Origin of the sequence: Veillonella caviae (assembly GCF_003992125.1) — a bacterium.
GTDB classification, from domain to species: Bacteria; Bacillota; Negativicutes; order Veillonellales; family Veillonellaceae; genus Veillonella; species Veillonella caviae.
Genome location: NZ_RQUY01000003.1, coordinates 57672 through 115342 on the forward strand (window position 1 = coordinate 57672; position 57671 = coordinate 115342).

Here is a 57671-nt window from a genome sequence, read left to right on the forward strand (position 1 = left end):
AGTTACTAACTATGGGCCTATAGCTCAGGGGTAGAGCAACCGGCTCATAACCGGTCGGTCCCTGGTTCGATCCCAGGTGGGCCCACCAAACTTGTATCAATATGGATTAAACCTGCTCCTTGGGGGCAGGTTTTTTGTTATAATAAGGACAATATATCTTATGAGCCTGTTCTATAAGGAAATTATCTGCGTTAATACGCCTTTATATGTATATGATATAACTATTAGATAGTATACGAGGTAATTATGAAACCGAAAATTATGATGAATCGTTTAGAAGCGGTCTTTTCTATAGTGCCTACTGCAGATTCTATTGCAGATATAGGCACAGATCACGGCTACTTAGCTGTAGAACTCATCTCTCGAGGTAAAGCCAAACGCGTTGTTGCAGGGGATGTGCATAAAGGTCCATTGGAATCAGCTAAGTCTTATGTGGACAGCTGTGGACTTAGTCATGTTATTGACTGTCGCTTAGGGGATGGTCTTAAGATGACCGAAAAAGGTGAATTAAACGGCGCCATTTGTTGTGGTATGGGTGGATTTTTAATGCGTAATATTGTGAAATCCGGTCCGGAGCTTCTAGAATTTTATGTATTACAACCACAAAATGGACAAGCCGAATTGCGTCAATATATGGTTGCCAATGGATATGAAATCGTTAAGGAAATCATCGTCCGTGATATGGGTAAATTATATACTGCATTTTTAGCGGTGCGCCAAAATGTGCTCAGTCAATATGGATATATTAAAGAAGAGATATATAGTGGTGCCGAGCATGCTACAAACTCTAGCATGCTAGTGGTTGCTGATATATATCATAATTTAGATTGTAATTCTATTCTGTGGTCTGTAGGTGCTTTGTTGGCTGCAGAGAAACCGGATTTATGGACAGACTATATTGACTATCTAATATATCAACGACAATGTGCTTTAGATGGTATGACAGAGTCGTTAGCACATACAGAGAAATATCGAGTTATTAAGAAGGAAATCCTAGAATTAGAGACGTTACGTTGAAGGAGGTCTTATGATTACTGTTAATGATATTATAAAAACTATAGAAACATTGGCGCCGAAACATTACGCTGAATCTTGGGATAATGTAGGGCTTATGGTGGGGACTGTAGGTGGCATTGTAAATAAAGTCATTACTACCTTAGATATAACTCCAGAAGTTATCGATTTTGCTATTCATGAGAAAGCACAGCTGATCATCAGTCATCATCCGTTTATTTTCAAAGGATTGAAATCTATTAATCTTGATTCCGTTCAAGGATCGATGATTGAGCGTTTAATTAAACACAATATTGCGGTATATAGTGCACATACAAATTTAGACATTGCTGATGGTGGATTAAATGACATGTTAGCTCGACGTCTTGGTTTACAAGATATCCGTGGTTTTGTTCCGTTAGGTTCTGACATGATGTATAAAATAACTACTTTCGTTCCTGAAAGCTCTGCAGCCGCTGTTCGGTCTGCTATGGCTGAAGCTGGTGCAGGACGTATTGGTAATTATGATTGTTGCAGTTTTAGTTATGTTGGGGAAGGTCGTTTTAAAGGCAACGCTAATGCTAATCCTACCATTGGTAATATTGGTACCTTAGAAGTGGTTCAAGAGGTAGCTGTACAAGTCATTGTTGAGGAGAAAATGTTATCACAAGTTCTAATGGCTATGAAAGAGGTACATCCTTACGAAGAAGTAGCATATGATGTGGTGGCTTTGGCGGAACCTGGATGTGGACGTACATTAGGCCGTGTTGGGATATTGCCAGAGGCTATGGATGTTGATGTATTCTGTGACTATGTACAAGAATGTTTACCTCATAGCCAATTGCGTTTTGGCGGTGTTAAAAAAGAGCTTATTAAGACTATCGCTCTTTGTTCTGGTGCAGGAGCGAGTTTTTTGAAACAAGCTACTGTGGCAGATGCATATATCACAGGCGATGTGAAGTACCATGATGCACAATTGGCAAAAGAGCTAGGCGTATTCATCGTTGATGCAGGTCATTTTGGAACTGAAGAAATTGTAGCAGATGGTTTAGCCCAATATCTTTTGGAACAAGCAGAATTGCAAGCGTGGAACATTCAAATTCTACCGTTCCATGAGCAAGAAGACTTCTTTTTTACAGTTCCGTGAGTAAGAAGATTTCTTTTCCTTGCATACTATCCGTGAGCTATGATAAACTAAATTGAAGCAAGTATGAAAGACGGTTGCGAGTCCATTGGATTCGAGGAAAGTCCGAGCTCCATAGGGCAGGATGCCAGATAACGTCTGGCGAGGGTGACCTTAGGGAAAGTGCCATAGAAAAGGAAACCGCCACATGAGTGGTAAGGGTGGAAAGGTGAGGTAAGAGCTCACCAGCAGTCTGGTAACAGGCTGGCTTGGTAAACCCCATCCGGAGCAAGACCGAATAGAAAAGGGTTAAGGGTGGTCCCGCCTACCTTTCGGGTTGTGTCGCTCGAGCGTGCAGGCGACTGTACGCCTAGAAAGATAATCGTCACCGCGCAAGCGGAACAGAACTCGGCTTAATGATTGCTTGCTTCTTATTCTATTAATGATACATTCCATATATAAAGGAGAACTTAATGGCTATTACTGCGATTACAAGCGTAGAAGAATTTGATCAATTAGTACTCGGTTCCAAGGAATTAGTTATTGTAGATTTTTGGGCAGGCTGGTGTGAACCTTGTACAGTAATGCGCCCAGAAGTAGAAGCAGTAGCTGAAAAATTAGATGGTAAAGTAAAATTTTTCAGTGTTGATGCGGAAGATAAAACATTGCGTCCTATTTTATTAAAAGAAGATGTAGAAGGCATTCCTTCCATGGTATTTTTTAAGGACGGCAAACTACTTGATCGATTAGCAGGTTATAAAAAAGCAGACGTATTAGAATCTTTGATTAAGGAAGTTATTAAGTAAAATAGTTTTACAATCATGGATGTTTATATTTGACTTATATATATGCATTGGCTTTGTGACTGTGTAGTAAATTTAGATTTTCACTATATAATTAATACAAAAGCATATTTAAGAATACTAGATCTTATGTAGATTGCAATGGTGCAATACAATATTAGGTCTAGTATTTTATTTTTGTTGTTGCTAGTTATCATTTTAAGTAATGATATGTATATTACAACAAGCTATATTTATACTAGTAGATACATGTCTATATAAAAATATTCTATACAGGGGGATGCGTTTAGTGTGGTCTTATACAATATAAAATGATATAATATATTGATACGATAGTAGTTATTATGTAGTTTAAGTAGTGATATAAATTACTCCAAAGTTGTTGTAAGGAGGCTGTATTCCGTGAAAAATCGTGTGAACAGTTTATGGACGCTCTTCCAAGAAAGACGTCTAAGTCGACGTACATTTATGAAGTCTTGCATTGCGTTGACCGCAATTTTAGGCTTGCCACCAACTATGCTAGACTCAGTGGTAAAAGCTGCTGAAACTACAGAATTGCCAACGGTGATTTGGCTTCATGGTCATGAATGTACTGGTTGTAGTGAAGCTTTTATTCGTTCTTCGTCGCCATTTACATCTGATGTAATTTTAAATATGATTTCTTTAGAGTATGATGATACATTGGCTGCTGCTTCTGGCGAACCATTAGAAGAGCATCTTCACAAAATCATTACTGAGAAATCAGGTAAATACATTTTAGCTGTTGAAGGTGGAGTGCCACTTGATGACGATGGTGTTTACTGTACCGTAGGTGGCCGTACTTTCAAAGAGTCCCTTAAAGAATGTGCTAAGGGTGCAGCGGCTATCATCGAATATGGCTCCTGCGCATCTTGGGGTGGTATCCAAGCGGCAAAACCAAATCCAACGAATACAGTGTCTGTATCCAGTGTTGTATCTGGTAAACCAATTATTAAAGTGCCTGGCTGCCCTCCAATTCCAGAGGTTATGACTGGCGTAGTTATGCACTATGCATTATTTGGTCAAATTCCTCCATTAGACTCTCAAGGTCGACCTAAACAGTTTTATGGTAACCGCATTCACGATACATGCTATCGTCGCGCATTTTTCGATTCCGGCTTATTTGTAGAAAAATTCGATGATGATGCATCTAAAGCAGGTTGGTGCCTATACAAAGTAGGTTGCCGTGGACCTCAAACTTACAACTCTTGTGGTAATTTACGTTGGTGGAATGGTTTATCCTATCCTATCCAATCCGGTCACGGCTGTATTGGCTGTTCTGAAAAAGGATTTTGGGATAATGACGTATTCTATAAACGCTTACCAGACATTCCATTAGCTAATACAATTACAACGGCTGACACAGTAGGTACTGTGGCAGCTTTCACAGCAACTGGTGCAGTTATTGTCCATGGTGCAGCAACCCTTGCGCGTAATAAATACAATGATATTCAAGAGGAAAAACGCTTGAAAGAACAAGGATTGTGGGATGAAGCTAAGCATAATAATGGAGGACGTCATTAATGAAACGTGTAGTAGTAGATCCAATCTCTCGTATTGAAGGACATTTACGAGTAGAAATTAAAGTGGACGAAGCCACTGGTAAAGTGGAAGACGCTTTATCATCCGGTACCGCATGGCGCGGCATCGAACTGGTTGCGAAAAACCGCGACCCTCGTGATTTGTGGGCATTTGTGCAACGTATTTGTGGTGTATGCACTACAACTCATGCACTAGCAGCATTGCGTGCAGTAGAAGATGCATTGGGTATTCAAATTCCTAAAAATGCAAACTATATCCGTAATATTATGCATAGCTCTTTGGACGTACATGACCATATTGTCCATTTTTATCATTTGCATGCTCTTGATTGGGTAAGCCCTGTGGCAGCATTGAATGCAGACCCTGCTAAAACAGCACAATTGCAAAATGATGCATTGGCTACGTATAATGTAGTTGGATTGGAACCAGAAGAAACACAATCTACTGATTCTGCATATCCAAAGGAATTTCCAAAAGCTACTACTGCATACTATACAGCAGTTCAACAAAAGGTTAAAAAAATCGTTGAATCCGGCCAATTAGGAATTTTTTCTGCACAATGGTGGGACCATCCCGACTATGAATTATTGCCACCAGAAGTACATTTGATGGCCGTAGCACATTATTTGAATATCTTGGATCGCCAACGTGACATCGTAGTGCCTCACGTAGTATTTGGAGGTAAAAACCCACATCCACATTACATCGTAGGTGGTATGCCATGTTCCATTTCTATGGATGATATGAATGCCCCTGTGAATACACAACGTTTAGCTGCTGTGGAGCAATCCATTGCATTGGCAAAAGATTTAGTTAACTATTTCTACTTGCCAGATTTGCTCGCTATCGGCAAAATTTACGTTGAAAAAGGTATGGTCGACGGAGGAGGCCTTGCGAAAAAACGCGTTATGTCCTATGGAGATTACCCAGATGAACCGTACAGTGGTATTACCGATGGTGATTACCATAAAAAGGTTATCGTTCGTTCTAATGGTGTAGTTGAAAACTTTGGTCTTGGCGTTGATAAAGCCACCTTTGTTCCATTAGAAGGTAAAGATTTCATGGATCCCCAATACCTTAGTGAAGAAGTGGATCATTCTTGGTTCGCATATCCAACTGGTGATAAAACCTTGCATCCTATCGATGGTGTTACAGAACCTCAATTCACAGGTCCTAAAACAGGGACAAAAGAAAAATGGGAATACCTTGATGAAGATAATAAATATTCTTGGATCAAATCTCCAACTTTCAAAGGCAACACTGCTGAAGTGGGACCGTTGGCAAAATATATCGTTGTGTACACTAAGGTAAAACAAGGTATCATCACTGACCCGACATGGGCGGAATCCATGATGGTTCGCCAAATAGATACAGTAAGTCAAGTGCTCGGTGTACCTGCTCACGTTTGGATGACAACGATGGTAGGTCGTACAGCATGCCGTGGTTTAGATGCACAAGTAGCAGCTAATATTAGCCAATACTTCTTTAATAAGTTGGTAACAAATATTAAAAATGGCGATACTGCTGTGGCAGACACTGCTAAATTTGACCCTAATACATGGCCAGCAGAGGCAAAAGGCGTTGGTATTTTAGATGCACCTCGTGGCGGCTTAGGTCATTGGATTCATATCAAAGATGGTCGTTCCGCAAACTATCAATGTATTGTGCCTTCTACATGGAATGCATGTCCAAAAACTGCTGCCAATGAACATGGTGCATACGAAGATGCTATGATTAATACAAATGTAAAAATAGCGGATAAGCCATTGGAAATTTTGAAAGTTATCCATTCCTTTGACCCATGTTTGGCATGTGCTACTCATTTATACAATAAAAAAGGTGAGAAAATCGTTTCTGTTAATACCGATGCATTGTGTAAATAAAGGGGGCACCTATGTTAATACATACTGATAAAAAGGCGTATGTCGTATTTAGTTTATGGCTACGCATATTCCATTGGACTATGGTGCTTAGTGTAACTGCCTTATTTTGGACTGGTTTGTATATTGGCGATCCAGGATTTGCAGCTATTACAGGGCAGGTGGAACCGACTTTTGCTATCGATGGTTGGTTTTCTATGGAAATGATGCGTCGTATTCATTTCTACGCAGGTTTTATCTTAACATTTTCTTTTATTTTCCGTATTGCTGGTGCTATCTGGAACCGCGGTGACAGATTGTTGCCTCGATTTAACCAAAAACGATATTGGTATGGTTTGAGAGAAACCACATTGCATTACCTTATGATTCCTCAAAAACATGAACATCACTGGTTGCGCAACTCTTTGGCAAGAACCGCATACGCTGCAGTATATGTGTTGTTTTTCTGTGAAATTGTCACTGGTTTTGCTATGTATGCTATGATTGAACCAAATGGCATATTGGGGACTATTTTTGCACCGGTTATATCCTTAATGGGCGGCGAGTATAATGTACATATCATCCACCATTACATCGCGTGGTGCTTCTTGTTCTTTACTATTATCCATGTGTATATGGCGTTTAGAGAGGACGTAATGGAAGAATCGGGAGAAGTATCTTCAATGGTTTCTGGTATGAAATACTATGCTCATGATCCAATCGATATTGAAGACCTTAATGGTAAACGTCGTCGTGGTGAACGTATTGATAAACCATCTTTCACTACATATCGTCCAAGTGATCCTAATGATCCACGAGAAAAGGAATTACAAGATGAGTAATATAACTACTGATAATTTCGGTAGGGTAGAATACGCGGGCTCTGAGGGCCCGCGTATTGATTTAAATGCCCTATATGATGATTCTGACAATTCTGTAGTCCTCCTCGGTGTAGGCAATATTCTCCTTACCGATGAAGGTCTTGGCGTTCACGTTGTCAATGATTTAGAGCGGAATTACACTTTTACTCCTGCCATTAGTATTATTGACGGAGGTACGATGGGGATGGAGTTATTGACCTATATGCGAGGTATGAAAAAAATTCTTCTCGTTGATGCCATCAATGGCGGTGAGGTGCCGGGGACTGTTTATGAATTTCCCCATAAAGAATTAGAAACATATTTTACGGAACATATTTCTGTGCACGAAGTAGGCATGCAAGATATTCTTCGTATCCGTGCTATTCAAGAAGACCCGTTAGAGGATGCGGTGGTAATCGGTGTAGAACCACTGTCCCTTGAGGTTGGATTTGAACCGAGTGAACCGGTAGCGAAGGCATTGCCTAATGTGAAAGAACGGGTACTGCGTACCTTAGAGTCGTGGGGCATAACATGTACTCCTAAATAAAATCTATCATGGAGTTTTATGAAAACCTAAATGGTCTTAATTAAGGTGAATATAGGTCATTACATATGTTTAGTCTATTAGATTAGATAAATATGTTAGGGGTTCGTAAGAATTTTGTAATATTTATTTGATATAGTCATATAGTAGTTCTAATGGATTGTATTCCTTAGATTATGGCTATAGTATGTATGGAATGATACATACTATATAAGAGGTAATCATGTTAGAAAATTATAATAATGTTCGAGCTGTATTGAACGAATTGCGCCAAGCATTGAAACAATTGCGTGAAACAGGGGAAACCTATTCCATATATATTGAAAAAACGGGTTTGTCTGATGAAGAACAAGTAGAAGTGCTAGAAACATTAGGTCGTGGGCATATTACTATTACTTTCAATGAAACAGACCAACCTGTAGAATGGTATGAAACACAATTCTCTGGTATCTGGGTAGGTACCTATAAAAATGGTCGAGATGATTCAATTCTTCACACCGTAGAAGTATCTCGTTACCCTGATGTGGTAGGTGCATTTGACGAAGATATTATGATGGCCGAAGACGATTTGACTACTTGGATTGATGCGGCGGGATTGTAAGAAGAATCCTGCATTTTGCAAGAATTATTATCATTTGAATGCTACCATACATATGTTAATAGCGTGTTTTGTAACTATGTGTATCAGATGAAAATATGACTCGTCTATAATTACATAAATTAAAGATGTGTATATTAATAATTGGTACTAATATAATAGATAAAAGAGATGGATAACCCTAAAAAAATTATAAATCCGCATAATAGCTAGATTAAATGGGGTTATCCTCTTTATTGTTAACCTCTTGAATTTGCCTAACTTGACGAATTAAATTAAAATATATGAAGAATTATTGGGAGGACGTATGTTACTTTCTATTGTAGTGCCTGTATATAATGAAGAAGAAAATATAGGAAACTTTTATCAAGCAGTAACGACTGTTATGGCAGGTTTATCATACGAGTATGAACTAATTTACGTAGATGATGGATCGTCTGATGCGTCGGTAGCGATTTTGCAAGAAATTGCAAAACGTGATGAGAGAGTAAAAGTTATACTATTGGCTCGTAACTTTGGGCATCAGCTAGCATTGACATGTGGGCTCGATTATGCCAAAGGGGATGCAGTTATTACAATGGACGGTGATATGCAACATCCACCAGCACTGATTCCAGAACTCGTAAGATTATGGGAGTCCGGCTATGATGTGGTGCGAACCATACGTGATTCTACGGAGGATGCCAGTTGGGCAAAATCCTTTACCTCCAAATATTATTATAAACTGATGAATAAAATGGCAGATGTTCCTATTCTTGAAGGGGGATCTGATTTCCGTTTAATGAATCGCAACGCTTTGGAAACATTGAAACGATTTCGCGAACATGGTCGTTTCTTGCGTGGCATTGTAGGCGCTCTTGGATATCGTCAGGCTGAGCTCCACTTTGTGGCGCCTCCTCGTTTTGCAGGGGTTTCTAAATTTAGTGCGCGCAAAATGATTCGTTTTGCCCTTGATGGGGTAACGGCATTTTCCCGCGTGCCATTGCGTGCAGCCCTTTATGTAGGCGTATTATGTGGTGGACTGAGTTTTCTTTTGATTCTACATCTCCTTTACGTATACTTAACAGGTCAGGCATTAAATGGATGGACCACCATAGGGGTATCCATTCTATTTATCGGAGGTATCCAGTTAGTGGGCCTTGGTATTATCGGCGAATATGTAGGACGCATATTCGAAGAGGTGAAACAACGACCACTGTATTGGGTGAAAGCTGCTATAAATTTTGACGGTGAATGTGAAAATGTGAATTTTGAACCATCAAGAGCTGATATATTTATAGCCAATCAAGTAGCTGGCCCGGAAGAAAAAGACTAGCTGTATTTGTTGGATACAAATAGAGAGACGGTTAGTATATTTTGAATAAATAACTTACTTTAAAGTTTTAGAAAGGAAGCCTATGAAGTCAAAATATAGTAAAATTAAAATTGCGGCATTAACACTGACATTTGTGTGTGCCACCACCGCCATGGCAGGTGCAACGACATTACGATATGGTGATAAAGGTAAGAATGTAACAGCTATTCAACAACAGTTGATTAAGTATGGTTACAATGCGAAAGATAAAAATGGCGTATATGGGAAGGAAACAAAATGGGCTGTTCGCCTATTTCAACAAGATCACGGTTTAGCTGTTGATGGTATTGTTGGCCCTGCTACATATAATGCTTTGATGGGTACTCCGCGTACGACGAAAGCGGTTTTAACGAGTAATGCGGCTACTAAAGCAGTTACTACAAAATCTGCTTTCACAAGTAAAGATACTCAAGTTCGACGTATTTCTGGTCAAACTATTAATGGTACAAGCATTAAATTAAATAATTTGAAAAAATCTGAAACGCCAACGAATATTCGTGGCATTTTAGCAGAAGCCGATAAATATCGCGGTGTTCCATATGTGTTTGGTGGTACGACGCCTAGCGGTTTTGATTGTTCTGGTTATGTTCGTTACGTATTTGCGAAGCATGGTGTGAGCTTGCCTCGTTTAGCTGATGAACAATACAATGTAGGCGTATCTGTATCTCGTGCAAATTTAAAAGCTGGCGATTTAGTATTCTTTGAAACCTACGAACTTGGACCATCTCATTCTGGTATTTATATCGGTAATGGACAGTTCATTAGTGCTACGTCTAGCCGTGGTGTAGCTGTAGCTGACCTTGATACAGGTTATTGGGGCGCTCGCTATATTGGTGCTAAACGGGTAATGCAATAGTTGGGTTCTATGAGATTCTCTGTAAATGTAACTTTGCAGTATGTTTTCTAATTCAATATGTAAGCTGTAAAAGAGGCTATACGAATCAATGATGTTGTGTTGATTTGTATAACCTCTTTTGTATTCTATGATGTTAGGTTTCTTTAATATCCTTTGTTGGGCAACTTATGTGTGATTGTTGGAAGTGCTATGAAAGACCTGTGAATATGCGGTGTATGATGGATTTTCTAGTCTTAATAAGGTATAATTAAGAGAATGATAATTTTAGGAGGAATATACACATGAAAGGTAATGAACTGCGTCAAGCATACTTGCAGTTTTTTGAAAGCAAAGGACATTTAAAATTAGATAGTTTTTCTCTTATTCCAGAAAACGATCCATCCCTATTGTTAATCGGGGCAGGTATGGCGCCATTAAAGCCTTTCTTTACAGGTAAATTGGTACCTCCTTGCCACCGTATTACTACATCTCAGAAGTGTATGCGTACAGGGGACCTTGAAAATGTAGGTCGTACTGCTCGTCACCATACATTCTTTGAAATGCTAGGCAACTTTTCTTTTGGTGATTACTTCAAAAAAGAAGCTATCCATTGGGCATGGGAATTTTTAACAGAAGTGATTAAACTCGATAAAAATCGCCTCTATGTAACTGTATATCCAGATGACCAAGAAGCATATGATACTTGGCATAATGATTGCGGTGTGGAAGAATCTCATATTTCTCGCTTAGAAGATAATTTTTGGGAAATTGGTGAAGGCCCTTGTGGTCCAGACAGCGAAATCTTCTTTGACCAAGGCCCAGAACATGGTTGTGATGACCCTAATTGTGCACCTGGTTGTGATTGTGACCGCTATCTTGAAATTTGGAATCTTGTATTTACTCAATTTAACAAAATGCCTGATGGTTCTTATGAGCCATTACAACATAAGAATATCGATACTGGTGCTGGCTTAGAACGTTTGGCATCTGTATTGCAAGGTTGTCGCACTAACTTTGAAACTGATTTAATTTACCCTATCATCGAAGCTGCAGCAGCTAAAGCGGGCGTAAAATACAATGAAAATGAAAGCATCGACGTATCCTTAAAGGTTATTGCAGACCATGCTCGTGCTGTAACAGCATTGATTTCTGATGGTGTATTGCCTTCTAACGAAGGCCGTGGTTATGTGTTGCGCCGTATTTTACGTCGTGCTGTACGTCATGGCCGTCTGCTCGGTATTGATGGCATTTTCTTAACTCCATTAGTAGATGTAGTAGTAGACATCCTTGGCCCTGGTATTAAATCCATTGCGGACAATAAAGACTTTGTAAAACGCGTCGTATTGAACGAAGAGGAACGATTTAACCAAACCTTAGAACAAGGTCTTGAATTGTTAAATTCCTTAATCGACACATTAGAAATAGATAAAGTAAATGTTGTACCTGGTACAGAAGTATTTAAACTATATGATACATACGGATTCCCTTGGGAGTTAACAGAAGAAATTGCTCATGAACGTGGTTTTACTATCGACCATGACGGCTTTGATGCAGCAATGAAGGAACAACGCGAACGTGCTCGTGAAGCGCGCGTTAAAGAAGATGCAAAGGTGGCAACACCAGACATTACATTCTTAAAAGACGAAGTACTGGAGGAAGATGAATCTGCAACAGCTTCGGCGATTCTTGTTATCGGTAAAGGTGCCGACCGCGTTGATACTGCTGCTGATGGCGATGAAGTAACTATTATCGTCCGCCATACTCCATTCCATGCAGAAGGAGGCGGCCAATTAGGCGATACTGGTTTCATTGTAGGTCCAATGGGTAAAGTAGAAGTACACAACACAAAACGCTTACCAGAAGGTACTATATATCATATCGGTACTGTTGTAGAAGGCTCTATTTCTGATGGTGATGACGTAACCTTTGAAGTAGACGTAAATCGTCGCCATGCTATGGCTCGCAATCATACAGCAACACATTTATTACATGCTGCATTGAAACGGGTCTTAGGTGACCATGTTAACCAAGCAGGTTCCTTGGTAACACCAGATTACTTGCGCTTTGATTTCACTCATTTCTCTCCTGTAACACAAGAAGAATTGAATGATATTGAAGAATTAGTTAATGAAGAAATTTTGAAAGCTACTGATCTTGCTATTGCTGAAATGTCCATGGACGAAGCGAAAGCGAAAGGCGCTATGGCTCTCTTTGGCGATAAATACGGCGATGTAGTACGCGTCGTAGAAGTACCTGGTTTCTCCGTTGAATTGTGCGGTGGTTCTCACGTAGGCAATACTGCTTTCATCAGCACATTCCGTTTGACTAGCGAATCTGGTATCGGTTCTGGTGTACGCCGTATTGAGGCTATCACTGGTCGCGCTGCTATGGAGGCGGCCAAAGGCGATCGAGAAACATTAGAACGATTGGCTGGTGAACTCAAAACGAAACCTGCGCAAGTGGAAGAACGCTTAGCACAAGTATTGGCAGACGCTAAAGAAGTAGAAAAACAATTAACAGACATTCAAAAGAACCTTGCTGCTGCTGGTGCTGCTGATGCGGTATCTGCGAAGGTAACCGTTAATGGTATTGATGCTGTTATGTCTACTGTAAAAGTATCCTCTATGGACGAATTGCGTGACTATGCAGATAAAATCATCGATGTACTTGGTGGTTCCGGCGTTGTTCTCGTAGGTTCTGTAACAGGTGAAGACAAAGTAAGTTTTGTATGTAAAGCATCAAAAGACGTTGTAGCTAAAGGTGTTCATGCTGGTAACATCGTAAAAGCAGCGGCTCAAGTGGCCGGTGGCAATGGCGGTGGTCGCCCAGATATGGCCCAAGCAGGCGGTAAAGAACCGGAAAAACTTTTGGAAGCATTAAAAGCTGGAGACACTGCATTCCGTGCTATGGTTGGTGCTGAATAGTCGTAACTATTCCATTCATGTATAGGTTATACCTATTCGGCTGCTTATGCACCATGATATAATAGTTATACAAAGCATGAATAGAGGGCCACAGCTGTGGTTCTTATCATAAAGGAGGGATATCCATGAAAGTTTCAGATGAAACTATGTTATTCCGTAAAGTGGATGACGAACCGATGACTGCCGAAGAGGTAATCACTCGTGTATATCAATCGATTCAAGAAAAAGGATATAATCCAATTAATCAAATCTTAGGTTATTTAATTTCTGGAGACCCAGCGTATATTACTAGCTATAATAATGCTCGCAGTGATATTCGCCGTCTTGAAAGAGATGATTTAATCGAAGAATTATTGAAGGAATACGCAAAGGCGAAACAACTATAATGAGAATTATGGCTTTAGACGTAGGCAGTCGTACCATAGGTATAGCTTGTAGCGATGCACTATTGATGACTGCTCAAGGTATTGAAACGATTCGTCGTACATCTTTGGAAAAAGACTTTCACCGTCTCAGTGAGTTAATTACTGAATATGAGGTACACGAATTAGTGGTAGGTATGCCCAAAAATATGAACGGTACCAAAGGGGAAAGGGCAGAGAAGACAGAGGAATTTGTCGAAAAAATGAAGGAATTCATTGACTTGCCTGTTACCTTTTGGGATGAACGGCTATCTACGGTGATGGCAGAACGCCAACTCATCGCAGCGGATGTGAGTCGTAAAAAGCGGAAAGATGTTATTGATAAAATGGCGGCGGTTGTTATTTTGCAAGGCTATTTAGATAGACTGCAGTTTACAAAATAAAAGGAGGGAATCCCCATGGTTGATCAAAACTACGAAGGCGAAGTATTCTATCTTGAGTTCGAAGACGAAGATGGGAACAAACAATTCTTCACAGAAGATGTTATTTTAGAACATGAAGGTCAAGAATACGCAGTGCTCGTTCATGTACAAGACGAAGAACATGAAGGTCAAGATGACACATATATGATCTTAGCTCGTATTGAAACTAATGAAGAGGGCGTAGAAGAATATGTACCTCTTGATGAAGAAGATGAACATTTTGAAACATTAGTAAACTTATATGAATCGTTGGATGAAGAGGAGTAATCTTTTCGTTTTTAAAAACTCTCCAGTCAGTGACTGGGGAGTTTTTCTGTATATCGAAAGTCCTTTATATGGTATAATAGAATATAAAAATATTTGTTTTAGAAAGGACTATCAATGAGAAAATCCTTAAAATATATGTCCGCAGTCATCCTTAGTGCTGCTGTAATTAGTGTAGGCGGTTTAGGTGCTCTTTACTTAGTGCCTAATACTTTTGATGAGGATACAGGTACTAAAGTACTTGTTATAGACCAAGATGCGACGGGTACTGAAATTGCAAATATGCTCTATGAGCAAGGCTTGATACGGTCTACGTTGGGCTTTAAAATTTGGTTAGCCCTTAGTGGTACAGGGGATAAATTACAATCTGGACACTACCAAATTCCAAATAAGGTAACGGTTCGTGAGTTAATCGAATTATTACAAGAAGGTCATGTGGAGTCCATTAAATTAACTATACCAGAAGGTTATACCGTAGGGGATATTGCTATTGCTTTGGAAAAGGCTAAGATTATGAAAGCTGCTGATTTTTTAGCAGAAGCGAAAACCTTTGTACCATATCCATATATGAAGGGTACAAGACCTACTACGTATCCTGTAGAAGGTTTCTTATTCCCTAGTACTTATGAAATTCCTGTTGGAGCTACACCGCGCGATGTGATTATGATGATGAGCGAAGAAATGAATCGCTATTTGACACCAGCCGTGAAAAAACAAATTCAAGCACAACATATGAGTATTCATGATTTTGTTACATTAGCATCTATAGTGGAAAGAGAATCTTTATTCGATGCAGATCGACCTGTTATTGCTGGGGTATTCAAAAAACGTTTGGCTCACGGTATTCCATTACAATCTGATGCTACAATTTCCTATGTATTAGGCTATGCGAAGGAAAATGTTACTATTGGGGATACACAATTGCAAAGCCCTTACAATACATATGTGAGCAAAGGTTTGCCACCAGGACCGATTTCTAATCCTGGTAAGAAAGCATTAGATGCTGTATTACATTCTGAAAATACGGATTACCTATATTTTGTAGCTGATAAAGACGGTCATAATCACTTCTCAAAAACCTATGCAGAACATTTAGCAGCGGTGGAAAAAATTTATGGTGGCGATACGATATCTTCTACTAATGCAAATGGTAGTGCTCAAGTAAATGCGCAAGCAGGCCCTAACTATGATGCAACGGCAGCTAGTACAGTACCTGACTATAATTATAGTTCACAAGAGGCGGTGGATGCTGATTCTCAATATGTTGACGCAGAACCGACTTATACCTATACACCGACTACAGTGCCTGCGGCATCGGATCCAGTTGTAACAAGACCTGCTGCTCAAGAACAACAGGCTGCTCAACAGGTAGAAACACCTGTACAGTCTGAACCAGCTACAGCACCTGCATATGTGCCGACTACAACGCCGGCACCTGTACAGGAACCAGCTCCATTGATTCGATCTGTAGAAACATCAAGTACAACATCGTCGACAACAACGACTAATAATCGAGGTGGCGTAGAACGCTAATTAGCCAGTTACTGCTTAGCAAATAATGGTGACCGTAGTTGACAGTGTACCGTAATTAAGGATATTTAATCATATAGGAACGCTGATAGCACTAATCTTACTTTTACTTTCACAGGAATTTACAATATAACAGATGGAATTAAATGATATTTTAAATGAACAGCGCATTTATGCGATGATAAATGATGTGCCCATCCTACGGGAATCGGAAGTACATTTATTTGAAGAATTAATTGGATTATACCAGCCCACCTCAGTATTAGAGGTGGGCACCGCCATTGGTTATTCTACATTGCTAATGGCGCCTCTTTTAGACAAGGAGGAAGGGCATATTACGTCCATTGAACTCGATACAGTACGCCATGAGATGGCGAAATATTATATCAATCAGTCTGCTTATGCAGATAAAGTGACCTTGCTTCAAGGGGATGCAAAAGATGTGTTGAGGAATTTGACTGGTGAATATGATTTAGTGTTTTTGGATGGCCCTAAGGGGCAGTATCTAAATCAACTAGAATTGATTTTGCCACATGTGAAAGAGGGTGGTGTTATTCTCGCCGACAATGTCTTGTTTAGAGGCTATGTGCGCGGTAATAAAGAGGCGCCGCGCCGTTTTAAAACCATTGTCAAACGATTGCAAGAATATTTAACTTATGTAGAGAATAAAGAGTTATTTAACACTACTATTTATCCTATGGGTGATGGTATGAGTGTCAGTGTGTGGAAAGGACACAAATAATAAATATGGCAGAACATTTTATGGAATTACTATGTCCAGCTGGTAATATGGACAAATTGAAAATGGCTATTCGCTACGGTGCAGATGCTGTTTATTGTGCAGGTAAACGATTTGGCTTGCGTGCAGGAAATTCTAATTTCTCTGATGAAGAACTTAAAGAAGCAGTACAATTCGTGCACGAACATGGCAAAAAAATCCATGTAACATGTAATATTATTCCTCATAATGAAGATTTTGAAGGTCTTGAGGACTATTTAAAATTTCTTGAAAGCATTGGTGTTGATGCTATCATTGTAGCGGATATGGGAATTTTTAGCCTCGCAAAACGTGTGGCTCCCGGCCTTGAATTACACGTTAGTACTCAAGCATCTACTACGAACTGGCACACTGTGCAAATGTGGAAAGAACTCGGTGCTGCACGTGTTGTAGCTGCTCGCGAAGTATCCGTAGCGGATTTGAAAGAGATGAAGGAACATGTAGACATTGAAATTGAATCCTTCGTGCATGGATCTATGTGTATTTCTTATTCCGGTCGTTGCCTCTTGTCTAACTATATGACAGGTACGCGAGACGCAAACCGCGGTCAATGTTCTCAAGCGTGTCGCTGGAAATATAGCCTCGTAGAATCCAATCGCCCTGGCGAATACTATCCTATCGAGGAAGATGAACATGGTACGTATATCTTTAATTCTAAAGATCTTTGCCTCATTCATCGCATTCCTGATTTGTACAAAGCAGGTATCGATAGCCTTAAAATCGAAGGCCGTATGAAATCTGTACACTATGTTGCTACCGTTGCTAAAGTGTACCGCACTGCTATCGATGCATATCTTAAAGAAGGTAAGGACTGGTACGTTCGTCCTGAGTGGATTGCAGAATTAGAAAAAATTTCTCACCGTCCCTATACAGATGGTTTTGCCGAAGGTCGTCCTGATGAAAGCGCCCAAAACTATGGTAAATCTACGAACACGCAAACCCATGATTTCATCGGTTTAGTATTGGGGTATAACGAAGAAGGCGGTTATGTGGAATTAGAACAACGCAACAATTTCAAAGTTGGCGATACAGTAGAGTTCTGCCAACCGAAAGGCGATTTAGTAGAAACGGTGATTGAAAAAATGACCGACGCTGATGGCAATCCAATCGATGTAGCACCACATGCACAAATGAAAGTGCGCCTCTATATGGATACGAAATTAGAGCCTTATTCCATGATGCGCCGAGAATGTAAAATTAAAGAGGCATAAGATGGTGAAAGATATACAGTTACCTTTGATGCCATCAAAATCGCTAAAGGGATTTATGAGTAGTAGTTATGGTAAAAGTAATGGTGAAGAAAGTTATGTGTATTTTCACATCGACCCAAAACATACGAATTATGTAAATAGAATCCTAGAAGGTTACGAATATGTAGGAGTTATGACTACGGTAGATTATAATGGCCGTTGTATGGTGCGCTGTACGCCAGATACACGACAACTTGCTATAGATATTCTCAGTACATTGCCAGAAGTATCACTGGATATCTAAATATATTTGATATATCCGTTATGTTCTATGGATGCCCCACTTAGGTGGGGCATTTATGTATATATGCTAAATAGAAATATGGTATAATACAAGTTGAATGTACATAGCATACAATCAATTTGTATAGAAATTAAGTCTAACCGATGGGAGACGAGTATGAAACGAAATTTGTTAAAACGAGCAGCTCTATTAGCTACGATTAGTACTACTATGTGTATCACAGCCTTTGCGGCACAGAATGGACCTGTTATGATACCACAACCGGGGACAGTAGTAGTCATCAATCATAATCCTGATGTGACCTTTGCAGGGAATATCAATTTTGATGTAGAAAGCCAAACGGACAATAATTTACGCATTGGCAATGATGTAGTTCCGAATGTATTATATGGTGCTGTATTTAATCGTTCTGGTGCACCTGATAGTATTGTGCCTGCTCAATCGTATATGTTCATCGGCCCTAAAGAAGTTCCTGCGCCATTGACGGATTCTAGTGATGCAGGCAAAGCAGGAGCGATTTGGTCCGTGGAAACAATTAAAAAAGTAAAGGGTCAAGAAATCCAAGTGGCTAGTCGAGGTATTCCAGAGAAACCATTGGCAGTACAAATGGAAATTATTAAAGATACTTTCACCACAGGAGCTATTGATAATAGTAAAACCGCAATTGGTGAGAATAGTAAAGGGACATTGTACATGACGGTGCCAAAGGATTTTAAACTCACTGCGAGCACCGATATTCCGGCAGATGTACGTGAAACGATGCCGGCTATGTTCCGAGGTAAAATGGGTGAGTCCTTGATGGTGAATTTACTGCCATTGAATGATGCAGAAAAACAACAATTAGCGGATAATCCGCATAATGCGAATACAATCGTATTCAACCGCACTATGGAGATGGCTAGTAGCATTGGTAATTCTGCGAAACAAAGTAAGGTATATACTTATATGAAGGACCATTACCTTAACATGATTATCGTAGCAAAAGATTATGACGATAATGGTGCTCGTGGTAGCGGTGTGTTAATGGTGTCTAAACAGGATAATTCAGATGACGTAATGCTTGTTTTATTTAAAGGTCCAGACATTACGAACTCTAAAATTGAAAAAGTTATTGGATCTATGCTATCTGCACATTTTGAACGTAAATAATTCGTAAACAAATGAGAAAACTGTTGCACTTTGTATTTAGTGTAACAGTTTTTTTCGATGTATTGCATTTTAGAAAATGATGTGGTAAGATAGTCGAGTAAAAGTTATGCGAAGGACATGATTCTCATATCCCTGTGTACCAGAGAGAGGTGGATGCTGGAAACACCTTACATATATATTAGAATTACCCCCTTTAAACTGATTTGTCGAATTCATAGTAGGCAAATACGGTGTGCCCCGTTATCGGCTTAATGAAGTGAATTAACTATACAAATAGATGGTATGGGTAATTAACTAGGGTGGAACCGCGAATGATCTTCGTCCCTTGTTGTAGGGGATAGAGGGTCTTTTTTTATTGGTGAAACTGACCTCGCCCCAGTGATTATCTATGATATATAATTGGAGGAATTATTATGGCAGACGTAAAAATTATTTTACCTGATGGTAGCGCTAAGGAATATGCTGCTGGCACTACTTTAGGTGAGGCTGTTAAACAATTGTCCAATAGTTTGGCAAAAAAAGTATTGGCTGCTAATGTGAATGGCGAACTAACTGACCTTCGCGAAGAACTTGTGGATGGTAGCGAAGTAGCATTTTTAACTTTTGAAGAAGATGGTGGTAAACATACTCTTCGTCACACTGCTTCTCATATTTTAGCGCAAGCTATTAAACGTTTGTGGCCTGAAGCAAAATTAGCTATCGGTCCTGCTATCGATAAAGGTTTCTACTACGATATCGATATGGAACACGTGCTCGTACCAGAAGATTTGTCAAAAATTGAAAAAGAAATGAGCCGTATCGTAAAAGAGAATCTACCTATTACTAAATCTGTTATGTCTCGTCAAGAAGCGATTGAATTCTTTACATCTAAACATGAAGATTACAAAGTAGAATTGATTCAAGATCTTCCAGAAGATGCCATCATCTCTTGCTATAGCCAAGGAGATTTTATCGACCTTTGTGCAGGCCCTCACGCAGCATCTACTGGTAAAGTGAAAGCTTTTAAATTGCAAAGCATTGCTGGTGCATATTGGCGCGGTGATGAAAAGAATAAAATGTTGCAACGAGTGTACGGCACTGCATTTGAGAAAAAAGAGGATCTCGAAGCATATCTTCACCTCTTAGAAGAAGCAGCAAAACGAGATCACCGTAAACTTGGTAAAGAATTGGATCTCTTTGTTATCAAAGAAGAAGGCCCTGGGTTCCCATTCTTCTTGCCAAAAGGCATGGCCCTCCGCAATGCGTTGGAAAACTTCTGGCGTGAAGTGCATCATGAATTTGAATACGAAGAAATTCGTACACCAATCATTTTGAACAAACAATTGTGGGAAACATCTGGTCACTGGTTCCATTACCGTGAAAATATGTACACTACAATGATTGACGAAGCAGAATATGCTATTAAACCAATGAACTGTCCAGGCGGCATTTTGGTGTACCAAAACGAAATGCATTCCTATCGCGATTTGCCACTTCGCTATGCAGAATTAGGCCTCGTTCATCGTCATGAATTGTCCGGTGCATTACATGGTTTGTTCCGCGTTCGCGCGTTCACTCAAGATGATGCACACGTATTCATGTTGCCGTCCCAAATGCAAGACGAGTTGATGAAAGTTATCGAACTTTTCGACCGCATTTATAGTCAATTCGGTTTGAAATACCATGTAGAATTATCTACTAAACCAGATAATGCAATGGGGGATGATGCTATTTGGGAATCTGCCACAGAAGCACTTCGCAATGCTATTGAAGCGAAAGGTATTCCTTATGTAATCAATCCTGGTGATGGTGCATTCTATGGTCCTAAACTAGATTATCACATTGAGGATTCTCTTGGCCGTACATGGCAATGTGGTACTATCCAATTGGATATGAACTTGCCTGAGCGATTCCAAATTGAATACACTGGTGAAGATGGACAAAAACATCGTCCTATTATGATTCATCGTGCGTGCTTCGGTTCTATGGAACGTTTTATCGGTATTTTAACTGAACATTACGCAGGGGCATTCCCAACTTGGATGGCACCAGTACAAGTGAAAGTATTACCAATTAGCGAAAAACATGTAGAATATGCTAAACAATTGGCTAAACAAATGCACCACGATTACATTCGTGTAGAAGTAGATGACCGCAATGAAAAGATGGGTTACAAAATCCGTCAAGCACAAATGTCTAAAACTCCATACATGCTCGTTGTAGGAGATAAAGAAATGGAAAATGGCGAAGTAGCGGTGCGTCGTTACGGTTCTGACGAATCTAATACTATAGCATTTGATCAATTTGTAAGTCATATTACATTAGAAATTGAAGAGCGTAAAAATAATTTATAATAGATGAGCAATACTTATAAGAGTCTACTGCATTAAATAATTAATCATCTAAATTATTAATCATACAAAAAAAATGAATTAAAAACAAGGAAATCCATATATTTATGTTTAATATATAAATATATGGATTTTTATTTTTTACTCTTGTTGATGAGGAGGTATGTATGCCAAAAGAAGTATTTATAGCCTCAGGTATTGTATTTGGCATTGTCTTTGGTTTTTTATTAAAACGAAGTCGATTTTGCGCGGCTGGGCTAACGCGGGATATAGTATTAGAAAATCGATGGCATAATGCTGTATATATACCCGCTATTGTCATGATGGAAGCCTTTATTTATTTTTTGATGGTAGGCAGTGATGTGATTCCAGGACCGAAAATGGCTGATTTTTCTTTATTTCGCATCGGCCTTGGTAGTTTAATGTTTGGTATAGGAGCCGTTTTATGTAATGGTTGTATAGTGAGCTCTCTCTTAAAATGCGGAGATGGGCGACTCATTGGATGGATTTCAGTGCCTATTTTTACATTAAGTGCGTATATTGCAAAAGGTGGTTGGCTAGCATCGACGACTAAATCGTTAGATAAAGTATGGTCGGTGCCTGATACATTGCTAGCCAATTTACCAATATCGCCTATTGTACTGGCTGGTGTTGGAATGATTATTATGTTGTGGGCTTTGCGGTATGTGTATAATACAACGAAATTAGGATTTACTATTCCAGGGCGGTATGCTGGATGGCGGCATATAGTATTTGAAAAAATTTGGCCTAAAGAAATGGTGGTTATGCTCATCGGTATCTGGATGGCTTTAGGATTTTTATTTTCTAATTGGGCTGGTCGCAATGGTGGATTTGGCATTACGACACCTCTTGTGAGCTGGTTTGAATTTTTTACTGCTGGTAAATCTTTGGGGTGGGCATCTTTATTTGTACTTGGTATTATAATGGGTGCTTTCATTACGGCTTGGCTAGGTGGTGAGTTTACTATTGTAAAACCTCGCTTACAATCTATTGTTTTGACCGTTATTGGTAGCGTACTGATGGGAATTGGTGCTGTATGGGCATCAGGGTGCTTTATTGGCAATGTTATGGTAGGTACTGCACAGTTTTCTATGAAAGCTTGGTATTCTACGATTTTTATTGTTAGTGGCGTTTGGTTAGCTACTTTCATAATGATTAAAATGCGTACATTTACTAGAAATTAGGAGGCAGACTATGAAAGACATAATTGTTATTGATACAAAAGGATTGGATTGCCCATTACCACTAATGGAAATGAAAAAAGCCTTGGCTACAATGGAAATAGGGCAAGAATTAATATTAGATTTTACATGTCCAGAAGCAGTTGTTAATTTGCCTAACTATTGTAAAGAACACAAACACACAGTATTAAGTTTAGACCGCTCAGATACTTGTTGGACTATTAAAGTTAAGAAATAAGAATATATAGCGTTTGCATGTTTGAAGTAGATGCGTCATATGAGTAGTTTATAAAATAAAAGAATCAGTTCTGTAAGAATATATCTGTACAGTCCCTCTAATGTTAGACCTAAGAAATCTAACATTAGGGATTATAACAAGAATATATCTTAAGAGCTGATTCTTTTGATTTATGTATTGATACTTTTGTCTAATAACCTACATTTGGCAGCGTTAGTTAAGAGAGACCAATCCAGTGCCAATAGGTTAATGTAAATACTAGCATCATAAGGTATCCTATAATTGTCATTGGAATACCGGTGCGCATAAATGTTTTTACATCGAAGGTGTCTGTGCCGTACGCAACCATACCTTGTGGGGAATTTACTGGTAATACGAGGCCGAAGCAGATAGCATATTGCATGAGCATGGTTACGCCCAGTGGATTAAGACCGTCTGCATCATGACCCATTACGATGGATATGACAATAGGAATCATAGCCGATGAAAGAGCCGTAGCAGAGGCGAATCCTAAATGGATGACGATGAGAAATGCTGCCATAATGGCAATGAGTAGGAATATGCTAGCTGTTTCGAGGGAAAAGGCAGATACAAATACATGGGCAAGCCAAGTGGCAGCTTTTGTTTTTAGTAATACTGAACCAAGACCGATGCCAGCGCCAAACATAACGATGGAACCCCAGTCGATGTTAGGTTGTGCAAATTTCCAATCCATAATGCCTATGCCAGGGAAGAAGAATAAGGCTATAGCAATAATCGTTGTCGTAGTTGTATCGATAGTGTGTAATTTTCCTCCTGTAGCCCAAAGGAATAATAGTCCAATAGAGATGGCTAGCAATTTTTTTTCATTAAGGCTCATAGGTCCAATTTCACGTCGCATATTGGCAATATGTACATCGCCGCCTTTGAGCTCTTTAAATTCAGGTTTAATGAGCGCTTGAGTTACAAAATATAAGATAGTCACCATTAACATAGAATAAGGGGCTGCAGCAAGTAGCCAATCAATCCACGGAATCGTTGTATTCATTTGGGTTTGAATAAAACCAACGGCTACTAGATTTTGGGCTGCTGCTGTTTGGATCATAATATTCCAAAACGTGTCGGCTTGTGTAGCGCCTACCATGAGTAAAGCTGCTACTTGACTTTTTTTGTTAATACCTAAGCTTTCAACAATACCAATGATAATGGGCGCTAAACAAGCGAGGCGCGCCGTTGCACTAGGGACGAAGAAGGCGAGAATAAATCCTGTAATAATGACACCGAGATAAATGCGACTTACTTTGGTGCCTACAGCGGATAATACGTTTAATGCAATGCGTCGATCTAGTCCTGTTTTGCGCATAGCCACAGAAATAAACATAGCCGCGCCAACGAGAACCATAGCAGGAGAAGAGAAACCAGAAATAATGAGTTTCAATGCATTAGAAGTGCCATACAATTTGGCAGGTGCTTCGGGATTGGGGGAGAATCCTAATAATAGAGCTGTAAGAGCTGTAATGATAGTGGCGCTTACTGGGTAGGATACAGCAGAACTCATCCAAAGAATGATGGCGAAAGTGAGGATGCCAATCATGCGATGACCACCAGTGGATAATGTGTCTGGACTCGGCAGTGCTAATATAATGCCTAGCACAAGAAAGGCTAAGACGAGGCCTATATTTTGCGCTTTTGTCCTATTCGTAGTAGATGTAAGCATAGGAATACTCCTTTCAAAATTAACTATAACCTATTTTTATTGTATCATGAAAATTTGTTGAGTTTTGTATACATGAGTAATTTTATACAACAACATTCAAAACTATCAGATCTATGAAACTAAAAGTATAGTTAACTGTTTTGCATGGATGTGTGATATATTTTAAGTATCTTACTCATTTTGTTGACAACTCCATGAGGATTTGATATTATAGTTAAGTAATTGATGAAGCAGAGGCCATCCGCCACTCACCTAATGTCATGAAGCACTAGGTTTTATACTGAACGAACGTATTACGGATGGTGTATGCCATCCGTATTTTTTATATTCTCTTGGAGGTGAATGCTATTAGCAAGGATACACCGCGTATTAATGAAGAGATTCGCGCGCGAGAACTTCGGGTCGTAGGTCCTGAAAATGAACAAATCGGTATCATGTCAGCTCGTGAAGCGTTGGCTTTGGCTGAAGAAAGACAACTCGATCTCGTGGAAATCGCACCAAATGCGAAACCGCCAGTAGCTCGTATCATGAACTACGGTAAATATCGTTATGAGCAACAAAAACGTGATAAAGAAGCTAAGAAGAAACAAAAAGTAGTGACTTTGAAAGAAGTGAAACTACGTCCACATATCGAAGACCATGACTTCTATGTTAAAATGAAAAATGCCTCTAAGTTCTTAGGTGAAGGTAATAAAGTCAAGGTTACAATTATGTTCCGTGGCCGTGAATTATCACACCCAGAACTTGGTATGGCAGTGTTAACTCGTTTTGCAGAGGAGTTAAAGGAAACTGCTTCTATTGAAAAGGCAGCTAAATTAGAAGGTCGTAATATGACCATGATTTTAGTAAGTAAGTAATTTTGGAGGATTCAAATTATGCCAAAAATTAAAACTCGTCGCGCAGCGGCTAAACGTTTCAAAGTAACTGGTACTGGTGAATTCAAGCGTGCGAAAGCTTTCAAAAGCCACATTCTTGAAAAAAAATCCCCAGCTCGTAAACGTAATTTACGCAAAGCAGCTTTGGTTAGCAAATCCGACTACAAACGCGTAGTTAAATGCTTACCATACGCTTAATCGTTACGAATTATAAGATATTTTAGGAGGAACATACAATGGCAAGAGTGAAAAAGGGCGTTACAGCTCATGCACGTCATAAAAAGATTTTAAAATTAGCTAAAGGTTACCGCGGTACTCGTTCTCGTTTGTTCAAAAAAGCTAACGAAACAGTAATGAAAGCATTGTACTACGCTCGTCGCGACCGTCGTGCGAAAAAACGCGAATTCCGTCAATTGTGGATTGCTCGTATCAATGCAGCAGCTCGTATCAATGGCACAACTTACAGCCGTTTCATCGCTGGTTTGACTAAAGCAGGCGTAGAAGTGAACCGTAAAATGTTGGCTGATATTGCAGTTAACGATGCAGCAGCTTTCGCTAAATTAGTAGAAGTAGCTAAAAACGCTTAATCGCTGAATTTATGAGGACTCTCCCATGGAGAGTCCTTTTTGCTAATTTGAAATACCATCATTGTTGCACTATCAATGACTCTATAAGCATACACTTTGATTGTATTCATTAAATAGGAGATATATTATGCAAAATGAATCTAAATTTGAAGGATCGGTTTTAGGTTTTATCGGATACAGCTTGCTAGCTACATTAATTACTACATGTACTTTTGGCATTGCTTTTCCTTGGGCGGATGTGATGTTTCAAAGCTGGATTTGCCGTAATACCATTATTGATGGTCGCCGACTCTATTTCGATGGCACGGGTGCGCAATTGTTTGGCAACTATATTAAATGGTTGATTTTAACCGTTATCACCTGCGGTATCTACGGTTTTTGGATGTTTAACAAAATTACCCATTGGAGAACGAAACATACGCATTTTGCGAATTAATTGAATAGTGAAAAAGCTGCTTTTCTATGTGTATTAATTTCACATAGGGAAGCAGCTTTTTTCTCATATAGCAATTTATTTAGTATTTACTTAGTCCGTGTTTACCAAATCGATATAACACGATAGCAATGATTAAATTTACCACGAATAGTCCTGTAAAGAATGTCAACGCCGTATCGTAGCCATAGCCATTTTGTTTAAAGTAGCTAATGAGCATAGGTCCAGCAATACCTGCCAACCCCCAAGCCGTTAAGATACGACCGTGGATAGTGCTGAGTTGGCGGATGCCGTATAGATCGGCAAGGTACGCTGGAATGCAAGCAAAGCCACCGCCGTAGCAGGTGATAATGAGCAGTACTAGTATTTGGAATAAGAATGATTCTGTAGTGTGTGATAAATACCAAAAGGCGATGATTTCTAATAGGAAGAACAGAATATAGGTGAACCCACGACCGATGTAATCGGAAATCGTGGACCACAGAATACGGCCGCCACCATTGAATACGCCGATAATGCCAACCATGGATGCCGCTTGCGCCGACGTCATACCGATGACCTCTTGTGCCATAGGAGATGCTACAGCAAGCAAACCGATGCCACAGGTGATATTGATGAAGAAAATCCACCATAATGCACCGAACTGCCATGTTTTAATAGCTGCGTTGGCAGTCATACCTAGATTGGATTCGTAGGTGTTTTTGTCATTGGTATTAGGTTGTGTTTTGGTCTTTGTATTATTATTATTATTATTACAAGAATTTCTTTCTATATCAGTAGATTGGTGAATCTTTGTTGTGGCAGATTTAGTTGACGTAGTAATTACAGGCGGTTTTAAATATAATGATGAAAGCCCCATAATGATAATATATACAACACCGAGGATGAGGAAATTATTAATAATCCCTACAGTAGCTACTAAATATTGCATAACGGGGCCAGCGATGAGAGCGGCGAAGCCAAAACCCATGATGGCAAGCCCTGTAGCAAATCCAGGACGTTTAGGAAAATATTTTACCAGTGTTGATACAGGCGTAATATATCCGATGCCTAGACCGATACCACCAATGACACCGTAGAAGAGGTAGAGCAGGGTTAAACTTTGTACAGATAGGGCATAGGCAGTACCTAACAGACCGATACCAAAGAATAAAGTGGATAATAAACCACTCTTCTTAGGGCCTATGCTTTCAGCAAAACTACCTAAAAAACCAGCGGATAAACCGAGTAATAAAATAGCGATGGAAAACGTCCACGTCGTTTCCGCCAAGGTGAACCCCATTTCATTCATAATAGGACGAGTGAGCACACTCCAAGCGTAAACACTGCCGATGGAAATATGGATGCCAATAGCAGCTAATGCAATAAGCCAACGGTTTCTCATAAGAAATACTCCCTTCATAATTACACTTGTAATATTTCGAAGCTCTTACAAAGACGGATACTTGCTGATAGAAGAGGTACTTACAGGGGAATTTACCTCAAACTACACGCAAAAAAACGTCTGAGCAATCGCTTTGCCCAGACGGTCGGCCTTCGCACACATGTGCGCTACTGTGCATGTAGTTAATTCTACTTATCCGTCAGCCCAGTAGGTATATTATACGTTTAGTCTAACAGGAGAGAGGGTGGCGTGTCAATGAGGAATATCGAAAATATTGGAAGTTGAATGATGTTTTAGTTTTCTTAGAATTTATGTTACACTAAATACATAAAGAGAGCCTTTAATGTGAGGTGGCATTAGGCTCATCTGCAAGCTTCAAAATATGATGACCCTAGCGTGTAAATGTTAGGGTCATTGTACTATGTTAACTATAAAGGATGTCATATGGTAAAGGGAAAGAATGTAAATATATTTTTGCTAGATGGTGAAGTTACTGGTCGGATTAAATGCACATTGGCGAATTGGACAGGACTAGTGTATAAAATACCAAGATCATTACTGGCAGAATCTAGAAATATAACTGCTTTACATCAAAGTGCGATTTATATGTTATTTGGCACAGATGACAATAACGAGCCTCTTGTATATATTGGGCAAGCCGGTATTAGAAAAAATGATGATGGTGTATTACGTCGATTAATGGAACATGATACTGATGATAGTAAAGATTTTTGGACAGAAGCCATTGTGCTAACTACTTCTAATGATAGTTTTGGTCCAACAGATTTAAACTATTTAGAAAATAGATACTATAATTTAGCAAATGAAATTGGTCGATATAAATTGTTCAATACTGTTGAGCCTAGCATGGGTAATGTAACAGAAGAAAAAGTGAGTGAGCTAGAGGGATATGTTGAGTTTTCTAATCTACCTATTGGTTTATTAGGTAAAAAACTATTAACACCTATTGATGAAACTAGTGATAGTTCTAATGAAAGCAATCAGATTTTATATTTATCCCAACGAGTGGGAAAAGAAGAGATTCTTGGATATGCTAAAGAAACAAATGAAGGAATTTTACTTTTAAAGGGGAGTAAAATATCTCATAGATGGGCGCCCAAATTATCTAGTATTTTGAAGAAACGAAGAGATGATGCTAAAAAAGATGAGAATAATATATTAATAGAAGATATTATGTTTAGTAGTCCTTCTGCAGCAGCTATTTTTCTAATAGGGCAAAGCTCTAATGGTTTAACTCTCTGGAAAAATGAAAGTGGTGTCACTTTAAAAGAATTGAGAAATAATAGAAGTAATTTCTAAACATGACTGAAGCAGGTATTGACATTTGACTTTATACACGGTATATTTATCTTAATAAATATACCGTGTAATTTTTTTACATGGAATAATGAGAAGCGAAAAGAGGTGCAGTATGTATATTCAAGATGTGTTTCACAGCAATACCGGTATATCTCAATTCAGATTAGAAGAATCTAATAGTGACAAGGCCGTTTTATATACCTTGTATGGTCAAAATGAATTGAGCAAAGATTTATTTAGAGGCCCTGAATATGTTGTAGCGTGCAAACAAATAAAATTATTACGTACAAATAGTACTCTCCATGAAGGAGATTTAGTATTTAGTACTATATCTGGTGAGGCTACCGTAGTAGGGGCTGACCATGAAGGATATATTTTGACGCAGAATTATGTGCGTATGGTGCCAGTGCCACAAAATGTAGTAGATACCAAATATATAGCCTTTCTTATAAATGAAAGCCCAGAGATTAAGCGCTATTTCAGACAAAACTTACAAGGCAGCCAAGTTGTTAGATATAGTCTTAACTTGTTAAAAAAGGTGCCATTACCACCGTTACCAAGCATTGAGAAACAGCGTATTATCGGTGATATATATTATAAACAATTGAAATTACAAGCGTTACAACAGCGTGTAGCTATCAATCAAGGTACCATAAAGATGGCTATGCTACGAGGGGTGAACTAATATGACAGAATTAGAATTTGAAAGCCAATTAATAGAGCAATTGTCTACAGGTCTAGTTATGGGGAGTGGTCCGATAGCTCGTGAAGGCAAAGCTTATGGTAATATGCAGGTTTACAAGAGTAAATTATGGAAATGTGAACCATCGATTAAAACAACGCAAGATTTATGGGATAATTTCCGACACATTTTGTATCAGTTAAATCAACAAACATTAGATAAACCATTAAGCGATACAGAATTTGGTCAAGTGCAAAAGGTCATTAATGAATTATATACGCCATATCAAGCAGGACAATTTTTATATGGTATTAATGGTGTATCTCAAGTGGAAGTTGATTTAGATGATGGCCGACATGTATTTTTGACCGTGTTTGATCAAAAACAAATTGGCGCAGGTAATACAGTGTATCAAGTAGTGAGTCAAATTCAACGGCCTGCTAAAATTGCAGGGCGTCAAGATAGACGCTTTGATACGACTTTACTCATTAATGGATTGCCTATCATTCAAATCGAAGAAAAAGCGGAGTCCCATTCTGCAGATGAAGCGTTAAACCAAATGCACCAATACATTCAGGAAAGTCAGTATTCTGATATTTTTTCTACTGTACAAATTTTAGTAGCCATGACGCCAAACCACATCAAGTATATGGCTAATACTACGGCGGATATGTTCAATAAAGACTTTGCCTTTGAGTGGCAAAATCCTAATGATAATAAGATTGTTAGAAATTGGACCGCCTTTGCTGATATGTTCCTCAGTATTCCTATGGCACATCAAATGTCTACACAATTTACTATTTTGGATGGTACGCAAAACAAGCAAATGCTTAAGGTTATGCGTCCTTATCAGGTATATGCAACAAAAAATGTGTTAGAAAAATTGAAACACGTAGACTTTGACCTGCCTAATAATAAAATTGGTTATGTATGGCATACAACAGGTTCTGGTAAAACTATCACTAGCTTTAAAACCGCATGGCTTGCCAGTCGATTGCCAAATGTAGAGAAAGTCGTATTCGTTGTTGACCGCGTAACTTTGACTAAACAAACAGAAGAGGCGTACAAAGCTTATGATCCAGAAGGGTCTATTGAATTTGAAGGTAAACAATTCGATACAGTCAGTGGCACTGAAAATACGACAGCACTTAAACGGAGATTAAATGAAAAAGGCTATGGTATTATCGTTACATCTGTACAAAAACTAACAACCTTAATTAAACGCAAAGATTTTGTTGTGCCTAATAAACATATCGTTTTTATCGTTGACGAAGCTCATCGCTCTACAGGTGGTGAAAGTTTTGAAGAACTACAAACAGTCTTTAAAGGTGCGGCTTGGGTAGGCTATACAGGAACACCGCAATTCGAAGAAACCGTAGGTAAAAAAGGTACAAAAACACATGAAGTATTCGGTGATTTGCTGCATGCCTATACTATTCGTGAAGCCATTGCAGATAAAAATGTGTTAGGTTTTAAAGTTGATTTTGAAACAACCATTGACGAAGAACAGATGAAAACAGTGTACTTGCCATCATTTTATAAGAATAAATACCCTAAATGGAGTGCAGAGGATATTAAGCGGAAAATTGACAATTTGACACCAGATGATATGGACGATATGGTAGAACCTAGTTTCTATGATAATAATCCAGACCATGTGCGATTAGTGGTAGAAGATATTTTTAAAAATTGGCGTAATCGTTCTAATAATGGAGCCTATAATGCGATGCTCACCACTCATGTAGGGGGGAACAAACCGAGCACACCGATGGCGATGATGTATTTTGATGAATTTGAACGTGTTAACAAAAAACGGGCGTCACAAGGCTTGCCAACCCTCAAGGTGGGGATTAGTTTCAGCATGTCCACCGATAATGGTGAAAGCCAGCTTGAAAACAACAATGGTTTGCTCCGTGCTATACAACACTATAACGCCATGTTTGGCACTAGTTTTGGATTAGATGATGTAGCAGGATATACGCAAGATTTGACGACTCGTATTAATCGAAGCGCTCGGGATGGTCAATTTTTAGATATTGTCATCGTCATCGATCAATTGTTAACAGGTTTTGATGCACCTAAATTAAATACATTATATGTGGATCGGACGTTGAAAAATTCTTTGCTTATCCAAGCCTATTCTCGAACTAACCGCATTGCTGATAACCAAGGCAAGCCATGGGGTCGTATTGTTAATTACCGCTGGCCAGTACAAAACGAAAAACTCATGAACCGCGCATTGAGTATTTATGCTAATAAAGACTCTGCTTATGTACAAATCACTATTCCAACGACGGATGGGGAAGGGACTGGTGGACTTATAGGTATTGGCTTATTAGCTAAAAACTTTAAAGCGCAGTTTGATGAGGTTAAACAAGTTGTAGATCGTTTAGCAGATATAACCGATACTTTTACAGAAGTGCCACCTAGTGAGTCGAAACAGGAAGAAATGTTCAATCTCATGAAAAAATATAGTATGGGTATGTCTAAATTGAAACAATACGATCCTGAACAAGTGAATGGTGAACAAATTGGTTTTGACTATGATAACCCTGATGAGTTGATTATCATGTTAGGCATGACTGTTGAAGAAGAAAAAATGCTCACTACTTCGTTATATAACGATTTGAAAGAACGCATTGCAAAAACACACGATGTACCGGTGGCGCAAATCGAACTACGCATGACTCATGTGAAAGATGTGAGCGTCAATTACGATTATCTTACTGAATTAGTAGAAGCGTTGATGAATGCTGTTCATGAGAAGCGGATGGACGATGCGCAAACATATCGTGATAAAATCAGCGACTTTGCCCTCTCTTTGGATGATAGACAATATGCGAAAAGCATTAATAAAGCAGCTGATGCTATTATCAAAGGCGAATATCCACCAGTAGGGGCAAATATTACATATCCGATTCAATTAAAATCGAGTAAAGATATTATTCGTGATGCTAATTCGATGATTATTAAAGACGAAATCTTTAATTTCCGATTACAATGGGGGATTATTGATGTTATCAGCAATGATGAATTATTAGAACTGTTCAACCGTCATACCTATGGCAAGCAAGATTTAGATACGACTGGTCGTATTAGCCAATTAAAGAAGGATGCTCGTGGTGAATACCAAAGTAAAGCACAAGATGCAAATGTATTAGCTTTGAGCAAAATTAAATACGGCAATGAACTGGTATCTGAGTTATATACATTCGCCGACACCTATGTGAGTGAAAGATAGAATTGCAATTGTTATACAAAGGAGGTTGCAATGAAAGAAGAAAAACGAAGAGTGCCGAAACTAAGATTTCCTGGGTTTACGGAAGATTGGGAACAGCGTAAGTTAGGTAGTATTGGCTCAACATATACTGGATTATCAGGTAAAACAAAAGAAGATTTTGGGCACGGTGAGGCACAATATATTACATATTTAAATGTATTTCAAAATACAGTCTCGGATATAACTATGACTGATAAGGTGGAAATAGACACAACACAAAATGAGGTGAAATACGGGGATGTATTATTTACTACATCATCTGAAACACCAGAAGAAGTTGGTATGTCCTCAGTATGGCTGGGAGTTTCACCTAATACTTATTTAAACAGCTTTTGTTTTGGTTTTAGACCTAATCAGAAAATTAATCCATATTTTTTAGGGTACTCATTACGTTCGCCATATATGAGAAACAAGATTAAGATTCTGGCTCAAGGTATATCACGGTATAATATTTCAAAAAATAAAGTAATGGAACTTGAGATCAGCGTGCCAAATAATGAGGAACAAAAGTTATTAGGGGCCTTCTTACAGCGTATTGATTTGATTATTACCCTTCATCAGCGTAAGCTTGAAAATCTAAAATTAAAGAAAAAAGCGTTGCTTCAGAAACTTTTTCCGAGAAATGGGGAGTGTTATCCAGAGCTTCGTTTTCCAGGATTTACTGATGCTTGGGAACAGCGTAAGTTTCTGGATTTATTAGATGCACAATATGGAATCAGAAGAGGTCCGTTTGGTAGTTCGCTAAAAAAAGATTCTTTCGTAAAGAAATCTGATTATGTAGTATATGAACAACAAAATGCCATATATGATAACTATGAAACTCGTTATTTTATTTCAAAAGAGAAATATAATGAGTTAATTCGGTTTAATATACAACCAGGCGATTTTATTATGAGTGGTGCAGGGACTATAGGTAGAATCTCAATGGTTCCAGATGGCATAAAAAAGGGGGTCTTTAATCAAGCGTTAATTAGATTTAAAGTGAATAAGGACTCTATTAATCCACTATACTTTCTTAAGTTTATGCAGTCAGATATGATGCAAAAACAGTTGACACAAGCAAATCCTGGATCTGCTATGACAAATTTGGTTCCAATGGATGAGTTAAAAAAGTGGGATGTTACTATTCCATCACTTGAAGAACAAAATAAGATAAGTACTTTTATAAATCAAATAGATGAGTTTATTACCCTTCATCAGCGTAAGTTAGAACACTTACAATTACAGAAAAAAGCGTTGTTACAACAGATGTTTGTATAAATAAAGGAGAAAATGTATGGCTGAGTCAAAAGCACAAAATATTTCTAGCCAATTATGGGCTATTGCAAACGATTTGAGAGGCACAATGGATGCTAGTTCTTTTAAGGATTACATTCTACCGTTCTTGTTCTATAAATATCTTTCTATCCATCAAGAAGCTTATATTATCGATAATTGGGGGTATGATGAGTCGGATGGATTAACTGTTAATGAGTTTTATAAACAGGCTGTAGAGGAAAATGGTTTAGATGAATGCTTGTTAGATATTGCAGGTACATTAGGCTATGCTATTAATCCAGAGGATACGTGGGCTACGTTAACAGAACATATTCATAATGGCGAAGTAGTTCCTAGTGATTATCAACGTTTGTTTGATAATTTCAATAAAAATGCTGAAATTAATAAAGAAGCAGCCGCTGATTTTAGAGGTGTGTTTAACAGTGTAAACCTTGGTGATTCTGGATTGGGATCTACCCTTACAGGCCGTACTAAAACATTGAATGCTGTTGTCACCAAACTCGATGAAATTGAGTTTAAGGATGAAAGCGGAAAAGATATTCTTGGTGAGATTTATGAGTATCTAATTGGTAAATTTGCCGCCAATGCAGGTAAAAAAGGTGGCGAGTTTTACACACCTCATGAGGTTAGTGTTATACTATCTAAATTAGTTACCGAAGACTTGGACGGAAAAGAAGATACTTTCACAGTCTACGACCCTACAATGGGCTCTGGTTCACTGTTATTGACGGTTCGCAATGAAGTTCCTAATGGACATCGACAAGGGGCGGTGAGTTTTTACGGGCAAGAATTGAATACAGTAACGTACAACTTGGCTCGTATGAATCTCATGATGCATGGTGTAACGTATAATAATATGACGTTGCGCAATGCTGATACGTTAGGCAGTGATTGGCCAGATGGACCAGATGCAGATGGTATTGACCGCCCACGTTCCTTTGATGCGGTTGTAGCAAACCCTCCATATTCTGCTAAATGGGATAATAATGAAAGCAAGTTAAAAGATCCTCGTTTTGCTGAATATGGTAAATTAGCGCCTGCATCGAAAGCAGATTATGCTTTCATCCTACATAGCTTGTATCACCTCAACAACGAAGGCACAATGGCCATAGTATTACCTCATGGCGTATTATTCCGCGGTGCTGCAGAAGGTAAAATTCGTCAAACCTTGCTAGAAAAAAATTACCTTCATGCAGTAATAGGATTGCCAGCGAACCTATTCTATGGTACAAGCATTCCTACTACAATTCTTGTATTTAAAAAGAATCGTACTACCCGTGATGTATTATTTATTGATGCTAGCAACGAATTTGAGAAAGGTAAAAATCAAAACAATCTTAGCGAAGAAAACATTGCTAAAATTATTGAAACATACCGTAACCGTCAAGACGTTGATAAATATGCACACCTTGCAACTATGGAAGAAATTAAGGAAAATGATTACAACCTTAACATTCCACGCTACGTCGACACATTCGAGGAAGAAGAAGAACTCGATCTTGATGAAATCAATCGCATGATTGCCAAAGACAACGAAGAAATCGCACAACTAGAAAAAGAAATAGCCGAACAATTAGCCCTATTAGGTGTCAAAATGTAAGGAAAAGAGGTAGAAATGACCTAATAGAGCATTTCTACCTCTTTTTGTGTGCTTGGGAACAGTGTAAGTTGACTGATATTGCTAAAACTTTTATTGGATTAGTTACAACAATGACAGAAAATTATAGAGATAGTGGTACATTGCTGATTCGTAATTCAGATATAAAAGAAGGACAGTTTATATTTTCCGAGAAACCAATCCATTTAGATGAAGAGTTTGCAGAGAAGAATAAAACAAGAAGATTACAAATAGGTGATGTGGTAACCGTACACACAGGTGATATAGGAACCTCAGCTGTAATTAAGGAGAAAGAGGCTGGTGCTATTGGATTTGCTACTATAAATACACGCACGGATAAACGTATTCTAAATCCATATTTTCTTTCTACTTATTTTAATACTGAAAAACATAAATGTTATGCAAATAGTGTTTCTACTGGTGACGGTAGATCAAATTACAATATAAAAGACTTTAATAAATTAGTAATTTCTATTCCAACTTTGGATGAACAAGAAAAAATTTCAGCCCTTATAAATAATATAAACACTATTATTACCCTTCATCAGCAAGAGCCATTTCTATATGGGAACAGTGTAAATGGTAGGGTAGCATTATGTTAACAATAGATAAAAAATCCGAACTATTTTATATTTATTATGAAAAATGGATACGAATTTATAAAGAAGGGGCGATTCGTGATGTAACCATGCGCAAATATGAAATTACATTGTTATGGTTAAAGCGATTGGTGCCTGAGTTGAGGCTTTCACAATTAAATAGAATATCATACCAGCAATTATTGAACGATTATGCAGAGTTTCACGAACGACAGACGACAATGGATTTTCATCATCAGATAAAGGCAGCCATATTGGATGCGGTGGATGAGGGATTCATTGACAGAGATCCGACGAGAAAGGCTATTATTAAAGGTCGTACCCCAAGGGAAAAGAAGATAAAGTATCTAAACCAATTTGAGTTACATACTTTGTTAGTAAATCTAAAGTTAACACCAGAGATTAATTGGGATTGGCTGATATTAATTATCGCAAAAACAGGAATGCGATTTTCAGAGGCGTTAGCATTGACGCCAAAAGATTTTGATTTCCCGCATCAGGCGTTAATTGTAAATAAAACCTGGGATTATAAAGGTGATGGTGGATTTTTACCTACTAAAAATCGCTCATCTGTTAGGAAGATTCAATTGGATTGGCAAACAATTATCAAATTTTCGGAGCTGATAAAAGGGTTACCTGAAGATAAGCCTATTTTTGTAAATGGTCGCGTGTTTAACTCAACAATTAATGGTATTTTGGAACGGTATTGTAAAAAGTTGGGGATTCCTGTTATATCAGTCCATGGGTTGAGGCATACACATGCCTCGTTATTACTATTTGCAGGTGTGTCAATCGCCAGTGTGGCAAGACGATTAGGACATGCTAGTATGACTACAACACAGAAGACCTATATTCATATTATTCAAGAATTAGAGAATAGAGATATTGATTTGGTGATGCGGTCATTGGCTGGACTAGCGTGATGGAATTTTTGTAGAAATGGCTTTTACTGATGAAGGGTAATAAGTTTTTCAAACAATATAAAAAACTTTGCTATTATTTCTTGCTCATCGATTGAAGTAGAAATAGTAAGATTTAAATTCTTTAGTTTATTAAAATACATATAGGTACGTGATCCACCTTGCTTAAGTAGAACCGCATATTTTCTAAACTCATTGCCATAGTTTAACTGAAGTTGTAAAAAATTAGAATTTAAATTTTTAGTCGTAAACACTGGATATAATGTACTAACAATCCCTTTATCAACAATATAGTTTATATTAAAATGAAAAATTTCATCATCACTCATATGACGATATGTAAAATAACCATATGGTACTATATTGTAACCTGTATTGTCCTTAGATGCGATTTGATTGCCATCATAATAGTCCGTTTGAAAAAATAGACCTTTTCGAGAAGATGTTAATACTGGATATTGATTATTTTGTGTAGTTATTTCTGTATACTGAATTAAGTAATCCCCCAACTTACGCTGTTCCCAAGTGTTGTTTATAACATACATAATACAATGTTTCGTAATTCTGAAATTAAAATTCATACATAAAATAAACAAGGAGAAAAGAACGAATGAGTTCCTTTCTCCTTGTTAGTATGATACAATCATATCAAAGTGAGACACAGATGGTTTTCGTAGGCCAGCTCTCGCTTCTAATTTTGATATTGAAGAAACGGTCTGACTTACTCTGTCGGGCCTTTTTTCATGCCTGCTGTAGGGAGGTTTTTGGTATTGACGTTCATAATAAATCTATGAATTATGTTATAATACAATAATATAATAGCGACATAGAAAGGAGTTATCATGACTGAAATACAATCCTTATTATTATTAAAATCAGCTCTCGAATCTGCGGATATGCACGGCGTTGAATCGTTACTGGCTGATGATTGTGTATATGTTTCTACAGGTCGAGGTACGATTGCTCGTAATCGGGTTGAAGTGATGGATTTTTTATCTACTATGGCCGATTCTATAAAAGCAGATCATGTGCCGGTTATAGGCAATGTGATTCGCGTGGATGAGGTGTACGAAGAAGATGCTTTATACCGTCCTGGCAAGCTAGGTGTCACCATTGCATATGAAGCAGGCGATGCTTATGCATATATTTTATTTATCGATATGGATGACGATGGTCGCATTGAGCGTATCGTATCTAGCCAAGAGAATTATGATAGTACCCGTGTAAATCTTCGCCTTCATGGTGAAAGCGATACAAAACCATATGCTTTCACAAGTGCACCGACAACTGTGAAAGATTGGATGACCGCCCTTAGTATGTGGCTCGAAACAGAGCATATTGATATAGATGATTTTTACCAATACATCGATGAAGATACGAAGGTAGTATTCCAAAAAGGTGATGCGGAATCTATCACTCTTGAAAATGGCCTCGATGTAGAAGATTATTTCGATCAACTCATGAATTTTTATGTTGATGAATCGCCGCATATCATTCGCGACGAAGAGGACGGTCTTATTTTAACCTATGGTCCTATGAGCCTCATCGTGGCGTTAAATGAAGAAGGTGCATTAGCGCTAATTAGTATCTATATAGATACTCGCGATGAAGATGAGTCCTTAGATGATATTGGTTATATTGAAGAAGTCTTGGAAGAGCAACAAGTACAACATTAAGTATTCATATATGAAAAATGCCTATACTAATCGCCCAATAGGAATTAGTATAGGCATTTTGTATGTATGAAGGTATTGTTAGTAATTCTTGTTCATCATGGTAGCAAATTATAATATGCTTTTACCCATAGGAAGTACTTGTTTGCCAAATACGCGATTTACGAGAACTGCGCCAGAACCATAGAATCCTAATAAGGAGATAAATAGTTCAGACCAAGCAGCAAGGGCAAAGAATCCTGTACGACCGCCGAGGAATAAATCGGTAGCTAGTCCGAAGAATAAGAAGTCGATAAGTACCATAATAGCAAATACAACTTTATTTGTTTTTAAGGCTGCAATAGTTCCAAAGATGGAGAAGAATAAGAATCCTACAAAAGCAAATGCTAATTGAGTTACATCAAATCCTTTTTGCAAGGCTTCGCCAAAAGCGCCCATTTGAATGAGCCATACACCCGCCATAGCAGACCAAAATAGACCATACGCACCGAATACGACGGAGCCAAAGGCATTATTTTTCTTGAAATCATAATAGCTAGCAAATAATTGAGCCAAAGAACCTAATAATACAGCCCAAGGAATAATAACGGATGTAGTAGGGCCGGACCAACCAACGCGAGAGGTAGATACGACAAAACAAACCACGGCTAATCCTAATAAACCAAGAGCCGTCGGATCTGCTACATTTTCATTCATTTCAACTTTTCTTACTTCTGTTTCCATAGTTGCCTCATTTCTGTAGGGACATACAAACTATAAATATACGGCTTTGAAAGCACTATGGAATAAATGTACCAAAAATCACATAAAATAGTCAACGTTTTAGGAATACTAGATATTCCTAAAAATCATATGTTGGTATTGACAGATAATTGAAATTCGTACTTATAGTTAGCAATAGATTGATGTTACCCAAAGAGGGGGGAGTATGGAGCTGTAGTAATGTATGTTAGTGGATTTGATTCAATGTATCTATAATCGTGATAATGTCTTGTGGTTTACGTGCAATATATGTTACACCTAATTTTTCATGTAATGATTCATCTCTAAATCCCCAAGTGACACCGATGCAAAGCAACCCAGAGTTATGGGCCGTTGCTACATCGACTTCGGAATCGCCAATATAGATTGATTCCTCCTGTGTGGATTCTAGTTCTTTTAATGCTTGTAGTACCATATCTGGTGCTGGTTTTCTCTGTAAATTAGGCCTTTCACCAATGGCTACAGGTAATCGGTTACCAAAATATTCTTTGTTTAGAGGCGTAATACCTTCTTGGATTTTATTAGATACGATAGCTAGTTTATAGCCTTTGGCGCCTAATGTGTCTAACACCTCTAAAATGCCCTCGTAAGGAGCCGTATAATCTTGTAAATGTTTACCGTAATATTCTTTGAATTCACAAAGGTATTTTTCAAAATCTGTATCAGTAGTGTTTTTTGGTAAACTTTCACGCATCAAATGCGCCACACCATTGCCAAGGGCGGCTTTGATTTCGGACTCACTGCGGGTGGGTAGATTGTTTGATTTCAATACATAATTTACAGCATTACCTAAATCGGTTAGTGTATTTAATAACGTACCGTCACAATCGAAGATGATGGTTGTATATTTCATTAGTTTCCTCCCAATCGTACTTGTTATTTATTGATAATTAATGATATGTATATTATAGGATAAGTTGTAATAGAATAAAAGGACTGGCAAAATTGCCAGTCCTTTTATAATTAGAAATCATCGTGCTCTTTAATGAGTCCTGCTCGTTTTTTACGTAAATATAAAAAGTACAAAGGTATGATTACAATACAACCACCAAGTCCCCATAATAGTTGATGTATTTGTGCTTGAGCTAGTATCCAAAGGGATGTGGCAATAGCTATAATTGGGATAGTATAACCGCCAGGAATTGTATAGGAACGTTCCTTATGAGCCCATTTACGGCGGAATATGATGACTGCAATACAGGTTGGTAGATATTGAGTGAATCTTGATACGGCGCTAATGGCGGCAAGTGTTGTAAAGCTACCGCTCCAAGCGAGGGCTAAGCTACCTAAGGCTGTAATGATAGCTGCTACATAAGGAATGTTATTTTTATTTCTTTTGGCTAATGCAGCAGGTAACATCCCATCTTCTGCTAAGGCTGTGGCTACACGAGGTGCAAAGTAAGCTTGCGCAAAATTGATACCACCCATTGATAAAAGTGTACCAGCTAATACGAAATATAAACCTACAGGTCCAATAATCGCATTAAAAGCATCTTGTACAGGGGCCTTTGTATTGGCTAATTCCGGGCCTAATACACCGATGGATACGGCGAGGACTGCCATATATAAAACTGATACAATAATCATAACAGTAATAATAGCACGAGGTAAGTTTCGCTTTGGATTATCCATATCTTCTGCCGATACAGCGATGGCCTCAAAACCTGTATAAGCAAAGAAAAGAAGTACTGCAGCTTGTGCAAAGGAACCTTCTACATACGTGTCATTCGGAAATAGAGGTGTGAAATTAGATCCATTTAGAAAGAATAGGCCTACTGCAATAAATACGAATAGAGGTACTAATTTAGATACAGTAATGAGATTATTCAGTATTTTAGAAACGTTAACACCTAGAATATTGAGTACTGTTAAGAGTACGATAATAATGGTAGCAATAATGTCTTTGTTGGTGTCACCGCCTAATGCAGGAAAAGCAGCACCTAAAGCTGTTGCAAATCCTACTGACATGGCCGCCCAAGCAATCATAATAACAATCCATTTGAGGACGCCTACTTCAAATCCCCAGAAATCACCTAGTGCATGTTTTGCATATAAATAAGGGCCACCGTTACGACTGAAAAATCCAGCTACTTCGGCAAAACAAAGGGCGATACAACCTGCTAGTAGCGCATCAAATAAAAGTACGCCTAAACTAGCAGAGCCGATAATAGAATAGGCTTTGTTAGGTAATAGGAAAATACCTGTTCCTACAATAGCATTAATACCAAGGAGCACGATACTCCAAAATCCAAATTTTCCTTTTTGCGAATCCATTAGTGTTCCTCCTTATATGATATAGTTGCATTAACAAAAGATGTAAATAGTTTTTTTGCATTTGCATCTCGTTTGTGCATCATTTCCGGATGGAATTGTGTGGCAATACACCATGTTCGAGTTTGATCCTCTAAGGCTTCTACCGTGCCATCTGTAGTATGGGCTACGACGGTTAAGCTTTCACCAATTTTTTTAATAGTTTGATGATGGTGAGAATTTGTAATCCACTCTGTGGAATTGATAATGGTGGATAATTTAGAGTTTAGATCAATGTGTATCGTATGTGTTCCCAGTGCGGGGGTTTGGTTTTGGCTATGTTTAATTGTACAATTTGTATCGTACTTTACATCTTGATACAATGTGCCTCCACGATATACATTGAGAATTTGAGCTCCTCGACATATAGCAAATATAGGAATTTCTTTTTCTTCTGCTGCTTCGAGTAGGGCAAAGTCAAATTGATCCCTTTCAGGCCATACATCGCCAATGCCTTGCAATGGTTCTTCACCATAGTGTAAAGGATAGACATCATGTCCACCAGATAGGAGTAGACCATCTAATTGGCTAACCGTTTCTTTGGCTACATCCAGATTTTCTGTGAAAGGAATGATTACAGGAATGCCTCCAGCTTCCTCAACAGCACGGACGTAGTCTTCATTTACATAAGAACGCCATAAATCTACATAGGGGCCGCCGCTATCTCGCAACATGCTACCAGATACACCGATTAATGGTTTTGTCATACTATCACCTCATACATTCTATAGAATTAAACAAGTTTTATTATACTACGATGTATATCAATGCACTATAAAAAATGTTACAATAATTAAATTTTATTGATTATCATTTAATAGCTATTGAGTGCGTGTGTATCATAACCTTATTTTTAATACATCATTTACTATTTAATAGGGCATATAAGAACGACCTAATACTTACAGAACGTAAGTATTAGGTCGTTTCGTATGTATTGTATGTATCTAAATTATCTAAAGAATTTACCAATTATAGGCATGTTAGCACCGTCATTTTGATTAATTCCTTTTAAGAGTATCATAATGATGACGTAGAGGATGAGGCCTTCAACACCTGTTAACAGGAAGTTAGCCCACATCGGAATGACACCATGGAGAGAGTGGTAGCTCATGTAAATGAGGATACCCATAATGCCAGCGCTGACGATATTTTTCCAAAGTAAGGATATATCGAGGAAGTAGCCGGTATATTTTTTTATGTAAATTAAGTTCAGTAATCCAGCAAAACCAATGTCTGCTACAGTTGCCCAAGCGGCACCGCCAATACCCAGTTCTGGTATGGCTGTTAAATGCCAATTCAAAGCGACTTTGATAATGAGAGCAATGGCCATGTTGATGACTGGAATACGCGGTTTACCAAGGCCTTGCAAAATGCCTGTAGTAACTTGGTGAATACCGAGAAAGAAAATGGCAAAAGCTGTAATTTGCGTAGCTAACTCTGCTTTTGGTGCATTGTAAATCAATGTTACCGTTGGTGCTGCTAGCACATAGAGGAGCACTGTAAATGGAACTGTTGCCATAAAGGATAGTCGCATTGAACTAGCGGTGCGATCATAAATACCTTGTGTATCTTGTTTTGCAAAGGCATGTGAGATAGCTGGTACGATACTAGTTGCAATGGCTGCGGTAATAATGGTAGCCAAGTTGATGAGGGGCACTGCCATACCAGTTAGATAACCGAATAGTTCCGTTACTTCGTTCATGGCAAAGCCAGCATCTAATAGACGACGTGGTACGATTAATAAATCGAGATTCGCCGTCAAAGGCAACATAATACTTGCCAGAGAAATTGGTAAAGCGAGCCATACGAGGCGTGTTAAGATTTCTTTTCCTGATTCTCGTGGCCCATCGTAGCTTTCACCAGAGCTAGAAGACCTAGGCAATTTGTAATAATAGTACAATAGCACTAAGAAGGCCCCAAAGGCACCGATGCCAGCACCGAGACTAGCACCACCGGCTGCTTCAGGCAAACCATACGGTAAGAGAATAGATGCAGCACCGAGCATAACGACAACGCGGAGCAATTGTTCTACGATTTGGCTAATCGCCGTAGGGGTCATCATTTCATACCCTTGGATATAACCGCGGAAGCAGGAAATCCATGTTACAAAGAATACAGCTGGTGCTAAGGCGATAATCGAGTAATAGGCACGAGGTTCCGCTATGATGCCACTAGAAATAAGCCAATCAGCGCCAACATACATAGCTAGGCTGGCGATAAGGCCTGTTATAGTGAGCATAATAAAGGAAATAGTAAATACTCGTTTTGCCCCTGTGTAGTCACTGAGGGCTAGCCGTTCAGCGGTCAAAATAGAAATGGCTATAGGCACACCTGCGCTGGATACTTGTAATAGTAATAAATAGATAGGAAAGGCCATCTGGTAGATACCGATGCCTTCGCCGCCAAGGAGGCGAGAAAGGAGAATCCAGTTAATACTACCGATGGCTTTCACTACGAACCCTGCAATGGTGAGGATGAGGGTTCCTTTTATAAATCCACTAGCCATAGATTATAATGTGTTGGAACAGCCAAGCACGTTTTTAATTTTATGAGCTACCATGCCTTTAATAGCGTCACGTGCAGGTCCTAAATATTTGCGAGGGTCAAATTCAGATGGGTTTTGAGCTAAGTATTCGCGCACAGATGCAGTCATAGCAAGGCGTAAATCAGTGTCGATATTGATTTTGCACACTGCCATTTCCGCTGCTTGACGAAGCATGTGTTCAGGAACGCCTTGCGCACCTGGAATATTACCGCCAAATTCATTACATTTAGCTACGAATTCAGGTAATACAGAGGAAGCGCCATGTAATACGATAGGGAAGTTAGGCAACAATTCGCCTACTTTTTTCAAACGGTCAAAATCAAGGTATGGATCGCCTTTGAATTTGTAGGCACCGTGACTTGTACCGATAGCGATAGCCAAGGAATCTACGCCTGTTAAGGCAACGAATTCAGCGGCTTGCTCAGGGTCAGTAAAACGCGCATCTGCATCAGATACGTTTACATCGTCTTCTACGCCAGCGAGGCGACCTAGCTCCGCTTCTACTACAACGCCATGAGCGTGAGCGTATTCAACTACTTGTTTTGTAATGCGTACGTTTTCATCAAAATCGTGGTGGGATGCATCAATCATAACGGATGTGAAGCCACCGTCAACGCAATCCTTACAAATTTCAAAGGAATCGCCGTGGTCAAGGTGTAGAGCGATTGGCAAATTACTGTCTTCGAGGGCTGCTTCTACTAATTTTACGAGGTAAATATGTTTTGCATATTTACGAGCTCCAGCAGATACTTGTAAAATGAGCGGAGATTGCTCTTCTTTGGCAGCGTCTACGATACCTTGCACGATTTCCATATTATTTACATTAAAAGCACCAATAGCGTAGCCACCTTCATAGGCTTTTTTGAACATTTCTGTAGTCGTTACTAATGGCATGTTATCCTCCTTGGCCGTAGGGCCCGTTGTATGTAATCTATTGTCTTCAACTAATGATGACACATATAAATCCATTGTTAGTATATCAAGAAATATGATTAATGGGAACTATTTTATAAATCCTCTAAGTATTATTTCTGTTGGTGAAAGCATTATTGTTTTAGAGTTCTAAGAATTGGATTTTGTTACGGTTGTAGATTTGTTATCAACTGTGCTTGGATGTTTCTGTTTTCTAATGAGTTGCAACATATCCTGTGGTAGTGGTGCACGTAGTTCTATATATTCTTGTGTTATTGGATGGATGAAAGCCAACAGCCCTGCATGCAGTGCTTGTCGCTGGATATAATTTAATGAGCCACCATATATATCATCACCTGCAAGAGGGTATCCTAAATGGGAAAGATGCACACGAATTTGATGTGTGCGACCAGTGTGTAAGTGACACTGAATGTGAGTTAATTTGGATGTATCTTGTTCAAGGCATTTCTTTTTTTCTACTAATTGTGCAGTTATGTTTTTGTCGGCATAGTCTAGGGGGGCTTTGGGTTGTGATAGGCGGATATATTCCAATACCGTTATATCTGTACGCGCCGTTTTACCAGATTTGGAACAACAGCGTTCGATGATGCTTCCTTCTTTACGAGCAATAGGCCAGTTAATGGTTAGTAGTGTGCTTGGTACATGTCCTTCTATAATGGCGTTATATATCTTGTGAAAACGTATGTTCTGTTTTTCAAATGCATGTTGGACTACCGCTGTTTTGGCGATAATGACGATGCCAGACGTGTCTTTATCGAGTCGGTGGAGCGGGTGAAAATCTTGAGCTTGGTTTGTTTCCTTGTAATAGTGGAGTACTCCGTTTGCTAGTGTACCCGTCCGAATCGTAGAGGTAGGGTGCATGAGAATGCCAGGGGCTTTGTTGATAACCAAGATATACTCATCTTCGTAAACAATATCTAAGCTCATGGGGGTCAATTCAAACTCTTGCTCAGGTGCAATGGAAATGACTAAATGATCATTACTATGTACTAAAGTATCCCATGATGCGATATTGCCATTAATGGTAATGATACCGTCATTTTTTAACTTCCGTCGCATGCGCTGTGAAATATGATGTTGTTTTATGATGTGATTGATAGACGTTGTTGTTATATTTGTGGGAACAACGAGATCAATGATAGTTGCTGTTTTCATAGGAATATTATAACAAATTTAGTGAAGTAGACGTATAGATGATTGAGAAATGATAGTATAACTATTTTTTACTTGTAATATTGAGATGTTATATTATTGAGAAGTAATATTGATTAGTGTATAATTATTTTAATTAAGTTATGTATAAGTTATGTAATGATGTATATAGTTAGTGTGTTTAATAATCGAAATGGAGTGTAGAATGAAGGTAAATAAAAAATTATTATTGGTTGCATGTGTGTGTGCATCTGTATCGATGAATGCTTGGGCTGCTGAAAGTAGTTCTTCTAGTAGCTCTTCTAGCACTACTTCCTCTACTACAACTGTACAGAATACTGGTGACAGTACCCGTATAAGTCGAGTACAAAGTAGCACATCTACATCTTCTTCCACTTGGTCTCATGAGGAGCGTAGTTCTACAACTAAAACAAGTGCAGGCATTGGTATAGGTTCTATCCGTGATTATAAAGAACATGTTGATGGAGTCGGTTATGTGATGGCCGATGTAGATGGAATTTTAAACCCTTATCGCAATACGCCGAGGTCTTTAAAAATAGGTAAAGGTAAAACGTTTAAAAATGATGAAATCTTAGAACATGGCGTATTAGCAGCGATGAAAGAAAAGGGGAAATGGGGCGTGTTGCGTCCTGATGGGACTGTTGCTGTTGCTCCTAAGTATAAAGCTATCAATGATGTTGATTATAGTACTGGTAATGTGTTAGCTCAAATTGATAAAAAAACGACTACATGGGTAACACCGAATGGCAACGAAATTAGTGCAGCAGAAGCATTGAAAGAACGCGTTGCATACGAAAGGGAAAGCCAGTATCCTAGTGATAGTTATATTGAATTTAAAGAAAAAGGTAAATATGGCTTTAAAACCGCAGATGATAAGGTTGTAATAGCCCCTCAATATCGTCAAATTATCACCGGATTTAGCGAAGATAGAGCATTCGTAAAAAATGCAAAAGGTAAAATTGTTGCTATTGATGGTACTGGCAAAGAATTGTTCTTTGCGCCTACAAAAGAAATCTATGCCTATGACAATGGTCTAGCTGAGTATCGCCGTGCTGTTAGTGGGTTTAATCTCGGTGGCTTAGTAGGCGGATTTGTGCTCGGTGGTATTATCGGTGGTGCACTTCTCAGTAGCGGTCACTACTATCATGTAGGTGGTTTTGTATATGATGGTGCTAAACGTGGTTATATTGATCGAAATGGTACTATTGTAGTAGATAGCAAAAATGATAAAGTGTGGCCTATGACGTCCTATGGTACTGTTGTTCAGAATAAAGGACTTACTACTTTTGTAAACCGAAAAGGGGAAACTATCATTCCTGGTGGTAAATACGATGTAGAAGAAATGGATCGCTATAATGGTTTGTTAGCATTAAAAGACGAAAACTCTGAAAAATGGGGCGTATTCAATGTAACCGATGGACACCAAGTGGTACCATTTAAATACGATTCCATTTCCTTTGCTGGTTCAGATCGTCTAGTAGTGACACAAGATTACGTTAAAAATCTTGTGGAAATGACATCGGGGCGTTCTATGTACTCTGCTCAAACAGAGGCTACTATCGACCCATTTAATACAGATACAGTAACATGGGTTCATACAGGTAAATCTAATTACTCCATCATTGATAATAATGGGCATACTTTATTTAAAGATGTTAATAATATCATTGAAGAAGCGCGTTCATTTAATCATGGTTATGCAGCGGTAAAATCTAAAGGTAAATGGGGAATTATGAATTCTAAAGGTGCGTGGATTACACAACCAATCTATGAGGCTATCAATATTCTTTAATAGTATTTTTATTCTATACTTGATTTGTTATATTCATAGTGTACAGTTTGTTTTGTAGTCTTACATGATTATGAGGATGTTATTAATCATGTATATATCGAAAAAATTATATTATATCTATTAGTTATGATCCGAAGCCCTATAATTTCTAGAAATTATAGGGCTTTTACGTTATAATTAAAAAGATGTGATGAATATAATTGAATGAATTTCATGCTCTGAATTTATATATAGGAGGTATACAATGGCTAAAGATTGTTCTTTTGACGTCGTATCTGAAGTGGATATGCAAGAGGTAGATAACGCTGTTAATCAAGCGAAGAAAGAAATAGGTACTCGTTATGATTTTCGCGGTTCTAAAGCTGAAATTAACCTCGAAGGGGATACTATTAAAATCATCGGCGACGATGAATACAAATTGAATGCCATTATCGATGTGTTAAAAGGTAAAATGGTGAAACGTAATGTAGCGGTAAAAAACCTTGATTACGGTAAAGTAGAACCTGCTTCTGGTGCTACGGTGCGCCAAGTGATTACTATTAAAAAAGGTATTACTAAAGAAAATGCCAAAGAAGTAGTAAAAGCGATTAAAAATATGAAATTAAAAGTACAAGCATCTATTCAAGAAGATCAAGTACGCGTATCTGGCAAGGATAAAGATGATTTGCAAGCCGTTATTCAAATGCTCAAACAATTGGATGTGCCTGTAGAATTGCAATTTGTTAATTTCCGATCTTAATTACATAATAATAAAACATAGGGTTAGATGGGAATTGAATGACTAGCCCTATTGGTATAGGAGGCCTTTATGAGAGTAGAGGATATGAAAGGTGGATACACCACTGGTTCCTGTGCTACAGCAGGCATGAAGGCGGGATTGTTAGCATTGTTAGATGGCAATATTGTCAATCGAGTTGTTATAGAAAATCCCCAAGGCCAATATATTGAAGTTCCTATTAAGAATGTTACGATTCTATCTGCTACGGAGGCAAAAGTAACGGTTGTGAAAGATGGCGGCGATGATCCAGATGTGACCCATGGCAATGATGTAGAAACTATAGTGTCTATTAACGATACGGGAGTACTCGCATTTCGCGCTGGATATGGCGTTGGGACGGTGACAAAACCAGGCCTTGCCATGCCACCTGGGGAACCAGCTATCAATCCAGGGCCACGGGCAATGATGAACATTGTCTTTGAAGATATGTGTGTTCACGGCCAAGGCGTTACCGTTACAGTGAGCGTCCCTAATGGATTGGCATTAGCTAAAAAAACATTGAATCACACCCTGGGTATTGAAGGCGGTATTTCCATTATTGGTACTACGGGCATCGTAAAGCCCATGAGTGAAGAGGGATTTAAAAATTCTTTGGTGCCTCAATTAGAAGTAATGAAAGCTAATGGTTGTGAAACGGCGGTACTCGTACCGGGCCGTATAGGTCAAGATTTGGCGGCACAAGTATTGGGGATTCATAAAAACCAAATGGCAGAAACTAGTAATTTTATTGGATTCATGTTAGAGCAAGCGGTACGTATCGGTTTTAAGCGAATTTTAATTATCGGACATATCGGTAAATTAATTAAATTAGCTAGTGGTAGTTTTCATACGCATAATCGCATGAGTGACGGTCGTATGGAATCTATCGTAGCTTATGCTGCCTTGGAAGGGGCATCGCAAAATGTTTGCGAGGAGCTATTTAATTGCCAAACTACAGAATCTACATTCCCTATATTGGAGCGAGAAGGTTTAACTGGTGTTTACCAACGTGTAGTAGATAGAGCATCATTACGTAGTGAGCGCTACATCGCTAATGAAGCACAAGTGGGGATTATTATTACTACCTTACAAGGGAATATATTAGCTATCGACAAGAATGCAAAGGAAATAGGAGAACTAGAATCATGGCACATACCTTATTTATCGTAGGCATTGGCCCGGGTAATCCTGATTATGTAGTGCCAAGAGGTCTTGATTTAATACGCAATGCAACGGTTTTGGTTGGTAGTGAGCGGGCTCTTGAGGATTTTCGAGAACCTCGTCAAATTACATATCCTGTAACAGGGAAACTAAGTATATTAGCAGAACAAATTGAGTGTGAATTGCAAAACCATGACGTGGTTGTTATGGTAAGTGGTGATACTGGTTATTACAGTTTATTGCCGTATTTGAAAAAGAAATTTCCTTCCTACCCAATTGAAGTTATTCCTGGTATTAGCTCTATGACATTTGCCTTTGCTCGTCTCGGTGAAGTGTGGCATGATGCAAATTTAATGAGCTTTCACGGACGCCAACCGGCACCAGAGCAATTGGTGTATGTAGAAGGGAAAAAAATGGGATTCTTAACAGATCCAGAATTTAATCCAGCTCGTATTGCGAGCATTTTGATAGAAACAGGATGGCCTCCTGAAACGAGGGCAGCAGCACTAGAAAGATTGAGTTATGATGATGAGAAAATCGTAGATTCTACCTTGGAAGTGCTTACAGACCTTGAGGGCTTTGGTCATTCTGTGATGGTGGTATTAGGATGAGACATTTTTTTGGAATTCCTGATGATGAATTTATTCGTGGCGATGTGCCGATGACGAAATGCGAAATCAGAAAAGCCGTTATGAATGAAGCGCGCATCGATGAAGATAGTGTTGTTCTTGATGTAGGGGCCGGTACTGGTTCCATTTCTATCGAGGCTGCATTAGGGGCGCCGAAAGGTCATGTGTACGCTATTGAGCGCTTTGATAAGGGGATTGAGTTAATCCATCAAAATATGGAAAAATTCGGCGTGTCGAACATGACTGTCATTAAATCTAAGGCTCCTGAGGGCATGGAAGATTTACCCGCTCTTGATGCGGTTATTATCGGTGGTAGTGCTGGTGGCATGGGTGTTATTGTAGATGAAGCACAACGGTTGTTAAAGGTTGGCGGACGCCTTGTTGTCACCGCTGTAACTATGGAAACAGGTTATACAATTTTAAAAGAGTTAAAGGGCCGTCCGTTTAGCTATGAAGGGTATCAAATGGCTATCAGTCGATATCGCAAGGCGGGTCCTTACCATTTGTTAGACCCATTGAGCCCTATTTTTATCGTAGCGGCTACGAAATTAGATGAAGGAGATAATAATGGTTGATGTACATATTGTAGGCGCAGGCCCTGGAGATCCAGAACTCATTACTCGCAAAGGGTATCGCCTTGTAGAAGAAGCAGATGTAGTGATTTATGCAGGCTCTCTTGTAAATCCAGCTATTTTAGAGGCTTGTAAACCGAGTTGTGAAATTCACAACAGTGCTACTATGAACCTTGATGAAGTATTAGCAGTAATGAAAGCATCTGTAGAGGCTGGGAAACGAGTAGTACGTCTTCATACAGGGGATCCCGCTATTTACGGTGCTATTCAAGAACAAATGGATGCGTTGTCCGCTATGGGGATTACTTATGAAGTAGTGCCAGGTGTTAGCTCATTCCTCGCTACAGCAGCTGCATTGAAGCAAGAGTATACATTGCCTAATGTATCCCAAACGGTTATTATTACCCGCATGGAAGGTCGCACACCGATGCCACCGAAGGAAAAGCTCCGCATGTTGGCAGCCCATGAAGCAACAATGTGTATTTTCTTGTCTGTGCAAATGTTAGACAAGGTGGTAGCTGAGCTCATTGAAGGCGGTTATGATAAAACAACTCCTGTAGCTATTGTGGTGAAAGCTTCTTGGCCAGACCAACGCATTATTAGAGGTACTTTGGAGACTATTGCGGATATCGTAGCTAAAGAAGGTGTATTGCGCCAAGCTATGATTGTAGTGAGCCACGTGTTAGATAGCGAATATGAATTGTCTAAATTATACGATAAAGGCTTTGCTCACATGTACCGCAGTGCAAAGGACTAGTTATGGCTATAAAAACAGCTATTCTTTCTGTATCAAAGCGTGGTGCCGAATTAGGGCAGCGTATTAAAGCTTTGGTGGCGCCTCATGCAGTTTGCTATGAGAAAACGGGTCGTGAATCTGGCGGTGAGGCTATTTATTTTGATTCATTGAAACCGCATATGGGGGATATTTTTAAAACCTATGATCAAGTACTGTGCATTATGGCGCTAGGTATTGTAGTGCGTATGATTGCTCCGTATATTGAACATAAATCAAAGGACCCTGCTATTGTAGTAATGGACGAGGCAGGTCATCATACTATTAGCTTGTTGTCTGGCCATTTAGGAGGCGCTAATGAATGGGCTACCACTATTGCCCTCGCTATCGACTCAGATCCAGTTATCACTACTGCTACCGATGTGAATGGATTACCTGCCCCAGATGTGTGGGCTCGTAATGAACAGTTAACAGTTGATGATTTCAACACACTCATCGCCGTGAATTCTGCCGTCGTGGCTGGCGAACAGGTGAACTATTATATTGATGAAAGTATTCCTAATAGCGCAATTCTTATGCAGTCTGCAGGAGAGCATGTGGGGAAACATGGTAAAGTGTATGGTTTTATTGTTGACTGTTCATCTGACGAAGCTAAGGTGAATCTAGTTGATGATAAGATATCTGTGCAGATGTTACAGAATAGTAGGTCACACTGCGTAGTGGTGACGGATAAAATCATACCTACAGCGTCTCACCAGCTAATTTTGAGGCCTAAGACTTTCACCATGGGCATTGGTTGCCGCCGAGATACGCCGAAGGAACTCATATTAGAGGCTATAACACAATCATTAGAACAACATCAGCTTTCACCAAAAAGTCTATTAACAGCGGCATCTGTTATTGTTAAACAAGACGAAGTAGGATTACTGACGGCGATGAGAGAATTAGGGTGGCCTATCAAATTCTATGAACAAGAAGAGATGGAACCCATTATAGAACAACAAAAATTACATGAGTCTACATTTGTAAAAGGAACGATAGGAGTAGGAAACGTATGCGAAACGACAGCGTTACTAGCGGCCAAGAGCCAAACATTAATACAAGAGAAAACAATATATCCGAAAACAACAATAGCCATTGCACAGGTTACATCAAAGTAATCGGCATTGGTCCTGGGGACGAAGAATTTATGACACCACAAGCCCGTGAAGCCATTCTCGGAGCAGATCGCGTTGTAGGGTATTTAACGTATCTTGATTTGATTAAAGATCTTATTGAAGGCAAAGAAACTGTAGGTACTGCGATGATGCAAGAAGTGGATCGTTGTCAACAAGCTGTAGATCTTGCTGTAGAAGGACATAAAGTTGTTGTTGTATCTTCTGGTGATTCCGGTGTTTATGGCATGGCTGGTCTCGTATTGGAATTGGCGAACAAAGTGCCAGCAGAACAGCGTCCACAAGTCGATATTATTCCTGGTCTGAGCGCTGTTAATGTGGCTGCTTCTGTTTTAGGCGCTCCATTAATGCACGACTTCGCCGTTATTTCCCTTAGTGATTTAATGACACCGTGGGAGCTTATTAAGAAACGTGCTGATTTATGTGCTCAAGGGGATATGGTTATTTCTTTATACAATCCGCGTAGTAAAAAACGTATCACTCACCTTGATGAAGTACGCGAGATTGTGTTGAAATATCGCGATCCTAAAACTCCAGTAGGGATTGTGCAAAAAGCAGGTCGTCCAGGCCAACATATGGTTATTTCCGATTTAGAAAACTTTACTAATGAAGAAGTGGATATGCAAACATTGGTTATTATTGGCAATAGCCAAACCTATGTGGAAAATGGCCGTATGATTACACCACGAGGCTATAAATTATGATTTGGGTTATCGCCGGTACCCTTGATGGTCGCACCTTGGCGGTAGATATTCAAGAAAAAACAGGTGAAGACATCCTCGTTACCGTGGTAAGCCAATATGGTGCACAATTAGCAGCCCATGACGGTGTTACCGTTCATACGGGGCGGCTGGATAAAGAGGCTATGAAGGCACTTGTAACAGAACATAATGTACGCGCTCTCATCGACGCTAGTCATCCTTATGCAGCTATTGTGACCCAAACGGCGCAAGAGGCGGCAAAGGAGATGGGGATACCTTTCGTTCGTTTTGAACGTAAAGAGGTACCATTACCAGCATACGATAAATTACACATTGTAACTGATGAAGTAGAGGCAGCCGCTTTAGCCGGCCAATTAGCGAAATCTGAAAATAGTCGCGTGTATCTTACTACAGGTAGTAAAACGATGCATATTTTTGCTCATGCAGAGGCTTTAACAGATTGTGATGTGTGGACTCGCATTTTGCCCACTGCAGAGGTGTTGACCATGATGGAAGACTTAAAAGTGAGTCCAAAACATATCGTTGCCGTGCAAGGGCCATTTTCGTATGATATGAATCGCATTATGTTTAAGGATACTGAGGCCAGTGTAGTGGTAATGAAAAATTCTGGTCTTGTAGGCGGTGCAGATACAAAATTACAAGCTGCCATGGATCTTGGTATTCATATTGTCGTTATCGATCGACCACGGGTGCTCATTGATAGCCCGGTGGTATCGTCAAATGATGAATTTTTCAAATTATGGGAGGATACTCATGGATTACGTTAAAAATCCGAAAGCCATTGAAGATAAAAGTATGGAAATCATTTACGATTATGTAAAGGATTTAGGTTTAACAGAGGATGAAGTGCGTGTAGTATCTCGTACCATCCATGCGTCAGGTGATGTAGAATATGCGCAGCTCGTTCGTATGAGCCCTGATGCAGTACAAAAAGGTATTGAAGCGTTAGATAAAGGCGCTGCTATTTATACAGATGTTGAAATGGTGCGTACCGGCATCAGTAAACCAGCATTAAAATTGCGCGGTAACGAAGTACATTGTCTTATTAAAGATGAGGCTGTCGCAAAAATGGCGAAAGAATTGGGTGTAACACGCTCTATTGCGGCTATGCGTACTTTTGGAAAACAATTAGAAGGTCAAATTGTAGCTATCGGTAATGCGCCAACTGCATTATACGAAGTATTGCGCCTCGCTCTCGAAGAGGGGGTAAAACCTGCTCTTATTATCGGTATTCCAGTAGGTTTTGTAGGTGCTGCAGAATCAAAAGATTATTTAATGGAAGTATCTCCAGTACCTTATATCACTGTAAAAGGTAACAAGGGTGGTAGCCCAATTGCGGCATCTGTATGTAATGCGTTGCTTTACACTGATGTAAAACGCAATGATATGCTATTTGTAGAAGGTAAAGAATCTAAATAGAGGTTCCTATGCACTCAATAAATGAACGGAAACTATTTCGAATATCCGTTATTTTTCTACTAGTTGCGTTACTCGTAGTTAGTATGTTTATCTCTTTGGTCTTTGGCGCTACTACAGTATCTTTAGGAGATATTTGGCACACATTATGGGCTAGTGAATTGACGGATTCCGCATCACAGATTATTTGGAATATTCGATTACCTCGTAATATTGTGGCCGCATTAGTAGGTGCTTGTTTGGCTACGTCGGGTGCTATATTACAAGCAGTTATGAAAAATCCTTTGGCAGATCCACAAATCGTCGGTGTTTCATCTGGTGCGGGTCTTATGGGGGTTATCATTTTAATTTTATTTCCTGGTTATGACTACTTAGTGCCGATGGTTGCTTTCTTAGGCGCCATGGGTGCGGCTCTTATGGTATATGCATTGGCCTGGAAAAATGGCATACGCCCAAGTCGTATTATTTTAGCCGGTGTTGCCGTATCAGCATTCCTCGGTTCTGGTATTTCGGCGCTTCTCGTATTTTTTGGAGATCGTGTACAAGGTGCATTGCTCTGGATGGTAGGGGGGCTTGCAGCGCGCAGCTGGCCTCAAGTGGAGGTCTTGTTGCCTTATGCTATAGTGGGGCTTATTTTTGCTTGCATGGGGGCTAAACGTCTTACTATATTGAGCCTTGGTGATGAAACCGCGAAGGGGCTTGGCCTTAAGGTAGAACAAACGAGATTTATGATGACGGCTGTGGCAGCACTGCTCGCTGCAGGTGCAGTGAGCATCGCCGGTCTTATTGGCTTTGTGGGACTTGTGATACCACATATATTACGTCTTATTATTGGCAATGATTACGCTTATTTATTGCCTGGTTCTGCACTGTTAGGTGCCTTTATTCTCGTCATTAGCGATACTGTAGGGCGTGTGGTATTAAGTCCTATTGAAATTCCTGTAGGTATTATTATGGCCTTTTTTGGGGCGCCGTTCTTCTTGTATTTGCTACGGAGGGATGCATGATGGATCAGATAGTATCAAAAAAACGTATGCAAATTGAGACTGAGTTTACAAATGGAATACATGAGGATAGTTATTTTTTGCCAAATGAGCAAGGTATATCGAGTGCTATTGATGTATATAGTGTGTCTGTTACATTAGGACATCGCCAGATTTTAGAGAATATTACATTATCCGTACCACAGGGGCAAATTACGACACTTATCGGACCTAATGGTTGTGGTAAAAGTACTTTATTACGCACTATGATTGGTTATATTTCTAGCCCTTCTGAACATGTACAGATTTTTGGTAAATCTCTACATAGGTACGAACAAAATGAATTAGCAAAACAAATGGCCTTTTTACCACAAGTAC

Annotated in this window: 56 protein-coding genes, 1 tRNA gene, 1 other RNA gene, 1 riboswitch and 1 other annotated feature (1 of these 60 only partly in view); of the genes, 48 read left to right on the plus strand and 10 right to left on the minus strand. The window is 39.0% G+C overall.

What is annotated here, in order from left to right; genetic code table 11:
• Positions 1-13: 13 nt before the first annotated feature.
• The 24 genes from EO120_RS01925 (at position 14) to EO120_RS02040 (ending at position 23282) form a co-directional block, all read left to right on the plus strand.
• Positions 14-88, plus strand: a tRNA-Ile gene (locus EO120_RS01925).
• A gap of 158 nt (positions 89-246) precedes the next feature.
• The gene (locus EO120_RS01930; protein WP_127133824.1) at positions 247-1017 is read left to right on the plus strand and encodes a tRNA (adenine(22)-N(1))-methyltransferase; all 771 of its coding nucleotides are present in this window, start codon (positions 247-249) and stop codon (positions 1015-1017) included.
• Positions 1018-1027: 10 nt separating this feature from the next.
• Positions 1028-2140 (plus strand): Nif3-like dinuclear metal center hexameric protein, encoded by a 1113-nt coding sequence (locus EO120_RS01935; protein WP_127133825.1) that lies wholly within the window; start codon positions 1028-1030, stop codon positions 2138-2140.
• Between the two features lie 54 nt (positions 2141-2194).
• Positions 2195-2551, plus strand: an RNA gene (rnpB, locus tag EO120_RS01940) — RNase P RNA component class A.
• Positions 2552-2589: 38 nt separating this feature from the next.
• Complete coding sequence (locus EO120_RS01945; RefSeq protein ID WP_127133826.1) at positions 2590-2922, plus strand: thioredoxin family protein; 333 nt, start codon at positions 2590-2592, stop codon at positions 2920-2922.
• 399 nt (positions 2923-3321) lie between these two features.
• A complete protein-coding gene (locus EO120_RS01950) occupies positions 3322-4461 on the plus strand; it encodes a hydrogenase small subunit (RefSeq protein WP_127133827.1) in 1140 nt (379 codons plus the stop codon).
• Positions 4461-6362 (plus strand): nickel-dependent hydrogenase large subunit, encoded by a 1902-nt coding sequence (locus EO120_RS01955; protein WP_127133828.1) that lies wholly within the window; start codon positions 4461-4463, stop codon positions 6360-6362. The genes EO120_RS01950 and EO120_RS01955 overlap by 1 nt, the downstream gene beginning before the upstream one ends.
• Positions 6363-6373: 11 nt before the next feature.
• Positions 6374-7180: a Ni/Fe-hydrogenase, b-type cytochrome subunit gene (gene cybH / locus EO120_RS01960; protein ID WP_127133829.1), complete on the plus strand. Its 807-nt coding sequence runs from the start codon at positions 6374-6376 to the stop codon at positions 7178-7180.
• The gene (locus tag EO120_RS01965; RefSeq protein WP_127133830.1) at positions 7173-7745 is read left to right on the plus strand and encodes a HyaD/HybD family hydrogenase maturation endopeptidase; all 573 of its coding nucleotides are present in this window, start codon (positions 7173-7175) and stop codon (positions 7743-7745) included. Before cybH ends, EO120_RS01965 begins: the two co-directional genes overlap by 8 nt.
• A 220-nt stretch (positions 7746-7965) precedes the next feature.
• Positions 7966-8343 (plus strand): hydrogenase expression/formation C-terminal domain-containing protein, encoded by a 378-nt coding sequence (locus EO120_RS01970; protein ID WP_127133831.1) that lies wholly within the window; start codon positions 7966-7968, stop codon positions 8341-8343.
• 304 nt (positions 8344-8647) lie between these two features.
• Positions 8648-9655, plus strand: coding sequence for a glycosyltransferase family 2 protein (locus tag EO120_RS01975; protein WP_127133832.1), 1008 nt, complete (start codon positions 8648-8650; stop codon positions 9653-9655).
• A gap of 82 nt (positions 9656-9737) precedes the next feature.
• Positions 9738-10550 (plus strand): C40 family peptidase, encoded by an 813-nt coding sequence (locus EO120_RS01980; protein ID WP_127133833.1) that lies wholly within the window; start codon positions 9738-9740, stop codon positions 10548-10550.
• A gap of 281 nt (positions 10551-10831) precedes the next feature.
• Positions 10832-13453: an alanine--tRNA ligase gene (gene alaS, locus EO120_RS01985; protein WP_127133834.1), complete on the plus strand. Its 2622-nt coding sequence runs from the start codon at positions 10832-10834 to the stop codon at positions 13451-13453.
• A gap of 125 nt (positions 13454-13578) precedes the next feature.
• Complete coding sequence (locus EO120_RS01990; RefSeq protein ID WP_127133835.1) at positions 13579-13839, plus strand: IreB family regulatory phosphoprotein; 261 nt, start codon at positions 13579-13581, stop codon at positions 13837-13839.
• Positions 13839-14258: a Holliday junction resolvase RuvX gene (gene ruvX, locus EO120_RS01995; RefSeq protein ID WP_127133836.1), complete on the plus strand. Its 420-nt coding sequence runs from the start codon at positions 13839-13841 to the stop codon at positions 14256-14258. The genes EO120_RS01990 and ruvX overlap by 1 nt, the downstream gene beginning before the upstream one ends.
• Before the next feature lie 15 nt (positions 14259-14273).
• A complete protein-coding gene (locus EO120_RS02000) occupies positions 14274-14564 on the plus strand; it encodes a DUF1292 domain-containing protein (RefSeq protein WP_127133837.1) in 291 nt (96 codons plus the stop codon).
• A gap of 114 nt (positions 14565-14678) precedes the next feature.
• Positions 14679-16094, plus strand: a complete 1416-nt coding sequence (gene mltG / locus EO120_RS02005) for an endolytic transglycosylase MltG (RefSeq protein ID WP_127133838.1) — start codon at positions 14679-14681, stop codon at positions 16092-16094.
• A 133-nt stretch (positions 16095-16227) separates the two neighbouring features.
• On the plus strand, positions 16228-16833 hold the full coding sequence (locus EO120_RS02010; RefSeq protein ID WP_127133839.1) for an O-methyltransferase: 606 nt from the start codon (positions 16228-16230) through the stop codon (positions 16831-16833).
• Positions 16834-16838: 5 nt separating this feature from the next.
• Positions 16839-18080 carry a peptidase U32 family protein gene (locus tag EO120_RS02015; protein WP_127133840.1) on the plus strand — a complete coding sequence of 414 codons (1242 nt, stop codon included), beginning with the start codon at positions 16839-16841 and terminating at the stop codon, positions 18078-18080.
• A 1-nt stretch (position 18081) separates the two neighbouring features.
• Positions 18082-18363, plus strand: coding sequence for a DUF4911 domain-containing protein (locus EO120_RS02020; protein ID WP_127133841.1), 282 nt, complete (start codon positions 18082-18084; stop codon positions 18361-18363).
• Positions 18364-18519: 156 nt separating this feature from the next.
• Positions 18520-19512, plus strand: a complete 993-nt coding sequence (locus tag EO120_RS02025) for a hypothetical protein (RefSeq protein WP_127133842.1) — start codon at positions 18520-18522, stop codon at positions 19510-19512.
• Between the two features lie 97 nt (positions 19513-19609).
• Positions 19610-19841, plus strand: a binding site (T-box leader).
• An 84-nt stretch (positions 19842-19925) separates the two neighbouring features.
• Positions 19926-21845, plus strand: a complete 1920-nt coding sequence (gene thrS / locus EO120_RS02030; protein ID WP_127133843.1) for a threonine--tRNA ligase — start codon at positions 19926-19928, stop codon at positions 21843-21845.
• Positions 21846-22009: 164 nt separating this feature from the next.
• Positions 22010-23047 carry a YeeE/YedE family protein gene (locus EO120_RS02035; RefSeq protein ID WP_127133844.1) on the plus strand — a complete coding sequence of 346 codons (1038 nt, stop codon included), beginning with the start codon at positions 22010-22012 and terminating at the stop codon, positions 23045-23047.
• 10 nt (positions 23048-23057) lie between these two features.
• Positions 23058-23282, plus strand: a complete 225-nt coding sequence (locus tag EO120_RS02040; RefSeq protein WP_127133845.1) for a sulfurtransferase TusA family protein — start codon at positions 23058-23060, stop codon at positions 23280-23282.
• Positions 23283-23499: 217 nt separating this feature from the next.
• Here EO120_RS02040 and EO120_RS02045 read toward each other — a convergent pair whose 3' ends face one another.
• A complete protein-coding gene (locus EO120_RS02045; protein WP_127133846.1) occupies positions 23500-24978 on the minus strand; it encodes a DASS family sodium-coupled anion symporter in 1479 nt (492 codons plus the stop codon).
• A 299-nt stretch (positions 24979-25277) separates the two neighbouring features.
• Between EO120_RS02045 and infC the strand changes: the two genes are divergently transcribed.
• From infC to EO120_RS02065, 4 genes are all read left to right on the plus strand, one after another.
• On the plus strand, positions 25278-25835 hold the full coding sequence (infC, locus tag EO120_RS02050; RefSeq protein ID WP_206512456.1) for a translation initiation factor IF-3: 558 nt from the start codon (positions 25278-25280) through the stop codon (positions 25833-25835).
• Between the two features lie 18 nt (positions 25836-25853).
• Entirely contained in the window at positions 25854-26051 is a 198-nt protein-coding gene (gene rpmI, locus EO120_RS02055) for a 50S ribosomal protein L35 (RefSeq protein WP_127133847.1), read from the plus strand.
• A 38-nt stretch (positions 26052-26089) separates the two neighbouring features.
• Complete coding sequence (rplT, locus tag EO120_RS02060) at positions 26090-26440, plus strand: 50S ribosomal protein L20 (protein ID WP_127133848.1); 351 nt, start codon at positions 26090-26092, stop codon at positions 26438-26440.
• Positions 26441-26567: 127 nt separating this feature from the next.
• Complete coding sequence (locus EO120_RS02065; RefSeq protein ID WP_127133849.1) at positions 26568-26876, plus strand: DUF6693 family protein; 309 nt, start codon at positions 26568-26570, stop codon at positions 26874-26876.
• 79 nt (positions 26877-26955) lie between these two features.
• Here the strand turns inward: EO120_RS02065 and EO120_RS02070 are convergent, their stop codons facing one another.
• Positions 26956-28257, minus strand: coding sequence for an OFA family MFS transporter (locus EO120_RS02070; protein WP_127133850.1), 1302 nt, complete (start codon positions 28255-28257; stop codon positions 26956-26958).
• A gap of 128 nt (positions 28258-28385) precedes the next feature.
• Positions 28386-28474: riboswitch (ZMP/ZTP riboswitch) on the minus strand.
• A 227-nt stretch (positions 28475-28701) separates the two neighbouring features.
• On the opposite strand from EO120_RS02070, the gene EO120_RS02075 reads away from it, so the two are divergent.
• From EO120_RS02075 to EO120_RS02105, 7 genes are all read left to right on the plus strand, one after another.
• Positions 28702-29577: a GIY-YIG nuclease family protein gene (locus EO120_RS02075; RefSeq protein WP_127133851.1), complete on the plus strand. Its 876-nt coding sequence runs from the start codon at positions 28702-28704 to the stop codon at positions 29575-29577.
• A 112-nt stretch (positions 29578-29689) separates the two neighbouring features.
• Positions 29690-30262, plus strand: coding sequence for a restriction endonuclease subunit S (locus EO120_RS02080; protein ID WP_127133852.1), 573 nt, complete (start codon positions 29690-29692; stop codon positions 30260-30262).
• A 1-nt stretch (position 30263) separates the two neighbouring features.
• Positions 30264-33500 carry a type I restriction endonuclease subunit R gene (locus EO120_RS02085; protein WP_127133853.1) on the plus strand — a complete coding sequence of 1079 codons (3237 nt, stop codon included), beginning with the start codon at positions 30264-30266 and terminating at the stop codon, positions 33498-33500.
• 30 nt (positions 33501-33530) lie between these two features.
• Positions 33531-34799, plus strand: coding sequence for a restriction endonuclease subunit S (locus EO120_RS02090; RefSeq protein ID WP_127133854.1), 1269 nt, complete (start codon positions 33531-33533; stop codon positions 34797-34799).
• Between the two features lie 16 nt (positions 34800-34815).
• Positions 34816-36417 carry a type I restriction-modification system subunit M gene (locus tag EO120_RS02095; RefSeq protein ID WP_127133855.1) on the plus strand — a complete coding sequence of 534 codons (1602 nt, stop codon included), beginning with the start codon at positions 34816-34818 and terminating at the stop codon, positions 36415-36417.
• A gap of 44 nt (positions 36418-36461) precedes the next feature.
• Positions 36462-37037 (plus strand): restriction endonuclease subunit S, encoded by a 576-nt coding sequence (locus EO120_RS02100; protein ID WP_277600321.1) that lies wholly within the window; start codon positions 36462-36464, stop codon positions 37035-37037.
• The gene (locus EO120_RS02105) at positions 37031-37957 is read left to right on the plus strand and encodes a site-specific integrase (RefSeq protein WP_127133857.1); all 927 of its coding nucleotides are present in this window, start codon (positions 37031-37033) and stop codon (positions 37955-37957) included. The genes EO120_RS02100 and EO120_RS02105 overlap by 7 nt, the downstream gene beginning before the upstream one ends.
• Positions 37958-37980: 23 nt before the next feature.
• Here the strand turns inward: EO120_RS02105 and EO120_RS02110 are convergent, their stop codons facing one another.
• Positions 37981-38499, minus strand: coding sequence for a restriction endonuclease subunit S domain-containing protein (locus tag EO120_RS02110; protein WP_127133858.1), 519 nt, complete (start codon positions 38497-38499; stop codon positions 37981-37983).
• Positions 38500-38796: 297 nt separating this feature from the next.
• Here EO120_RS02110 and EO120_RS02115 point away from each other — a divergent pair, with 297 nt between their 5' ends.
• Entirely contained in the window at positions 38797-39630 is an 834-nt protein-coding gene (locus EO120_RS02115) for a hypothetical protein (protein ID WP_127133859.1), read from the plus strand.
• 108 nt (positions 39631-39738) lie between these two features.
• Here EO120_RS02115 and EO120_RS02120 read toward each other — a convergent pair whose 3' ends face one another.
• From EO120_RS02120 to EO120_RS02150, 7 genes are all read right to left on the minus strand, one after another.
• Positions 39739-40350: an acetate uptake transporter gene (locus EO120_RS02120; protein WP_127133860.1), complete on the minus strand. Its 612-nt coding sequence runs from the start codon at positions 40348-40350 to the stop codon at positions 39739-39741.
• A gap of 226 nt (positions 40351-40576) precedes the next feature.
• Complete coding sequence (locus tag EO120_RS02125) at positions 40577-41242, minus strand: HAD family hydrolase (RefSeq protein ID WP_127133861.1); 666 nt, start codon at positions 41240-41242, stop codon at positions 40577-40579.
• Between the two features lie 110 nt (positions 41243-41352).
• Entirely contained in the window at positions 41353-42663 is a 1311-nt protein-coding gene (locus EO120_RS02130) for an APC family permease (RefSeq protein WP_127133862.1), read from the minus strand.
• Entirely contained in the window at positions 42663-43406 is a 744-nt protein-coding gene (locus tag EO120_RS02135) for a gamma-glutamyl-gamma-aminobutyrate hydrolase family protein (RefSeq protein WP_127133863.1), read from the minus strand. Before EO120_RS02135 ends, EO120_RS02130 begins: the two co-directional genes overlap by 1 nt.
• A 245-nt stretch (positions 43407-43651) precedes the next feature.
• Entirely contained in the window at positions 43652-45208 is a 1557-nt protein-coding gene (locus EO120_RS02140) for a putative polysaccharide biosynthesis protein (protein WP_127133864.1), read from the minus strand.
• 3 nt (positions 45209-45211) lie between these two features.
• On the minus strand, positions 45212-46141 hold the full coding sequence (fba, locus tag EO120_RS02145) for a class II fructose-1,6-bisphosphate aldolase (protein WP_127133865.1): 930 nt from the start codon (positions 46139-46141) through the stop codon (positions 45212-45214).
• A gap of 168 nt (positions 46142-46309) precedes the next feature.
• Positions 46310-47335, minus strand: a complete 1026-nt coding sequence (locus EO120_RS02150) for an RluA family pseudouridine synthase (RefSeq protein ID WP_127133866.1) — start codon at positions 47333-47335, stop codon at positions 46310-46312.
• A gap of 202 nt (positions 47336-47537) precedes the next feature.
• On the opposite strand from EO120_RS02150, the gene EO120_RS02155 reads away from it, so the two are divergent.
• The 12 genes from EO120_RS02155 to EO120_RS02210 form a co-directional block, all read left to right on the plus strand.
• The gene (locus EO120_RS02155; RefSeq protein WP_127133867.1) at positions 47538-49145 is read left to right on the plus strand and encodes a WG repeat-containing protein; all 1608 of its coding nucleotides are present in this window, start codon (positions 47538-47540) and stop codon (positions 49143-49145) included.
• Positions 49146-49389: 244 nt separating this feature from the next.
• Positions 49390-49884: a YajQ family cyclic di-GMP-binding protein gene (locus tag EO120_RS02160; protein WP_127133868.1), complete on the plus strand. Its 495-nt coding sequence runs from the start codon at positions 49390-49392 to the stop codon at positions 49882-49884.
• A 69-nt stretch (positions 49885-49953) separates the two neighbouring features.
• Positions 49954-51072, plus strand: coding sequence for a cobalt-precorrin-5B (C(1))-methyltransferase CbiD (cbiD, locus tag EO120_RS02165; RefSeq protein ID WP_127133869.1), 1119 nt, complete (start codon positions 49954-49956; stop codon positions 51070-51072).
• Positions 51048-51674, plus strand: coding sequence for a precorrin-6y C5,15-methyltransferase (decarboxylating) subunit CbiE (gene cbiE / locus EO120_RS02170; RefSeq protein ID WP_127133870.1), 627 nt, complete (start codon positions 51048-51050; stop codon positions 51672-51674). Before cbiD ends, cbiE begins: the two co-directional genes overlap by 25 nt.
• Positions 51671-52267: a precorrin-6Y C5,15-methyltransferase (decarboxylating) subunit CbiT gene (cbiT, locus tag EO120_RS02175; RefSeq protein WP_127133871.1), complete on the plus strand. Its 597-nt coding sequence runs from the start codon at positions 51671-51673 to the stop codon at positions 52265-52267. The genes cbiE and cbiT overlap by 4 nt, the downstream gene beginning before the upstream one ends.
• The gene (gene cobM / locus EO120_RS02180) at positions 52260-53021 is read left to right on the plus strand and encodes a precorrin-4 C(11)-methyltransferase (RefSeq protein ID WP_127133872.1); all 762 of its coding nucleotides are present in this window, start codon (positions 52260-52262) and stop codon (positions 53019-53021) included. The genes cbiT and cobM overlap by 8 nt, the downstream gene beginning before the upstream one ends.
• A 2-nt stretch (positions 53022-53023) precedes the next feature.
• Positions 53024-54157 carry a cobalt-precorrin 5A hydrolase gene (locus EO120_RS02185; protein ID WP_127133873.1) on the plus strand — a complete coding sequence of 378 codons (1134 nt, stop codon included), beginning with the start codon at positions 53024-53026 and terminating at the stop codon, positions 54155-54157.
• A 29-nt stretch (positions 54158-54186) separates the two neighbouring features.
• Entirely contained in the window at positions 54187-54876 is a 690-nt protein-coding gene (gene cobJ / locus EO120_RS02190) for a precorrin-3B C(17)-methyltransferase (RefSeq protein WP_241234855.1), read from the plus strand.
• Positions 54873-55661, plus strand: coding sequence for a precorrin-6A reductase (gene cobK / locus EO120_RS02195; RefSeq protein ID WP_127133874.1), 789 nt, complete (start codon positions 54873-54875; stop codon positions 55659-55661). Before cobJ ends, cobK begins: the two co-directional genes overlap by 4 nt.
• The gene (locus EO120_RS02200; protein WP_127133875.1) at positions 55648-56313 is read left to right on the plus strand and encodes a precorrin-8X methylmutase; all 666 of its coding nucleotides are present in this window, start codon (positions 55648-55650) and stop codon (positions 56311-56313) included. Before cobK ends, EO120_RS02200 begins: the two co-directional genes overlap by 14 nt.
• Positions 56314-56321: 8 nt before the next feature.
• Positions 56322-57317: a FecCD family ABC transporter permease gene (locus EO120_RS02205; protein ID WP_127133876.1), complete on the plus strand. Its 996-nt coding sequence runs from the start codon at positions 56322-56324 to the stop codon at positions 57315-57317.
• A gap of 95 nt (positions 57318-57412) precedes the next feature.
• Positions 57413-57671 carry the 5' portion of an ABC transporter ATP-binding protein gene (locus tag EO120_RS02210; protein WP_127133885.1) on the plus strand. 521 nt of this gene lie beyond the right edge of the window, so the window shows 259 of its 780 coding nt (coding positions 1-259); its start codon is at positions 57413-57415; its stop codon lies off the right edge, out of view.

What these genes read in the sequence shown, in the direction of transcription:
- EO120_RS01930 (WP_127133824.1), top strand. Translation starts at nt 247, where the DNA reads ATGAAACCGAAAATTATGATGAATCGTTTAGAAGCGGTCTTTTCTATA.
- EO120_RS01935 (WP_127133825.1), top strand. Translation starts at nt 1,028, where the DNA reads ATGATTACTGTTAATGATATTATAAAAACTATAGAAACATTGGCGCCG.
- EO120_RS01945 (WP_127133826.1), top strand. Translation starts at nt 2,590, where the DNA reads ATGGCTATTACTGCGATTACAAGCGTAGAAGAATTTGATCAATTAGTA.
- EO120_RS01955 (WP_127133828.1), top strand. Translation starts at nt 4,461, where the DNA reads ATGAAACGTGTAGTAGTAGATCCAATCTCTCGTATTGAAGGACATTTA.
- cybH (WP_127133829.1), top strand. Translation starts at nt 6,374, where the DNA reads ATGTTAATACATACTGATAAAAAGGCGTATGTCGTATTTAGTTTATGG.
- EO120_RS01965 (WP_127133830.1), top strand. Translation starts at nt 7,173, where the DNA reads ATGAGTAATATAACTACTGATAATTTCGGTAGGGTAGAATACGCGGGC.
- EO120_RS01970 (WP_127133831.1), top strand. Translation starts at nt 7,966, where the DNA reads ATGTTAGAAAATTATAATAATGTTCGAGCTGTATTGAACGAATTGCGC.
- EO120_RS01975 (WP_127133832.1), top strand. Translation starts at nt 8,648, where the DNA reads ATGTTACTTTCTATTGTAGTGCCTGTATATAATGAAGAAGAAAATATA.
- EO120_RS01980 (WP_127133833.1), top strand. Translation starts at nt 9,738, where the DNA reads ATGAAGTCAAAATATAGTAAAATTAAAATTGCGGCATTAACACTGACA.
- alaS (WP_127133834.1), top strand. Translation starts at nt 10,832, where the DNA reads ATGAAAGGTAATGAACTGCGTCAAGCATACTTGCAGTTTTTTGAAAGC.
- EO120_RS01990 (WP_127133835.1), top strand. Translation starts at nt 13,579, where the DNA reads ATGAAAGTTTCAGATGAAACTATGTTATTCCGTAAAGTGGATGACGAA.
- ruvX (WP_127133836.1), top strand. Translation starts at nt 13,839, where the DNA reads ATGAGAATTATGGCTTTAGACGTAGGCAGTCGTACCATAGGTATAGCT.
- EO120_RS02000 (WP_127133837.1), top strand. Translation starts at nt 14,274, where the DNA reads ATGGTTGATCAAAACTACGAAGGCGAAGTATTCTATCTTGAGTTCGAA.
- mltG (WP_127133838.1), top strand. Translation starts at nt 14,679, where the DNA reads ATGAGAAAATCCTTAAAATATATGTCCGCAGTCATCCTTAGTGCTGCT.
- EO120_RS02010 (WP_127133839.1), top strand. Translation starts at nt 16,228, where the DNA reads ATGGAATTAAATGATATTTTAAATGAACAGCGCATTTATGCGATGATA.
- EO120_RS02015 (WP_127133840.1), top strand. Translation starts at nt 16,839, where the DNA reads ATGGCAGAACATTTTATGGAATTACTATGTCCAGCTGGTAATATGGAC.
- EO120_RS02020 (WP_127133841.1), top strand. Translation starts at nt 18,082, where the DNA reads ATGGTGAAAGATATACAGTTACCTTTGATGCCATCAAAATCGCTAAAG.
- EO120_RS02025 (WP_127133842.1), top strand. Translation starts at nt 18,520, where the DNA reads ATGAAACGAAATTTGTTAAAACGAGCAGCTCTATTAGCTACGATTAGT.
- thrS (WP_127133843.1), top strand. Translation starts at nt 19,926, where the DNA reads ATGGCAGACGTAAAAATTATTTTACCTGATGGTAGCGCTAAGGAATAT.
- EO120_RS02035 (WP_127133844.1), top strand. Translation starts at nt 22,010, where the DNA reads ATGCCAAAAGAAGTATTTATAGCCTCAGGTATTGTATTTGGCATTGTC.
- EO120_RS02040 (WP_127133845.1), top strand. Translation starts at nt 23,058, where the DNA reads ATGAAAGACATAATTGTTATTGATACAAAAGGATTGGATTGCCCATTA.
- EO120_RS02045 (WP_127133846.1), bottom strand. Translation starts at nt 24,978, where the DNA reads ATGCTTACATCTACTACGAATAGGACAAAAGCGCAAAATATAGGCCTC.
- infC (WP_206512456.1), top strand. Translation starts at nt 25,278, where the DNA reads ATGGTGTATGCCATCCGTATTTTTTATATTCTCTTGGAGGTGAATGCT.
- rpmI (WP_127133847.1), top strand. Translation starts at nt 25,854, where the DNA reads ATGCCAAAAATTAAAACTCGTCGCGCAGCGGCTAAACGTTTCAAAGTA.
- rplT (WP_127133848.1), top strand. Translation starts at nt 26,090, where the DNA reads ATGGCAAGAGTGAAAAAGGGCGTTACAGCTCATGCACGTCATAAAAAG.
- EO120_RS02065 (WP_127133849.1), top strand. Translation starts at nt 26,568, where the DNA reads ATGCAAAATGAATCTAAATTTGAAGGATCGGTTTTAGGTTTTATCGGA.
- EO120_RS02070 (WP_127133850.1), bottom strand. Translation starts at nt 28,257, where the DNA reads ATGAGAAACCGTTGGCTTATTGCATTAGCTGCTATTGGCATCCATATT.
- EO120_RS02075 (WP_127133851.1), top strand. Translation starts at nt 28,702, where the DNA reads ATGGTAAAGGGAAAGAATGTAAATATATTTTTGCTAGATGGTGAAGTT.
- EO120_RS02080 (WP_127133852.1), top strand. Translation starts at nt 29,690, where the DNA reads ATGTATATTCAAGATGTGTTTCACAGCAATACCGGTATATCTCAATTC.
- EO120_RS02085 (WP_127133853.1), top strand. Translation starts at nt 30,264, where the DNA reads ATGACAGAATTAGAATTTGAAAGCCAATTAATAGAGCAATTGTCTACA.
- EO120_RS02090 (WP_127133854.1), top strand. Translation starts at nt 33,531, where the DNA reads ATGAAAGAAGAAAAACGAAGAGTGCCGAAACTAAGATTTCCTGGGTTT.
- EO120_RS02095 (WP_127133855.1), top strand. Translation starts at nt 34,816, where the DNA reads ATGGCTGAGTCAAAAGCACAAAATATTTCTAGCCAATTATGGGCTATT.
- EO120_RS02105 (WP_127133857.1), top strand. Translation starts at nt 37,031, where the DNA reads ATGTTAACAATAGATAAAAAATCCGAACTATTTTATATTTATTATGAA.
- EO120_RS02110 (WP_127133858.1), bottom strand. Translation starts at nt 38,499, where the DNA reads ATGTATGTTATAAACAACACTTGGGAACAGCGTAAGTTGGGGGATTAC.
- EO120_RS02115 (WP_127133859.1), top strand. Translation starts at nt 38,797, where the DNA reads ATGACTGAAATACAATCCTTATTATTATTAAAATCAGCTCTCGAATCT.
- EO120_RS02120 (WP_127133860.1), bottom strand. Translation starts at nt 40,350, where the DNA reads ATGGAAACAGAAGTAAGAAAAGTTGAAATGAATGAAAATGTAGCAGAT.
- EO120_RS02125 (WP_127133861.1), bottom strand. Translation starts at nt 41,242, where the DNA reads ATGAAATATACAACCATCATCTTCGATTGTGACGGTACGTTATTAAAT.
- EO120_RS02130 (WP_127133862.1), bottom strand. Translation starts at nt 42,663, where the DNA reads ATGGATTCGCAAAAAGGAAAATTTGGATTTTGGAGTATCGTGCTCCTT.
- EO120_RS02135 (WP_127133863.1), bottom strand. Translation starts at nt 43,406, where the DNA reads ATGACAAAACCATTAATCGGTGTATCTGGTAGCATGTTGCGAGATAGC.
- EO120_RS02140 (WP_127133864.1), bottom strand. Translation starts at nt 45,208, where the DNA reads ATGGCTAGTGGATTTATAAAAGGAACCCTCATCCTCACCATTGCAGGG.
- fba (WP_127133865.1), bottom strand. Translation starts at nt 46,141, where the DNA reads ATGCCATTAGTAACGACTACAGAAATGTTCAAAAAAGCCTATGAAGGT.
- EO120_RS02150 (WP_127133866.1), bottom strand. Translation starts at nt 47,335, where the DNA reads ATGAAAACAGCAACTATCATTGATCTCGTTGTTCCCACAAATATAACA.
- EO120_RS02155 (WP_127133867.1), top strand. Translation starts at nt 47,538, where the DNA reads ATGAAGGTAAATAAAAAATTATTATTGGTTGCATGTGTGTGTGCATCT.
- EO120_RS02160 (WP_127133868.1), top strand. Translation starts at nt 49,390, where the DNA reads ATGGCTAAAGATTGTTCTTTTGACGTCGTATCTGAAGTGGATATGCAA.
- cbiD (WP_127133869.1), top strand. Translation starts at nt 49,954, where the DNA reads ATGAGAGTAGAGGATATGAAAGGTGGATACACCACTGGTTCCTGTGCT.
- cbiE (WP_127133870.1), top strand. Translation starts at nt 51,048, where the DNA reads ATGGCACATACCTTATTTATCGTAGGCATTGGCCCGGGTAATCCTGAT.
- cbiT (WP_127133871.1), top strand. Translation starts at nt 51,671, where the DNA reads ATGAGACATTTTTTTGGAATTCCTGATGATGAATTTATTCGTGGCGAT.
- cobM (WP_127133872.1), top strand. Translation starts at nt 52,260, where the DNA reads ATGGTTGATGTACATATTGTAGGCGCAGGCCCTGGAGATCCAGAACTC.
- EO120_RS02185 (WP_127133873.1), top strand. Translation starts at nt 53,024, where the DNA reads ATGGCTATAAAAACAGCTATTCTTTCTGTATCAAAGCGTGGTGCCGAA.
- cobJ (WP_241234855.1), top strand. Translation starts at nt 54,187, where the DNA reads ATGACACCACAAGCCCGTGAAGCCATTCTCGGAGCAGATCGCGTTGTA.
- cobK (WP_127133874.1), top strand. Translation starts at nt 54,873, where the DNA reads ATGATTTGGGTTATCGCCGGTACCCTTGATGGTCGCACCTTGGCGGTA.
- EO120_RS02200 (WP_127133875.1), top strand. Translation starts at nt 55,648, where the DNA reads ATGGATTACGTTAAAAATCCGAAAGCCATTGAAGATAAAAGTATGGAA.
- EO120_RS02205 (WP_127133876.1), top strand. Translation starts at nt 56,322, where the DNA reads ATGCACTCAATAAATGAACGGAAACTATTTCGAATATCCGTTATTTTT.